49 protein-coding genes and 3 pseudogenes (2 of these 52 running past the window's edge) are annotated in these 57,671 nt (G+C 62.3%); 28 read left to right on the top strand and 24 right to left on the bottom strand.

The genetic code is table 11. The features are described 5' to 3' along the window. From C8N35_RS15120 to hflX, 6 genes are all read left to right on the top strand, one after another. Positions 1-1,026 carry the final stretch of a sensor histidine kinase NtrY-like gene (locus C8N35_RS15120; protein ID WP_210203541.1) on the top strand. It extends 1,290 nt beyond the left edge of the window, so only the last 1,026 of its 2,316 coding nucleotides appear in the window; the start codon falls outside the window, past its left edge; the stop codon is at positions 1,024-1,026. Beyond that, positions 1,016-2,386, top strand: a complete 1,371-nt coding sequence (ntrX, locus tag C8N35_RS15115) for a nitrogen assimilation response regulator NtrX (protein WP_107990524.1) — start codon at positions 1,016-1,018, stop codon at positions 2,384-2,386. Before C8N35_RS15120 ends, ntrX begins: the two co-directional genes overlap by 11 nt. 114 nt (positions 2,387-2,500) lie before the next feature. Next, on the top strand, positions 2,501-3,877 hold the full coding sequence (trkA, locus tag C8N35_RS15110; protein ID WP_107990523.1) for a Trk system potassium transporter TrkA: 1,377 nt from the start codon (positions 2,501-2,503) through the stop codon (positions 3,875-3,877). Positions 3,878-3,895: 18 nt separating this feature from the next. Then, entirely contained in the window at positions 3,896-5,365 is a 1,470-nt protein-coding gene (locus C8N35_RS15105) for a TrkH family potassium uptake protein (RefSeq protein ID WP_107990522.1), read from the top strand. A 1,110-nt stretch (positions 5,366-6,475) separates the two neighbouring features. Continuing rightward, positions 6,476-6,733, top strand: coding sequence for an RNA chaperone Hfq (hfq, locus tag C8N35_RS15100; protein WP_107990521.1), 258 nt, complete (start codon positions 6,476-6,478; stop codon positions 6,731-6,733). Between the two features lie 24 nt (positions 6,734-6,757). Then, positions 6,758-8,110, top strand: a complete 1,353-nt coding sequence (hflX, locus tag C8N35_RS15095) for a GTPase HflX (protein WP_107990520.1) — start codon at positions 6,758-6,760, stop codon at positions 8,108-8,110. Between the two features lie 60 nt (positions 8,111-8,170). Here the strand turns inward: hflX and mazG are convergent, their stop codons facing one another. From mazG to C8N35_RS15080, 3 genes are all read right to left on the bottom strand, one after another. Beyond that, positions 8,171-9,010 carry a nucleoside triphosphate pyrophosphohydrolase gene (gene mazG / locus C8N35_RS15090; RefSeq protein ID WP_107990519.1) on the bottom strand — a complete coding sequence of 280 codons (840 nt, stop codon included), beginning with the start codon at positions 9,008-9,010 and terminating at the stop codon, positions 8,171-8,173. 77 nt (positions 9,011-9,087) lie between these two features. After that, a complete protein-coding gene (locus C8N35_RS15085; RefSeq protein ID WP_107990518.1) occupies positions 9,088-10,074 on the bottom strand; it encodes an SLAC1 anion channel family protein in 987 nt (328 codons plus the stop codon). Positions 10,075-10,208: 134 nt separating this feature from the next. Further along, on the bottom strand, positions 10,209-11,162 hold the full coding sequence (locus C8N35_RS15080) for a quinone oxidoreductase family protein (RefSeq protein ID WP_107990517.1): 954 nt from the start codon (positions 11,160-11,162) through the stop codon (positions 10,209-10,211). Positions 11,163-11,236: 74 nt separating this feature from the next. Here C8N35_RS15080 and C8N35_RS15075 point away from each other — a divergent pair, with 74 nt between their 5' ends. Beyond that, on the top strand, positions 11,237-11,692 hold the full coding sequence (locus tag C8N35_RS15075) for a MarR family winged helix-turn-helix transcriptional regulator (RefSeq protein WP_107990516.1): 456 nt from the start codon (positions 11,237-11,239) through the stop codon (positions 11,690-11,692). Between the two features lie 321 nt (positions 11,693-12,013). Here the strand turns inward: C8N35_RS15075 and C8N35_RS15070 are convergent, their stop codons facing one another. The 3 genes from C8N35_RS15070 to C8N35_RS15060 are packed head-to-tail and all read right to left on the bottom strand — an operon-like array spanning position 12,014 to position 15,535. Then, on the bottom strand, positions 12,014-12,574 hold the full coding sequence (locus tag C8N35_RS15070; RefSeq protein ID WP_107990583.1) for a regulatory protein RecX: 561 nt from the start codon (positions 12,572-12,574) through the stop codon (positions 12,014-12,016). 46 nt (positions 12,575-12,620) lie between these two features. After that, positions 12,621-14,195, bottom strand: a complete 1,575-nt coding sequence (locus C8N35_RS15065; protein ID WP_107990515.1) for a DHA2 family efflux MFS transporter permease subunit — start codon at positions 14,193-14,195, stop codon at positions 12,621-12,623. Between the two features lie 11 nt (positions 14,196-14,206). Then, positions 14,207-15,535 (bottom strand): HlyD family secretion protein, encoded by a 1,329-nt coding sequence (locus tag C8N35_RS15060; protein WP_245926798.1) that lies wholly within the window; start codon positions 15,533-15,535, stop codon positions 14,207-14,209. 343 nt (positions 15,536-15,878) lie between these two features. On the opposite strand from C8N35_RS15060, the gene C8N35_RS15055 reads away from it, so the two are divergent. Then, complete coding sequence (locus C8N35_RS15055) at positions 15,879-16,556, top strand: TetR/AcrR family transcriptional regulator (RefSeq protein ID WP_342753504.1); 678 nt, start codon at positions 15,879-15,881, stop codon at positions 16,554-16,556. 24 nt (positions 16,557-16,580) lie between these two features. Here the strand turns inward: C8N35_RS15055 and C8N35_RS15050 are convergent, their stop codons facing one another. The 7 genes from C8N35_RS15050 to C8N35_RS24525 form a co-directional block, all read right to left on the bottom strand. Further along, complete coding sequence (locus C8N35_RS15050) at positions 16,581-17,393, bottom strand: MBL fold metallo-hydrolase (RefSeq protein WP_107990514.1); 813 nt, start codon at positions 17,391-17,393, stop codon at positions 16,581-16,583. 31 nt (positions 17,394-17,424) lie between these two features. After that, complete coding sequence (locus tag C8N35_RS15045; RefSeq protein WP_107990513.1) at positions 17,425-18,219, bottom strand: TatD family hydrolase; 795 nt, start codon at positions 18,217-18,219, stop codon at positions 17,425-17,427. Then, entirely contained in the window at positions 18,219-19,781 is a 1,563-nt protein-coding gene (metG, locus tag C8N35_RS15040; RefSeq protein ID WP_107990512.1) for a methionine--tRNA ligase, read from the bottom strand. The genes C8N35_RS15045 and metG overlap by 1 nt, the downstream gene beginning before the upstream one ends. 121 nt (positions 19,782-19,902) lie before the next feature. Beyond that, on the bottom strand, positions 19,903-20,976 hold the full coding sequence (locus C8N35_RS15035) for a DNA polymerase III subunit delta' (RefSeq protein WP_107990511.1): 1,074 nt from the start codon (positions 20,974-20,976) through the stop codon (positions 19,903-19,905). A 3-nt stretch (positions 20,977-20,979) separates the two neighbouring features. Then, the gene (tmk, locus tag C8N35_RS15030; RefSeq protein WP_107990510.1) at positions 20,980-21,687 is read right to left on the bottom strand and encodes a dTMP kinase; all 708 of its coding nucleotides are present in this window, start codon (positions 21,685-21,687) and stop codon (positions 20,980-20,982) included. A gap of 85 nt (positions 21,688-21,772) precedes the next feature. Then, positions 21,773-22,957, bottom strand: coding sequence for a D-alanyl-D-alanine carboxypeptidase family protein (locus C8N35_RS15025; protein ID WP_107990509.1), 1,185 nt, complete (start codon positions 22,955-22,957; stop codon positions 21,773-21,775). A gap of 255 nt (positions 22,958-23,212) precedes the next feature. Then, positions 23,213-24,121, bottom strand: a complete 909-nt coding sequence (locus C8N35_RS24525) for a septal ring lytic transglycosylase RlpA family protein (protein WP_428977111.1) — start codon at positions 24,119-24,121, stop codon at positions 23,213-23,215. 777 nt (positions 24,122-24,898) lie between these two features. Here C8N35_RS24525 and C8N35_RS15015 point away from each other — a divergent pair. Beyond that, positions 24,899-25,375 (top strand): BA14K family protein, encoded by a 477-nt coding sequence (locus C8N35_RS15015; protein ID WP_210203540.1) that lies wholly within the window; start codon positions 24,899-24,901, stop codon positions 25,373-25,375. 23 nt (positions 25,376-25,398) lie between these two features. On the opposite strand, the gene C8N35_RS15010 is transcribed toward C8N35_RS15015, so the two are convergent. From C8N35_RS15010 to C8N35_RS14995, 4 genes are all read right to left on the bottom strand, one after another. Beyond that, positions 25,399-26,058, bottom strand: a complete 660-nt coding sequence (locus tag C8N35_RS15010) for an HAD family hydrolase (protein WP_107990507.1) — start codon at positions 26,056-26,058, stop codon at positions 25,399-25,401. Further along, on the bottom strand, positions 26,055-27,539 hold the full coding sequence (locus tag C8N35_RS15005) for an FGGY-family carbohydrate kinase (protein WP_107990506.1): 1,485 nt from the start codon (positions 27,537-27,539) through the stop codon (positions 26,055-26,057). Before C8N35_RS15005 ends, C8N35_RS15010 begins: the two co-directional genes overlap by 4 nt. A gap of 397 nt (positions 27,540-27,936) precedes the next feature. Then, the gene (locus C8N35_RS15000) at positions 27,937-28,737 is read right to left on the bottom strand and encodes a BtpA/SgcQ family protein (protein ID WP_107990505.1); all 801 of its coding nucleotides are present in this window, start codon (positions 28,735-28,737) and stop codon (positions 27,937-27,939) included. 40 nt (positions 28,738-28,777) lie between these two features. Then, on the bottom strand, positions 28,778-29,593 hold the full coding sequence (locus C8N35_RS14995; protein ID WP_107990504.1) for a DeoR/GlpR family DNA-binding transcription regulator: 816 nt from the start codon (positions 29,591-29,593) through the stop codon (positions 28,778-28,780). A 159-nt stretch (positions 29,594-29,752) separates the two neighbouring features. Here C8N35_RS14995 and C8N35_RS14990 point away from each other — a divergent pair, with 159 nt between their 5' ends. From C8N35_RS14990 to C8N35_RS14925, 14 genes are all read left to right on the top strand, one after another. Next, entirely contained in the window at positions 29,753-30,553 is an 801-nt protein-coding gene (locus tag C8N35_RS14990) for an SDR family NAD(P)-dependent oxidoreductase (RefSeq protein ID WP_107990503.1), read from the top strand. Between the two features lie 91 nt (positions 30,554-30,644). After that, complete coding sequence (locus C8N35_RS14985) at positions 30,645-31,775, top strand: ABC transporter ATP-binding protein (RefSeq protein ID WP_107990502.1); 1,131 nt, start codon at positions 30,645-30,647, stop codon at positions 31,773-31,775. Positions 31,776-31,779: 4 nt separating this feature from the next. Further along, the gene (locus C8N35_RS14980; protein WP_107990501.1) at positions 31,780-32,577 is read left to right on the top strand and encodes a carbohydrate ABC transporter permease; all 798 of its coding nucleotides are present in this window, start codon (positions 31,780-31,782) and stop codon (positions 32,575-32,577) included. A 57-nt stretch (positions 32,578-32,634) separates the two neighbouring features. Further along, entirely contained in the window at positions 32,635-33,912 is a 1,278-nt protein-coding gene (locus C8N35_RS14975) for an extracellular solute-binding protein (protein WP_107990500.1), read from the top strand. A gap of 79 nt (positions 33,913-33,991) precedes the next feature. Beyond that, on the top strand, positions 33,992-34,873 hold the full coding sequence (locus C8N35_RS14970) for a carbohydrate ABC transporter permease (protein ID WP_107990499.1): 882 nt from the start codon (positions 33,992-33,994) through the stop codon (positions 34,871-34,873). A gap of 205 nt (positions 34,874-35,078) precedes the next feature. Beyond that, positions 35,079-35,987, top strand: coding sequence for a LysR family transcriptional regulator (locus C8N35_RS14965; protein WP_107990498.1), 909 nt, complete (start codon positions 35,079-35,081; stop codon positions 35,985-35,987). A gap of 165 nt (positions 35,988-36,152) precedes the next feature. After that, positions 36,153-37,358, top strand: coding sequence for a pyridoxal phosphate-dependent aminotransferase (locus tag C8N35_RS14960; protein WP_107990497.1), 1,206 nt, complete (start codon positions 36,153-36,155; stop codon positions 37,356-37,358). Between the two features lie 20 nt (positions 37,359-37,378). Beyond that, positions 37,379-38,005, top strand: coding sequence for an RraA family protein (locus tag C8N35_RS14955; protein ID WP_107990496.1), 627 nt, complete (start codon positions 37,379-37,381; stop codon positions 38,003-38,005). Between the two features lie 90 nt (positions 38,006-38,095). After that, positions 38,096-38,752 (top strand): 5-oxoprolinase subunit PxpB, encoded by a 657-nt coding sequence (pxpB, locus tag C8N35_RS14950; protein ID WP_107990495.1) that lies wholly within the window; start codon positions 38,096-38,098, stop codon positions 38,750-38,752. After that, complete coding sequence (locus C8N35_RS14945; protein WP_170122116.1) at positions 38,749-39,741, top strand: 5-oxoprolinase subunit C family protein; 993 nt, start codon at positions 38,749-38,751, stop codon at positions 39,739-39,741. Before pxpB ends, C8N35_RS14945 begins: the two co-directional genes overlap by 4 nt. After that, complete coding sequence (locus C8N35_RS14940; RefSeq protein WP_107990493.1) at positions 39,738-40,499, top strand: LamB/YcsF family protein; 762 nt, start codon at positions 39,738-39,740, stop codon at positions 40,497-40,499. The genes C8N35_RS14945 and C8N35_RS14940 overlap by 4 nt, the downstream gene beginning before the upstream one ends. Before the next feature lie 267 nt (positions 40,500-40,766). Then, entirely contained in the window at positions 40,767-41,720 is a 954-nt protein-coding gene (locus C8N35_RS14935; protein ID WP_245926797.1) for a TRAP transporter substrate-binding protein, read from the top strand. A 115-nt stretch (positions 41,721-41,835) separates the two neighbouring features. Then, on the top strand, positions 41,836-42,357 hold the full coding sequence (locus C8N35_RS14930) for a TRAP transporter small permease (RefSeq protein ID WP_107990491.1): 522 nt from the start codon (positions 41,836-41,838) through the stop codon (positions 42,355-42,357). Positions 42,358-42,365: 8 nt separating this feature from the next. Beyond that, positions 42,366-43,661: a TRAP transporter large permease gene (locus C8N35_RS14925; protein ID WP_107990490.1), complete on the top strand. Its 1,296-nt coding sequence runs from the start codon at positions 42,366-42,368 to the stop codon at positions 43,659-43,661. A 56-nt stretch (positions 43,662-43,717) separates the two neighbouring features. On the opposite strand, the gene C8N35_RS14920 is transcribed toward C8N35_RS14925, so the two are convergent. Next, entirely contained in the window at positions 43,718-44,338 is a 621-nt protein-coding gene (locus C8N35_RS14920) for a GntR family transcriptional regulator (protein WP_107990489.1), read from the bottom strand. Positions 44,339-44,564: 226 nt separating this feature from the next. On the opposite strand from C8N35_RS14920, the gene C8N35_RS14915 reads away from it, so the two are divergent. The 5 genes from C8N35_RS14915 to C8N35_RS14895 all read left to right on the top strand — a co-directional run bounded on the left by C8N35_RS14915 (position 44,565) and on the right by C8N35_RS14895 (position 49,254). After that, positions 44,565-45,992, top strand: coding sequence for an amidohydrolase (locus C8N35_RS14915; RefSeq protein ID WP_107990488.1), 1,428 nt, complete (start codon positions 44,565-44,567; stop codon positions 45,990-45,992). Positions 45,993-46,132: 140 nt separating this feature from the next. Continuing rightward, positions 46,133-46,849, top strand: a complete 717-nt coding sequence (locus C8N35_RS14910; protein WP_107990487.1) for an ABC transporter permease — start codon at positions 46,133-46,135, stop codon at positions 46,847-46,849. Between the two features lie 3 nt (positions 46,850-46,852). Continuing rightward, positions 46,853-47,608, top strand: coding sequence for an ABC transporter permease (locus C8N35_RS14905; RefSeq protein ID WP_107990486.1), 756 nt, complete (start codon positions 46,853-46,855; stop codon positions 47,606-47,608). Beyond that, a complete protein-coding gene (locus C8N35_RS14900; RefSeq protein WP_107990485.1) occupies positions 47,605-48,366 on the top strand; it encodes an ABC transporter ATP-binding protein in 762 nt (253 codons plus the stop codon). Before C8N35_RS14905 ends, C8N35_RS14900 begins: the two co-directional genes overlap by 4 nt. A 45-nt stretch (positions 48,367-48,411) precedes the next feature. Continuing rightward, the gene (locus C8N35_RS14895) at positions 48,412-49,254 is read left to right on the top strand and encodes a transporter substrate-binding domain-containing protein (RefSeq protein WP_107990484.1); all 843 of its coding nucleotides are present in this window, start codon (positions 48,412-48,414) and stop codon (positions 49,252-49,254) included. A 71-nt stretch (positions 49,255-49,325) separates the two neighbouring features. On the opposite strand, the gene C8N35_RS14890 is transcribed toward C8N35_RS14895, so the two are convergent. The 6 genes and pseudogenes from C8N35_RS14890 to C8N35_RS14875 all read right to left on the bottom strand — a co-directional run. Then, the gene (locus C8N35_RS14890; protein WP_170122115.1) at positions 49,326-50,189 is read right to left on the bottom strand and encodes a DMT family transporter; all 864 of its coding nucleotides are present in this window, start codon (positions 50,187-50,189) and stop codon (positions 49,326-49,328) included. Between the two features lie 103 nt (positions 50,190-50,292). After that, the gene (locus tag C8N35_RS14885) at positions 50,293-51,345 is read right to left on the bottom strand and encodes a glycine betaine ABC transporter substrate-binding protein (RefSeq protein ID WP_107990482.1); all 1,053 of its coding nucleotides are present in this window, start codon (positions 51,343-51,345) and stop codon (positions 50,293-50,295) included. A gap of 34 nt (positions 51,346-51,379) precedes the next feature. Next, a pseudogene (locus C8N35_RS14880) lies at positions 51,380-55,102 on the bottom strand (SDR family NAD(P)-dependent oxidoreductase); the annotation flags it as partial. 75 nt (positions 55,103-55,177) lie between these two features. Further along, a pseudogene (locus C8N35_RS24520) lies at positions 55,178-55,549 on the bottom strand (ketoacyl-synthetase C-terminal extension domain-containing protein); the annotation flags it as partial. A 30-nt stretch (positions 55,550-55,579) separates the two neighbouring features. Next, a pseudogene (locus tag C8N35_RS24515) lies at positions 55,580-56,737 on the bottom strand (beta-ketoacyl synthase N-terminal-like domain-containing protein); the annotation flags it as partial. Positions 56,738-56,797: 60 nt separating this feature from the next. Beyond that, positions 56,798-57,671, bottom strand: partial view of an amino acid adenylation domain-containing protein gene (locus C8N35_RS14875; protein ID WP_107990480.1) — the 3' portion only. 1,160 nt of this gene lie beyond the right edge of the window; the window shows 874 of its 2,034 coding nt (coding positions 1,161-2,034); its start codon lies beyond the right edge, outside the window — the gene reads right to left on this strand; the stop codon is at positions 56,798-56,800.

Genomic DNA, 57,671 nt, shown 5'->3' with positions numbered 1-57,671 from the left:
GAGCGCGACCTGATCGAAGCCCTGCCGGAAATCGGAGAGATCATCGAGCCCGCCCTGTCGCACGCTTACGGCCGTACGGTATCCGGCCAGATGATGCTGATGCGCGGCGGCAAGGAACGCATCGTCAATGTGCGCGTGACGACCGAACAATCCTCGCGGCGCGAACACGGCTATGTGGTGACGCTTGACGACATTACGGATCTCGTATCCGCACAGCGCACCTCCGCCTGGGCGGACGTTGCACGCCGCATCGCGCATGAGATCAAGAATCCGCTCACCCCGATCCAGCTCTCTGCGGAGCGCATTCGCCGGCGTTATGGAAAGCGCATCGAGACGGATCGCGAGGTTTTCGACCAGTGCGTCAATACCATCGTGCGTCAGGTCGGTGAAATCGGGCGGATGGTCGATGAATTCTCCTCCTTCGCACGCATGCCCAAGCCGACCAAGGAACATCAGGATCTGGTTGGCGCCGTGCGCGAGGCGGTGTTCATGCAAACGGTCGGACATCCCGATGTGACGATCGAAGCGGACCTGCCGGACCATCGGGTGGTTGCCTATTTCGATCACCGGCTGATCGGCCAGGCCCTGATAAACGTCATCAAGAACGCGGCCGAAGCGGTGCTCGCCGTGCCCGAGGTCGAAAGCGGCGAGGAAAAAGGCAGGATCACTGTCTCGCTGCGCGAGGAGCCCGAACGGCTGATCGTCGATATCGAGGACAATGGCATCGGTCTGCCAATGGAAAACAGGCAGCGGCTGTTGGAACCCTATATGACGACCCGCGAGAAGGGGACCGGGCTTGGCCTCGCGATCGTGCGAAAGATCATGGAAGACCACGGCGGCGGCATCGAACTGATGGATGCGCCTCAGGTCGCGCAAGGCGGGCACGGAGCACTCGTGCGGCTGACGATCGCCGCCGGGGCGACCCACGACGAAGCCCCCGATGGGGCTCGCGAGGGCTCAGGCCAGGGCCAGCAAGAAAATTCAGATAATCAAGATAACGAACCGGTGCACTCTAATGGCGTCTGACATACTAGTTGTTGACGACGAAGCCGACATCCGCGAACTGATTGCCGGCATCCTCGATGACGAAGGCTACCAGACCCGCACTGCGGGTGACAGCGATGCGGCTTTGTCCGCCATCGAAGAGCGGCGGCCGTCGCTGGTCATCCTGGACATCTGGTTGCAGGGAAGCCGCCTTGATGGGCTTGCGCTGCTCGACCAGATCAAGCAGCAGCATCCAGATCTGCAGGTCGTGATCATTTCCGGCCACGGCAATGTCGAAACCGCAGTATCCGCCATCAAGCGTGGTGCCTACGACTATATCGAAAAGCCATTCAAGGCAGACCGGCTCGTTCTGATCACGGAACGCGCGCTGGAAGCCTCCAAGCTGCGCAAGGAAGTGGAAGAACTGCGGCAGCGTTCCGGCGGCGCCGAGCAGCTCATCGGCTCATCCACCGCAATCCATCATCTGCGTCAGACCATCGAGCGGGTCGCGCCGACCAACAGCCGTATCCTGATCTCCGGCCCATCGGGCTCGGGCAAGGAGCTGGCCGCGCGCACGATCCACGCGATGTCGGGACGCGCCAATGGTCCCTTTGTCGTCATCAATGCCGCCGCGATCACGCCGGATCGGATGGAAGAGGAACTGTTCGGCGTGGAGCCGGACGGGGCAGGGCACCCGCGCAAGGTCGGAGCGCTTGAGGAAGCCCATGGCGGAACGCTCTATCTCGATGCGGTGGCCGACATGCCGCGTGAGACGCAGAGCAAGATTCTGCGCGTTCTCATCGATCAGACATTCACCCGCGTCAACGGCGCCACGCGCGTCCATGTCGACATCCGCATCGTCTCTTCGTCCTCGCGCGATCTGGAAACGGAAATCGCCGAGGGGCGTTTTCGCGAGGACCTGTTTCATCGGCTCGGAGTTGTGCCTTTGCGGGTGCCGGGACTCGCGGAGCGGCGTGAGGACATTCCCGAACTCGTCTCCTTCTTCATGGACCAGATCTCGGTGAGTTCTGGTCTTGCGGTTCGGCAGATCGCCCCGGACGCGATGGCGGTACTGCAGACGCACGATTGGCCCGGCAATATCCGCCAGCTTCGCAACAACGTGGAACGGCTGATGATCCTGACGCGCGGCGACAGCGATGCGGAGATCACCGCCGACATGCTGCCGGCCGAAGTCGGCTCCACCTTGCCGCCGATGGCCTCCAACAATGGCGGCGAGCATCTGATGGCGATGCCGCTCAGGGAGGCGCGCGAGATGTTCGAGCGCGATTATCTGCAGGCGCAGATCAAGCGGTTCGGCGGAAACATCTCGCGCACGGCCGAATTCGTCGGAATGGAACGATCCGCTCTCCACAGGAAGCTGAAGTCGCTGGGGGTGTCGTAGCGAGCAGGCGCCACGTCTGCCGAAACCTTATCCTTGCAATCGGTCACAGTCGTGCTACCGGATCGGAGCTTGCGGCCGTTCTGACGGCTGTGGGCGCAAACTGAGGAGCGCGCGATGAAAGTGGTGATCTGCGGGGCCGGTCAGGTCGGCTATGGCATCGCCGAGAAACTGGCGGCGGAACAGAACGACGTATCTGTCATCGATTCCTCGCCCAAACTGGTCAACGCCATTCGCGACACGCTCGACGTGCGTGGCTTCGTCGGGCATGGCTCTCATCCCGATACGCTGGCGCTCGCCGGTGCCGACCAGGCGGACATGCTGATCGGCGTGACCTTGTATGACGAGGTCAACATGGTCGCCTGTCAGGTGGCCCATTCGCTGTTCAACGTGCCGACCAAGGTCGCCCGCATCCGAGCGCAGAGCTACCTGCAAACCCATTGGCAGGATCTCTTCTCGCGCGACAACATGCCGATCGACGTGATCATCTCGCCTGAGATCGAGGTCGGCGAGATGGTGCTCCGGCGCATGGCTTTGCCCGGCGCGGTGGAAACGATCCGTTTCGCCGATGACAATGTGGTCGTTGTGGGCATCCTGTGCGAGGAGGATTGCCCGGTCGTCGACACGCCGCTCAGGCAGCTGACCGAACTTTTCTCCGATCTCGGCGCCGTCGTGGTCGGTGTGCTGCGCGGCAACCATCTGTTCGTGCCCAAGAGCGCTGATTCCATGCTGGAAGGCGATCTGGTGTATGTGGTCGCCAAGCGCGACCATGTGCGTCGTACGCTCGCGATTTTCGGGCACGAGGAGCCGGAGGCGAACCGGGTGGTGATCGCCGGCGGCGGCAATATCGGCCTGTATGTCGCGCGCAACATGGAGCAGCGACAATCGCGGGCGAAAATCAAGATCGTGGAGAGCTCGCGCGACCGCGCGATCCAGATCGCCGACGACCTGAAACGCACCGTGATCCTGCATGGATCGGCACTTGATCAGGAAATCCTGCGCGAGGCAGACATCCAGGAAGCCGATACGATGGTCGCGCTCACCAATGACGACGAGGTCAATATCCTTTCCTGCGTCATGGCGAAGAAACTCGGCTGCCGACGCAATCTCAGTCTCTTGAACAACACGAGCTATCCGGCGTTCGCCCACGCACTTGGTATCGATGCCTTCATCAATCCGCGCGCGGTGACGATTTCCAAGATCCTCCAGCACGTGCGTCGCGGCCGGATCCGCGGTGTCCATTCGTTGCAGAACGGGCAGGCGGAGGTCATCGAGGCGGAGGCACTGGAGACCTCGCCGCTGGTCGGCCGGCCGCTGTCCGCCGTCGACCTGCCCGATGGCATCCGCGTCGGGGCCATCTATCGCGACAATACCGTGATCACGCCCAGTGGGCGAACCCAGATCGAGGCTAATGACCGGGTGGTGATCTTCGCGACGGCCGAGCGCGTGCGCCAGGTCGAGCAGATGTTCCGAGTTAGTCTCGAGTTCTTCTGATACGGCCGGGCAACAGATATGACCGGCACCCTCTATTTCCTGTCGATGCTGCTCATCGGGTTTTCCGGCTCGATGGTGCTTCCGGCTGCCGTGGCAACGGCCGCCGGGGACAGAAATTCGGCCATCGATTTCCTGATGATCGCGGCGCTGGTCGCATTCGTCGCGGCAGGAACGTTTGTGGCGCTGCGGGGCCGGCGGAAGCGGTTTGACCGGGTGCAGAGCTATGTGCTGCTTGTGACCGCGTGGGTTGTTCTGTCGGCAGTCGGTGCCGTCCCGTTTCTCACGATCGGCGCCATGTCACCCGGCAATGCGATCTTCGAAGCCGTTTCGGGTCTGACAACGACCGGCGGTACGGTACTGATCAACCTCGACAAGGTGCCCTTCGCGCTCATCGTCTGGCGGGCGGAATTGCAATGGCTCGGTGGATTGCTGACGCTGCTGGGGCTGACCCTGATTTCTGCGCCCGCTGGGATCGGTGGCCTGCCGGACCGCCATATCCGTCTGGTCGGGATAGAGGGGTATCGCGACCGGCAGCGATTGACAGCGGCTGTCCGCGATATCTCCGGTTTCTATGTCGCGGTCACGCTTGCCTGCATCGTTCTGCTGCTCATTTCGGGAATCCCGACGCTCGACGCGGTCTGCCTTGCCTTCTCCACGGTTTCCACGGGGGGCTTTGTTCCGGTCTCCGGGATGGTGTCAAGCTATGCCAATCCGATGGCGGAGGTGGTGCTGATGACCTTCATGCTGATCGGGGCGACGAGCCTCTTGTGGCAGCGCATGGTGCTGTTGGGGCGAATGCAGATGCTGAAGCAACATCGCGAAAGCTATTCGGTGATCATTCTGGCCTGCGTGATGGGTCTCGTCTACGCGGCTGTCCTGTTCCGCGCAGCCGGTTCCGCGTCGGTTCTCAGTCCGTTGCAAGCTTTGCGCGAAGGGATGTTCACCGCTATTTCCCTCGTCACCACGACCGGGTTCGAGGTTCGCGAGGCGGGCTTCGCGGTCTTGCCGTTGACGCTCATTCTCTTCGTTGCGCTGGTCGGCGGCGGAACGTTTTCCACCGCGGGCGGGTTGAAGCACTATCGGGTGGGAGGAATGGCGGTTCAGGCGTATCGCGAACTGGGGCGTCTGGTCTATCCACATGCGATCCGGCCAGCCCATTTCGGCTCGCAGGCCTACGACATCCAGCTCATGAAAGCCATCTGGAGTTTTTTCGTCGCCGCGATCTTCATCGTCGCACTCGGCTCCCTGGCGCTCGCACTCGAAAACATGAACTACGAAGGCGCGTTGATCGCCTCAATTGCGTCCTTCTCCAATATAGGAACGCTATATTCGAGTGGCTGGCTCCCGATCGACGCGCCTCGCTGGCCGGGCTATGCGGATTTCAACGGTCCGACGAAGCTTATTCTGTGCGCCCTGATGATCCTGGGCCGGATAGAGGTGCTTGCACTTTTCGGTGCCTTGAACCGTACGTATTGGCTGCGCCGTTGAGGGGGTCACCGTCGCCAGGCTCTTCGGCTCGGATCTCCAGCTTTGCACAGGAAACCAGTGACAGGATTGGTGTCCCCGCCATGCGAGCCATGGCTTCGCGTCGAACCGTTTAGAGCGCTGATTCGGAGTCCGGGCTGAATGGCGCTCCCACTATGTACGATACCGTACATTGTTGTTTGCTCACTGTTATTCGAGCAACGACAACTTGTGATATTGCGCAAGAGGTCCGCAAAGGCAGGTGACAGGTGTGACGCTTTGCGCCATTTTCCTTGGAAAGGTCCTGCGATTTTTGCTAAAAGTACGGAAAAGGAAGGAACTATTTCGTTTTGCGGGTCTTCGACATTAGTCGGTCCCAGTTCAGGTCCAGACACGCCAGCGAGCTCCGAACCTGCCCTTCCAGGGGGTTAACCGGAGATACTGGGCGGAATGGATGCGGGTTGAGACCCTTGTCATTTTTGTCGGGCACCAAATTGCCAATAGAACCAAAGGCAGCCACGCGCTGAAATCGCTACGGTTCATGCATTCGCATGCGGAAACAATTCCGGTATGATCAAGCCGGCGTTCAGTTCTCATCCTGCGAGTTGGAGCGGGTGGACAGTTTGTGCGTCTCGCGTTTCACCAGATCGGCCGGTATGCGGGCAGGCATTCGGGTCGTCGTCAAAGCCACGTGACGGCCGCGATCGTTCGGGCCAAACCGTGGTGAGCATTGAGGGAATGAGACGAAAGGGTGGCTTGGCCGGGGTCGGCCGGGTTTCGCTTTCGGAAAGACTGTCTGGACCGTACTGCGATCTCGACAGTATGGCCGCAGGAGCGGCCGAAGATGATAGGGCCGCCAAACGGTCATAAGGGGCACGGAGATTATCGGGGGGCATGTGTCCCCGGCGACGAGTCGTTTGCCGGGAACATCGTTGGGACTGCTTCTCACAGAAAGTCTCCGGCAAGGACAGGACGGCGGGCAATTCCGGTCCGAGCAAACCGGTTGGTTGCCCGGCGGTTTTGAACGCAAAGGCACATGCGTCCGGCGCACGGCCGGCGGTGGCCCGAAAAGCATCCGTGTGGCAAGACTAGGACGCCGCGGCCGCGTCCGGACAGAACAGGAAAAAAACAAGTATGACAGACCGCGCTCAAAATCTTCAGGATACGTTCCTCAATCATGTTCGTAAGGGGAAGACACCGCTGACGATATTTCTCGTCAACGGCGTGAAGCTTCAGGGGGTCGTGACATGGTTCGACAATTTCTGCGTGTTGCTGCGGCGTGACGGTCATTCACAACTCGTCTACAAGCATGCGATCTCAACGGTGATGCCGAACCAGCCGGTTCAGCTGTTCGATCCCAGTGACGAAGAGACGGAAAAGGCTCAAGACTAGTTGAAACCCGTCGACAGGCGGACGATGCACAAGGCGGGTTCTCCGGAAACGGAGGGCTCCGACGATGGCGTGACGCACGGCACGCCGACCCTTGTCATCGTACCAATCGTGCGGGGACGAAAGTCTCTGCAGGACGAGAGCATCCGCCGCTCTCCTGAAGCTCGACTTGAAGAAGCGGTCGGTCTCGCCGCTGCCATTGAACTCGATATCCGGCATTCCGGCGTGGTGCAGCTCGGCGAGCGGCGCCCGGCGACGCTGTTCGGCAAGGGCAAGGTGGAGGAACTAGGGGCGATCGTTAAGGCGGAAGAAGTGGACCTTGTCGTCGTTGACCACGTCCTTTCTCCCGTTCAGCAGCGAAATCTCGAAAAGGCGTGGGACGCGAAGGTGCTCGACCGCACCGGGTTGATCCTGGAGATCTTCGGCGAGCGCGCCCGCACCAAGGAAGGCAGGCTGCAGGTCGAGCTTGCTCATCTTACCTGGCAGAAGTCTCGGCTCGTGCGTTCCTGGACGCATCTGGAGCGCCAACGCGGCTCGCTCGGCTTCATTGGCGGCCCTGGTGAAACCCAGATCGAGGCGGACCGCCGGATCATTCAGGAACGCATCACCAAGCTCGAAAAGGAGCTTGAACAGGTCCGTCGCACCCGCACGCTGCACCGCGCGCAGCGCCGCAAGGTTCCGCACCCGATCGTCGCGCTCGTCGGCTACACCAATGCCGGCAAGTCGACGCTGTTCAACCGCCTGACGAGCGCCGACGTGATGGCGGAAAATCTGCTTTTCGCTACCCTTGATCCGACTTTGCGACGTATCCCCCTGCCGCACGGTCTGGAAGTGATGCTGTCGGACACGGTGGGGTTCATTTCGGAGCTTCCGACGCATCTTGTCGCCGCGTTCCGCGCGACGCTGGAAGAGGTTCTGGAGGCCGATCTCATCCTGCATGTGCGCGACATAAGCCACGAGGACAGCGCAGCCCAGGCAGAGGACGTCAAGGACACTCTGGAGCGTCTCGGCGTCTCCGCGAAGGACGGGGCCCGCATCGTGGAGGTGTGGAACAAGATCGACAGGCTCGAGCCGGAAAACCGCGAGGGGCTGCTGGCGCGCACGCGTTCCGGGGAGGAGGCGATAGCCGTATCCGCCTTGAGCGGGGAGGGCGTCGACGTTCTGCTCACGCGCATCGAGGATCTGCTGACGTCGGAGCGCGAGATCATGCTTCTGCATCTGCCGGCAACGGATGGTGAAGGGCTCGCATGGCTCTACCGCTCCACCGAGGTGCTGTCGCGCGAGGAGCACGATGGAATGATGGACCTGCGCGTCCGCGTGCCTGACAAGGCGCTGGACACCTTTCGCCAGCGCTTCGCCGGTCAGATAGATCCCGTGTGAAGCAATTGATATCGTTCGTGCGGTTCGGTGCCTGCCGGCAGCGCTTTGCGGGATGGATCTCTATTCAGCCGGGCGTTCGATCTGTTTGGCGTTCTGCCATTCTTCTTCCATCTCGTCGAGGCTCATGTCATCGAGTGTCCGGCCGCTCTGACGGGCGGCCGCCTCGATGGCCGCGAACCGACGGCGGAACTTGCGGTTCGTGCCTGCGAGGGCCTTTTCCGGCTCAAGCTGAAGGTGGCGGGCCAGATTGGCAACCGCAAAGAGGACGTCGCCGAGTTCGTCTTCCATTTCCGCAGTGGCCACGCCGCCGCCGGCCGTGATCTCGGCTTCCAGCTCGTCCAGTTCTTCTCGGATCTTGGCGATCACCGGGCCCGGTTTGCCCCAGTCGAAGCCGACCTTGGCGGCCTGCTTTTGAAGCTTCTCCGCCTCCATCAGCGCGGGCAGGGCACTTGTGACTCCGTCGAGCAGTCCCGGAACCCTGTCCTCAAGTCCGGCGGCGGCGCGGCGTTCGGCGCGCTCGCGCTTCTCCTCTGTCTTGATCTTCTCCCATAACCCCTTGACCATGCCGGCATCGCGCGCCTGCGCATCACCGAAGACATGGGGGTGGCGGCGGATCATCTTCGTGGTCACAGCTTCCACCACGTCCGGGAACGCGAAGCTGTCCTCCTCCTCGGCCATGCGCGCATGATAGACGACCTGCAGCAGCAGATCGCCAAGCTCCTCGCACAGATCCACCGGATCTCCGCGGTGTATCGCGTCGGCGACCTCATAGGCCTCCTCGATCGTATAGGGCGCGATGGTTTCGAACGTCTGTTCCACGTCCCACGGGCAGCCGGTTTCCGGCTGGCGCAGTGCCGCCATGATCTCGATAAGGCGGGAAATGTCGCGGGAAGGCTGCATGGGATGGCGTCCGATGGAGGAGGGGAACGAGTCCCCGCGACCTTAGCAAATCCACCCGGGAGCGACGAGGCTGTCGATCAGCCTTCGTGAACGCAGATCTCGCCGTGCCGCATCGCCTGAACGGTCTTTGCGACGAGCAGTGCGATGACGCAAATCAGCAGACCATACAGGGCCACGCCCGCGCCGCGGTGGAACGCGGATCGGGTCATGTCGGCGTAGAGAAGCGTCGCGATGGTGAAGGCTGCGACAGGGAAGGAATAGGCCCACCAGGACAGGGCGTAGGGCAGGCGGCCGAGCCTGGGCAGCTGGGCCGCGATGATCAGAAAAAACAGAATCGACGCATTGTAGAGTACGCGCGAGAAGGGATCGATCACGCCGTGGAACTGGAAATAGGCAATGAAGCCGACAGCCGGCGGAGCGATCAGGATGACCAACGTGGGCACCAGTTTGGCCGGAAGCGGATTGTGAAAGATCAGTCGGTTGAACACGAGGGTCAGCAGCACGAGCCAGAACAGGAGGCCGACAGAGAAGAAGAACCATGAGACCTCGGCGAACCCGAAACCGACGCCTGCGACGGGTACGAGAATGTTGCCGACGGCCGGGATAAACCATGCCGGGTTGATGTGGATCGCCTCGAAGGAGCGATGTCCGATCCATGCGGAAACGACGGCGAGGGTGCCGATGAGATGAAGCCCGGTGCCCACAGCCCAGATGGTGACCGCCATGGAACCCGGCGCAGCCTTCGCCATGGCGGTGCCGATCAGGATCAGACTGATCGAGATCGCGGGGAAAAAGCTGATACGCACCGGATGGTTCCATTCCCAAGCCACGGCTTGCGGATAGCGCGCGGCTTTCACCGCGTAGAGCACCGCAATAATGATGAAGGCCAGAATGGTGAGGCCGAGCAGGGTCAGCGGCACGAGCGGATTGCCGCCAACCGTGTGCTGAAGGCGCTGGGTGGCGAGTGTCAGGCCAGCGAGTCCCATGACGATGGAGAAGAAGCTTACGGGGAAATTCTTCAGCCGCGGCTCGGCAATGGCATGGTCAAGGGATGCGGCTGTCATGGGCGGTGAAATCCTCACATTTAATCATGTGAATATGTTCATCGTCAGTAGCGTGTCGCAATGCCCGTGACATTGACGATCATCAGTCGCCATGGGAAAAATACCCGTCCCGCCCGCCGCCGCAAACCTGATGTTTACAGCGTCAGCACGAGCCGCCGGTTGCCCGTATCCGCCGACCACGCACTTTCAACCTGCGAAAGCGGCGCAGTTTCAGTCTCGATGCGAAAGCCCGCCGTTGACGCCGCAGCCAAGAGATCGCGCACCGAGGTGGCCATACGATCGAATGCGACGCTGCCGATACCACTGCCCATGAGCACCGTGTCGCGCGAACGCAGAAGTGCGGCGGGCAGGGCGATCTCGTCCCCCGTCATCGATCCGATCTGCACGAAGCGCAAGGACCTGGCCGGATCGGGTATTTTCGCCGTGGCGTGCAGGATCATCCCGGCCGAGGCGCCCCACAGATAGTCGAGCACGACGTCGACACCTTGGCCGAATGCGGCCTCGAAGGCGCTCTTCTGGTCGGCCTCATCCATGTTGAGCGAAATCGTTTCGTCGACTCCCGTTTCGCGCAGCTCATCGAGCGCCTGTGGGTTGCGACCGGTGGCAATGATACGACCCGCGCCGAAGTGGCGGGCGATCTGGACGGCGAGAGCGCCCGAACTGCCGGTCGCACCGTTGATGAGCACCGTCTCGCCCGGCTGGAGATCCGCCCGTTCACGCAGAGCCATCCAGCTCGACATGCCGGGATTGGCAAGCGCCGCCGCCGTTACGTCATCAAGGTCGTCGGGCACGGGAACGCAATGGCCAACCGCCACCGCCACTTCCTCCGCCATCGATCCCTGGGGCGGGCGGGGATTGGCGAAATAGACCCGCCGTCCGTCCTCGCACATGCCGACCCCGTCGACGCCTGCGACAAAGGGGTGGTTATCGCGGGAGCTGTAGTGCTTGCCGGCGGCGCGCGCACGGGCCAGCTGGCTGATGGCGGCGGCCCGGACCCGAACGCGGATCTCGCCAGCGCCGACCTCGGGGGCGGCAAACTCGTCCCAGACGGGAAGATTGCCAGCGGAATGGACAACAGCGGCCTTCATCACGAGTTCCTTTACAGAGGAGGACTATTCTGTGTATTTTGCACATATTACGATTTTGGGATGCCGTCAAGAAAATGGTGCAAAATACACATTTATCCGATCTCTGGCCCGGCATGCACGAGGCGCTCATCGACATCATCGCCGTGATGAACCGTCCCGCGCGTGACGAGGAGCTGCTTTCGGCTGCGGGCTTGACGCTGGAACGGGCGCTGTTTCCGTTGCTGATCGCTGTCGCCAAGCGCGGACCTATCGGCGTGGTCGAACTTGCAGACGGCGTGGGCCGCGACCACACGACTGTCTCGCGTCAGGTCTCACGACTGGAAGAACTGGGTCTGGTCGCGCGGCAGGTCGCCGTCCGCGACCGGCGTGTGCGAGAGGTGGTCGTCACCGACAAGGGGCGTGCGCTGTCCGACCGCATCGACACCGCGCGACTTGAAATCGCCCGTCGGATCTTCTCCGGGTGGAGCGACGCCGATTTCGCCCAGCTCGCGGTGTTGTTGCGCCGCTTCGCCGACGCAATGTCGGGCTGAAACAGGGGATCGGCGCCGGATGGCCGCAGGCCCCAGGTCCCACGCAAACCGCTCCATCATACGGTCTTGTCCGGCACCACATCAGCTCCAGCGTCTTCAGCCGCACGTCAATCCGTTGCGCACTCTGTATCCCGTCACCGTGCCGGCTCCCTCACAATCATAATTCGCATAAGATATATTATGGAATATATTAGCGGGCCGGCAAGACGGGAAATGCTGCTGTTTTGAAGCGTCCCGTGGCAAAGGAACGTGTGCTGCACACACCGACGGACCTCTGCCTTGCAAGAACCGGGATCGCTTGGCCTTGCAGATATATCCTGCTTATACGGGCTCGGATGGCTCGTGACCGCCGCCGACGACATCGCGGGCCACATCGAAGCCGAAGCCGGCCCGGCAAAGCGCCGCCATGTCGCGTTCGCGGTAGTCGTCGCGATTTCCACGCGTGCGCCACGGGCCAAGCCGTCGACGTCTGGCGAACCGGCGGGCCGCTTCCGTTTCGTCAGTCTCGTCGGCCGCGAGCACGCGCTCGATCAGCCGTTTCGCGACGCCCTTGGCGGCGAGCTTTGCTTCGATCTGGCGTTTCGATGCGCCGCGGCGGCGCAATGAGGATGCCCGGGTTTCCGCATAAGCCGCATCATCGACCAGTCCCAGCTGGATGCAGCGCTCCACCGCCGCAGCGATCATCTCCGAGAATTCGGAAGCGTCGCGGTCATGGGCATAAGCCGCGCGGGCAACCTTGCGTTCCAGTACCCTGCGCAGGTTTTCCGAGGATGAGGCATAGCGTTCCAGATAGGCGACGGCAGAGCGCATCAGCCGCTCTGGTTCCGGCAGCTTGTATATCTTGCGCCGCTGCTTTTCGCGTTCATGATCCTGATCGCTCATCGGCATGTTTTCGCCGATTCCGGACTTTGGTGCAAAGGCTGCGGGATCAGTGTCCGCCGCCCCCGCCACCGCCCGCCGCCTGTGGCTTCTGGACGAAGACGAGCGCCACCAGAAGTGCGGTGAAAAGCCCCGTCAGGATGAGGAAGACGTCGGCGAACGACATCACGAAAGCCTCACGCGTCACGATCCCGGAAATGGAATTGAGCGCCGCCTTTTCCGCGTCCGCGCCAAGGGACGAATAAGCCTGGGTCATCCCGGCCAGCGTCTCCGTGACCACGTGGCGCGACCAGTTCAGGCTTTCCGCGATGCGATCGTAATGAAAGGTCTGCCGGTTGGTCAGCACGGTGTTGATGACCGCGAGCCCAACCGCGCCACCCAGGTTTCGCGTCAGGTTGAAAAGACCGGACGCATTCTTGATCATGTGCGGCGGCAGCAGGCCGAGCGCGATGTTGTTGATCGGAACCATGCAGATCATCAGCGACACGCCACGCAGGATCTGCGGCACGAACAGCTCCCAGAAGTCCCAGTCCTTGGTGATGCCGGTGATCATCCACGTGCCGATTGCAAAGCCTGCAAAGCCGAGCCCCATCATCGCGCGTGGATCGAGCACGGACATCAGTCGGCCGGCGAGCGGCGCCGCGAGGAACATCGCGGCACCTGATACAAACATGGTCTCGCCGATCTGCAACGCGTTGTAGTCGCGAATTGCGGCCAGATAGACCGGATAGAGATAGGTCAGTCCGTAGAGCCCGATACCCATGGTGAAACTGAAGATGCTTCCCATGGTGAAATTCGTGTCGGAAAACGCGCGCAGATCCACGATCGGCTCTTCGGCCGTGAATGCTCGCCAGAAGAACACAAAGGCGCCGACGGACGACGCAACCGCGAACAGGACGATTGTCTCGCTCTGGAACCAGTCGTCGGAAGCCCCCTCCTCCAGCACGTATTCCAGCGAACCCAGGAAGACCGCGAGGCCGGCAAGCCCCGTCCAGTCCATTTTCTGGAAAAGCGAGAAGTCCGGTTCATCGAAATCGATAAGCAGAACGGCGGCGATCGTTACCAACAGGCCCGGCACCACGTTGATCAGGAAAAGCCAGTGCCAGGAGAAGTACTCAGTCAGATAGCCGCCAAGGGTCGGTCCGATGGTCGGAGCGAGCGTCGCCACAAGGCCAATGAGCGGCGAGACGATGTTGAACTTCGCGCGCGGGAAGATGAGATAAGCCGAAGCGAACACCGTCGGGATCATTCCGCCGCCGATGAAGCCCTGCAGCGCCCGGTAGACGATCATTTCGTTGATCGTCGTCGCGGTGGAACACATGAGGCTCATGATTGTGAAGCCGCCGGCGGAAATGGCAAACATCCAGCGCGTCGAAAGCATGCGCGAGAGATAGCCCGACAGCGGGATCATCACGACCTCCGCGATCAGGTAACTCGTCTGCACCCACGGGATTTCGTCGGATGATGCGCTGAGGCCGGACTGGATTTCGCTCAGAGAGGCAGAGACGATCTGGATATCCAGGATCGCCATGAACATGCCGAACACCATGCACATGAAGGTGAACAGCTTGCGACCGTCAATATGCTCGTCTTCCGCGGGCGCGGCGCCGTTCGGGCTGCTCATCGTGTTTTCGCCTAGTGGAGTGCAGCCGTGGCCGCGCTGCCAGGTGCGGAGCCGGTGCGCGTATCGACGCTCGCTTCAACCGACATGCCTGCACGCAGGTGCCCGCGTTCCGCTTCCGCGCGCGAAACGGCGATGCGCACGGGTACGCGCTGGACGACCTTGGTGAAGTTGCCGGTGGCGTTTTCTGGCGGCAGCAACGAGAACACGGCACCGGTCGCCGGCGAGATGCTCTCTACGGTCCCGTGGATCGCCTCGCCGGGGAATGCGTCGACATCGATATCGACACGCGCCCCGGGTTCGATGCCCTCAAGCTGTGTTTCCTTGAAATTCGCATTGACGTAGACCTTTTCGAGCGGGACCATCGCCGCGATGCGGCTGCCCGCCTGAAGGTAGCTGCCCACTTCCGCCGCACGATTGCCGACGACACCGTCGACCGGCGCACGGATGACGGTGAAACCGAGATCGCGCTGCGCCTTGGCGAGAGACGTCTCCGCTGTCTGGACTGCCTGGACGGCTTCGGCGCGTTGCGCCTTCAGTACGTCGATATTGGCCTGGGCGAGCGTAACCGCGGCCTTCGCGGAGGCAACGTTCGCACGGCTTTCCTTCAGATCGGCTTGCGCGGAATCGAGCGTCGACTGGCTGGTCGTATTGGTCGCAACCAGGCGCTTCTGGCGTTCATAATCGGTCCTTGCCATGTCAAAGCGCGCAGCCGCCGCATCGACCGACGCCTTCGCCTGCTCAACGCTCGCACGGCCGGCGTCGATCTGCCTGTCGATGCGTTCCACCGTCGCCTTCGCGGAGGCGATGCCGTCTTCGGCCGAGCGGACTGCGAGGCGGTAATCGCCGTCATCGAGACGCACGAGCACGTCGCCAGCCTTCACGGTCTGGTTGTCATCCACCTCCACCGCAGCCACATGGCCCGAGACCTTGGACAGAATGGTCGTGATGTCGGCGCTCACATAGGCATCATCGGTGGTTTCGAAGAAACGCCCGTGAGCCCACCAGGAATACCCTTCATAGCTCCCAAAGCCGATGCCGCAGGCGAGCAGAACGAGCAGCACGAGACGCGCCTTGCCGCCGCGCCTCGATCGCGGGCCGCCCGTGCCGGATCGTGCGGGGGACGTTCCGGCCTTGACGGGAGGTTCGCCATCGGACGACCCGCGATCTGTCTTGGCTTCCGCTTTGCCAGACGCTTTGCCGGACTTGGCCTCGGAGCCGGCTACGGGTGCATCCTGCCTGCTTTCGGCCGTATCGCGGACGAGCCGCTCTGCCTCTTGCGGGCTGTCCGCGACGGCGCCCTTCACAGCGGAGGGCGTGGAACGGTCTGTGCGATATGCCACTGCAGAAGCCTTTGCCTTGGTCATCATGTCCGGTGGATGGATATTGACTGAACGGTTCGGTCAGTGTCTATATGTCGCATTCCTTCGCGCAGGGCAAGTGGTCGTGCGACGCGATATGTGCGCTGCACAAGCGCGGTATGACGTCGAAGGAATCGACGGCGGTTGCAGGAACCGCAAATGATAAATATCGCAAATAATAGTCGCTGCTTGCGACCTGACACTCAAGAAGCGATTTATCATTTGAAATGAATATATTAGGTGATAGTCCCCATGAGTGGGACCGATAGAAAGAACCTCGAGAGGCCCATGATATGAGTTTCTGCGACCCGATCCGGATGGACGTATGACCGCTGCTCGACAGCCGAAAAAAAGCGTGGATCCGATGGCGGCGCCCGGGGATGGCGTCCCACCTGTCGTGGACAATGCGAAACGTCGCCAAATTCTGGAAGGCGCGCGTGCGGTGTTCAGGGCCAAGGGCTTCGACGGCGCCAGCATGGAGGTGATTGCCAAGAAGGCAAATGTCTCCAAGGGTACGCTCTATGTCTATTTCGACAGCAAGGAAGCGCTGTTCGAGGCATTGATCCTGGCCGATCGGCACCGCCAGGCCGAAGCCCTAATGGATGTGGAAGCGGACCGGATCGAGGATTTTGCCGAGGACCTGCGACGTCTCGGGCGAACCTATGTCAGGCTGATGACCTCACCGGACAAGGTGGCGATGTTGCGGATGGTGATCGGCGCGGCGGAACGGTTCCCGCAATTCGGACAAATGCTCTACGAGGCGGGGCCTGTTAGCGGCGCCGCGCGACTCGGACACTATCTTGAAAAACGTATCGCGTCAGGCGACTTGAAACCTTGCGACACGATGCTTGCCGCTTCGCATTTCTTCGAACTCTGTGTCGCCCGCCTGATGAAGCGCCTGCTGTTCGGTGTCTCCAGTACGCCGAACGACGAGGAGATCGAAAAGACCGTGGATCTCGGGGTGAAGGTGTTTCTGGCCGCCTATGGGGCGCAGAAAAGCTGACTCAACGTGAGCCGAGATCGCTCTTTATGCGGCCATCACGTCAATCGCCATGCCATCATGTGCAGGCTCCACTCCCTCGGGCAGATTGGCGAGAAGGGTGCAGTAATCCAGATCCAGATGCATGTTGGTGATGATCGCGCGACGCGGTTTCATACGTGCAAACCAGCCCAGCGCATCGTCCAGAGAGAAGTGGCTCGGATGCGTTTTCGGACGCAGCGCATCGAGGATCCAGGTGTCGAGCCCTTCGAGCAAGGGCACGCTCTCGTCCGGGATAGCCTTCACGTCCGGCATGTAGGCGACGTCCGCGATGCGGAAGCCCAGGGCTTCGATTTCTCCGTGATTGACCTCGATCGGCAATGCCGTGATCGGCCCCCCTTCCCCCTCGATCGTCACCGCTTCGCCGGGTTTCAGGCGCTGTTCCGCCAGGATCGGCGGATAGCCGGAGCCCGGCGGCGTGGAGAAGCAGTAACCGAAGGCGGCACGCGCGCGTTCCGACGTCATTGCATCCATGAAGACCGGCACGCGGCGGCGGTTGTGGATGGCGATCTGGCGCAGGTCGTCAATGCCGTGGATATGATCGGCATGGGCGTGAGTATAAAGCACGGCGTCGAGATTGCCCACATCCGCGTCCAGAAGCTGCTGACGCATGTCGGGACCGGTATCGATCAACACCTGGGTCAGCCCGCCGTCATCCGCGATGCGCTCAACCAGCAGCGAACAGCGTTTGCGCCGGTTTCGAGGTTCTTCCGGATCGCAGTCGCCCCAGACATTGCCTATGCGTGGCACGCCGCCGGAGGATCCGCAGCCGAGAATGGTGAAGCGATAGTGTGATGTCATCAATGCGCTCCCGCGCCGTTTCGCTGGTCCATCAGCTCGCGGCCCGCTTGCGGTCGACCTTGGAAAACAGCCGGTAGAAGTTCTCCGTCGTCGTTGCGGCGATCTCCTCGAAAGAAACGCCGCGCGTCTCCGCGAGCACTTTCGCCGTATTGACGACATAGGATGGTTCATTCCGCTTGCCGCGCTTGGGCACGGGAGCGAGATAGGGGCTGTCGGTTTCCACCAGCAACCGCTCAGCCGGGATCTCACGGGCGATTTCGCGGATCTCTTCCGATTTCTTGAAGGTCAGAATCCCTGAGAACGAGACATGGAGCCCCAGCTTGATGCCGGCAAGCGCCAGCTCGCGGCCCGACGAGAAGCAGTGAAGGATGGCCGGGAAGGCCCCCTTCCCCATTTCTTCGGTCAGGATCGCGATCATGTCGTCATCGGCGTCGCGCGAATGGATGACGAGCGGCAGAGCGGTGCGACGTGCGGCATCGATGTGGCGGCGAAAGCTCTCCGCCTGCGCCTCGCGCGGAGCCTTGTCGTAGAAATAGTCGAGCCCCGCCTCGCCGATCGCCACGACCTTGGGATGTGACTCCGCCATTTCCACCAACTGGTCGGCGGAAATGGCGAGCTCCTCATCCGCATTGTGCGGGTGCGTGCCGATGGAGCACCAGACGCAGTCGTAGCTTTCCGCAATCGAACGGATCTTGCCGAACTGGTTCACCCGCGTGGAAATCGTCACCATCGTTTCCACGCCTGCGTCGTTGGCGCGCGCGACGATGGCGTCCCGTTCCTCTTCGAAATCGGGAAAATCGAGATGGCAATGACTGTCGACGAGCATCAGGCCGCGCCCTCTTCCTTCTGCTCTTCGACATAGCGCGGGAAGACGCCCTTGGGCTGCGGCAAGGTTGCGCCCGGCTTCAGCCGCCCGGCTTCACCAAGGGCTGCGAAGCCCCGAGCGTCAGGGCGGAGCGCCAGCAGGTCGAGGAGCTTCTCGCACGAACCCGGCATGACAGGCTGCGCGAGGATCGTCACCTGGCGCACGACTTCGGCTGTCACATAGAGCACCGTCCCCATGCGGGCAGGATCCGTCTTCTTCAGCGCCCACGGCTCCTGCGAGGCGAAATAGCGGTTCGCTTCCGCCACCACCGACCAGATAGCGGCGAGCGCGTGGTGAATTTCCTGCTTGGCCATTGCCGTGCGGCAAGTCTCCAGCAGCGCATCGGCATGGGCGAGGATCGCTTTATCGTCGTCCGTGAACTCGCCCGGCTCGGGCAAGGTGCCGCCGAGGTTCTTGGCGATCATCGACAGCGAGCGCTGGGCGAGGTTGCCGAGATCGTTGGCGAGATCCGCGTTGGTGCGGTTGACGATGGCATCGTGGCTGTAGTTGCCATCCTGGCCGAAGGGCACCTCTCGCAGCAGGAAGAAGCGCAGCTGGTCTAGGCCGTAGTGCTCGATCAGCGCGAAGGGGTCGATGACGTTACCGACCGACTTGGACATCTTCTCGCCGCGGTTGAACAGGAAGCCATGGGCAAAGACGCGCCGCGGCAGGGCGATGCCGGCGGACATCAGGAAAGCCGGCCAGTAGACGGCGTGGAAACGCACGATGTCCTTGCCGATCACATGCAGGTTCGCCGGCCAGTATTTCCACTCCGGGGCATCTTCGTTCGGGAAACCCAGTGCGGTGATGTAGTTGGTAAGGGCGTCGACCCAGACATACATGACGTGCTTGGGGTCGCCCGGCACCGGAATGCCCCAGTCGAAGGTCGTGCGCGAAATCGAGAGATCCTTGAGACCGCCCTTGACGAAGCTCACCACCTCGTTGCGGCGCTCGGCCGGGCCGATAAAGTCCGCATTGGCCTCGTAATGGGCGAGCAGCCGCTCCTGATATTCGGAGAGTTTGAAGAAATAGCTCTCCTCCTCCACCCATTCGACGGGCGTTCCCTGAGGGCCATAGCGCACGCCGTCGTCGCGCACCTCCGTCTCGCCTTCCTGGTAGTAGGCCTCGTCGCGCACCGAGTACCAGCCGGAATAGCTGTCCTTGTAGATGTCGCCATTCGCCTCCATGCGCCGCCAGATCTCCTGGCAGGACTTGTAATGGCGCTCTTCGGTGGTGCGGATGAAATCGTTGTTGGAACAGCCCAGTGCCGCAACCATATCCTTGAAGCGCGCCGCGTTGCGGTCGGCAAGGTCGCGCACGGGCATGCCTTCACGCGCCGCAGTCTGGTGCATCTTCTGGCCGTGCTCGTCGGTTCCGGTCAGGAAATAGACGTCGCGGCCGTCAAGACGCTGAAAGCGCGCGATGGCATCGGTGGCGATCGCCTCGTAGGCGTGGCCGATATGTGGCACGCCGTTGGGATAGGAAATTGCGGTCGTGATGTAGAACGGCGTGGTCTCGGTCATGAGAATCCTGTCATGCGCGGCGGAACCTTTGCATCGCCCGGGGCGCAAAACGAACGACGTTGCCGGCCAGGCGCCGTTCGGCTTGTGGTCTTTGTCTCGAAAAGGCCGGCTGAAATCGGTCTCAAGCGGCGTGGATACCGCTCGCCGCCTCGCCCAGCGCCTGGAAGGCCCCCAGAACCACCTGCTTGCGATCGAGGTTGAGCGCATCGGCGAGCGTCGCCGCCCGGTTCGTCTTTTCCCACACCTCGCTCCACCTGACAAGGCGGGCGGGAGGCACGCCGGCTGCCGCATCCTCATGCACCCGGCGGTCGAGCCAGTCGCGTAGCAGATCGAGAAAAATACGGTAGGATTCCTCCGCCTTGCGGTCGCTGATTGCGTCCGCGAAGCGATGGATCTGCCTGAGGTCGGGATCGGGCAGCGCGGCGATCAGCCGATCGAGGCCATTCGCCACCTCGATGCCGCCCGCGTCCAGCAACTGGATCGCCCGGCGCAGCGATCCGTCTGCAAGGTCTGCGGCTTGTGCGGCGTCACCACCGGCACGATCGAACATCTCGAGGCCGCGTGAGATCTCTTGCGGCGAAAGCGGTTTGAGGTCCAGCCGGCGGCAGCGCGAGCGGATCGTTGGCAGCAACCGGCCCGGAGAATGGGACAGAACGAAGAACAGGCACTTTTGCGGCGGCTCTTCAAGAATCTTGAGCAACGCATTGGCTGCACTTGCGTTCATGTCATCGGCCGCATCGACGATGCAAACCCGCCAGCCACCGTAGGAAGAGGTCGAACCGAAGAAGGAAACGGTTCGACGCACCTCATCCACAGTCAGGAACGACTTGAAACGCTTGGCTTTTTCATCCCACGGACGGCGCAGATGCAAGAGATCGCCGTGGCTGCCCGCGAGGATCCGGCGCACGCTCTGATCCGTCGGGTCGACGGAAAGATCGGCTGCCAGCGCCAATTGCGGCGCGTCTCGGTCCGGATGGGACAGCACGAACCGCGCCATGCGAAAGGCGAGTGTGGCCTTACCGATACCCTTCGGCCCGCCAATCAGCCAGGCGTGGTGCAGGCGGTCGGTTCTGTAAGCCTCCAGAAGCATTGTTTCGGCCTCTCGATGGCCGATCAGCCGCATCTGCTCGCGCGGTAGCGGCAGGCCTTCAATCCGATCGAATTCCGGATAAGTGTCCGTGTCGCCAGAAGCCATGGTTCAGCTTCCCGCCTTTCCGCTTGGCCGTACGACGCTTTCAGCGATAGGTCCGAGTCGCCCCTCCACGATATCGATAATGGCAGCCGCGACATCATCCGGCTTGCGCGAACCATCGATGACAGCGCAGCGTTCGGGCTCCGCCTTGGCGATATCGAGAAAGCGGGCCCGGCGGTTGGCGTGGGTCGTCAGCGCCTCGCGTTCGAAGCGGTCCCTCTCCGAACCGCCCGATGCGCTGTCACGCCCGGCCAGCCGTTTGAGGCCGAGCTGCGGCGGTACGTCCACGATCAGCGTAAGATCCGGCGAAAGACGCCCGACGGCGACCTCCTCCAGCTTGGCGAGCAGCGCCGGCTCAACACCGCCTTCGCCCTGATAGACACGGGTGGAGTCGATGAAGCGATCGCAAAGAACCCATTTTCCGGCGGCAAGCGCCGGCTCGATCGTTTCACTCACATGGTCGGCGCGCGCGGCCGCGAACAGCATCGCTTCGGCCTCCGGCCCCAGTGCCTCCGCCGCGCCGGACAGCAGGACATGGCGGACGGCTTCCGCACCTGCGGACCCTCCCGGCTCGCGAGTGGTGACGACATCGACGCCGCAACCACGCAGGTACTCGGCCAGCCGCGCGATCTGCGTCGACTTTCCTGCCCCCTCGCCGCCTTCGAAGGTAATGAACTGTCCTCGCAAGATCGCTTCCTTGCCGCCGTTGGGCATCGCACGTCTTGGCGCGAATTCGGGTTTCAGGCAGCACGAGGGCCCAACTCGCACGTTCCGCCTTTATAGGGGCTCGTCCGGCCCGTTACCACCAGCCGAACAGAAGTTCCCGCGCTCCATCCACGGCGCGCTGGTCGAGCCGGCCGATGCCAATATCCGCCGCGGTGAAGAGTGGCGCAGTCTGAACGAGCTTCTTGTCCTGATAGAGCCGCAACTCGCCCACGCGCTGGCCCTTCTTGACCGGGGCCGGCACGGGTCCCTCGTAGACGACACGCATTCGATACGCCTCGCGACCATCGTGAGGAAGCGTCATTTCCACCGGCGCGTAGGAAACAAGCGGCACGTACCCCTCGCTGCCGCCAAAGACGCGCGCCTCGGCGACGGTCTCGTTAGCCCCAAATATCGCAACCGTATCGAACTGGTCGTAGCCGTCGCGCAAGAGATCCACCGCCGCGTTGTCGCGTTCATCCTCGTCCTTGAGGCCGGAGACGACGGCCACGAGCCGGCGCCCCGCGCGCAGCGACGAGGAAACCACGCCATGTCCCGCGCTATCGGCAAAGCCGTCCTTGAGCCCGTCGATACCGATGGAATGGCCAAAGAGGGCCATCCGGTTGCGTTGGTAGATCTTGTTCCAGGTGAAGGCTTCCTCGGTGAAGATCCTGTAAAGCTGGGGGTGCGCCTTGATCAGATGGGTGGCAAGGATCGAGAGATCACGCGCCGTGGTCAGAGTCTCGGCTCCCGGCAGGCCGGTGGCATTGCCGAATGTCGAATGTGTCATGCCAAGTTCGCGCGCCCGCTCATTCATCGCTTTCGCAAACGCGGCTTCTGAACCGGAAAGCCCCTCGGCCACGATGATGCAGGCATCGTTTGCGTTCTGGATCATGATGCCGCGGATGAGATCTGCGACGGGAACCTCAGACTTCAGCGCCGCGAACATGGTTGTCGTACGCGCCGGCGCCCCGCCCGTGCGCCACGCGTGTTCGGAAACGGGATATGTCGTTTCGAGCGTCGTCGTACCTTTGTCGAGTGCTTCAAACAGCACTTCCAGAGTCATCAGCTTCGCCATGGAGCCGGGCTCGAATGGAACATCCACATTCTTTTCGAACAGGACCGTGCCGTTGGTCAGATCGGTCAGAATAGCTCGCTCCGCCTTGGTCTCGACAGCGGCGTCAACGGGCACGCAAAAGAGTGCCGACAGCGCAGCTGAAAGTACCATGCCCAGCGCAGCAACACGGAAACAGTGGGCGCCGACGAATGCCCTCATCATCATGAAAAGGCTCCTGAACGATCATCCCGCGCGGGGGCGTACGGACGATGATCCGTCGCCGAGAGTGCCGAAATGGTCCGGCAAGAGATAGAACGCGGGAATACGGGGCCGTCCCCAACGACCCGGTTCCAAAATACGGCATCGCCCGGCCGCTTGGAAACGGCCGGGCGATCAAATTCACTATATATATTCATAAACCCAGGGCGAAGTGCTGTTCGCGCAACGCCATTGCGCCCGCAACCTGTCTTGCGACAGGCTTCAGCGCCTGTCCTGATCGTTTGAAGCCAGTTGCCGTGGCGCGACACCGCCCCCCATCTGTTCCAGAACGCCATAAGCCGCATCGATTCGGCTTTCGGCCGCATAGGAGGTCTTGGCCCCGGTGGGGACAGGGGGAAGGATCGGGGTTTCGTAGGACGCAGGCTGCACGGTGGACTGATAGCCCATCATTGTCTGCGAGCCACCCTGGATGGATGGCTGGAACGCCGCACCCGTGCCATACGGACCGCTGTTGGAGGCGATCGTTACGCCCGTCGTGGCGGATTCATAGGACTGTGCGGGATCGAACGCCACATCATAGGCCGTAGAGGCCGTGAGAATCGGACGCTCCGGCGGGACCGGAGCCGGCCCGACAACGGCGGCCGGCGGTTCAGCCATAGCCAGCATCGTGCCGGGCATCGTGCCACCCGGCGTGACACCGCCAGGGCCGTGATAGGAGGCCAGCAGATATTGCTGATCACGTCCGTCCATCCGCGCGCGCCCGACATACTGTACACGAACCTTGGCGGTTCCCTTCGATTTGAAATCCAGCATATCGGCGACGCGGCTCGACAGGTCGATCACGCGATTGCCGTGGAAGGGGCCGCGGTCGTTCACGCGCACGATCATCGAGCGGCCGTTCTTGAGATTTGTGACCCGCGCATAGGACGGCAGCGGCATCGTCGGGTGAGCCGCGGTCAGCGCGTTCTTGTCGAAGATTTCGCCGTTGGCCGTCATGCGCCCATGAAAGGTCGGCCCGTACCAGGAGGCGAGCCCGACTTTGTCGTAGTCGGTATCGAGGTCGGGTCGATACCATTTGCCCGCGATCTTGTAGGGCTTGCCGACCAGATAGCGCCCGCCACCCTTTGGCACGGCCTTCCCCTGCGAGACAACGCGGGGGCTACCCTTCACGCCGTACTTCTTGGGGTCAAACTTGTTTTTCGCGGTCGGCGCTGTGGCGCAGGCGGCCAGAGCAAGGCACGCCGCAAGAATCGTCGCGCTGTTCAGCAACTTGCGTAGGCCATCGCGACGCGTAGCCGCGCGGCCGTTCCCAATCCCGTTCAGGGGGTCGTTCGCATCCGTCATGCCGTCATACTCGATACTAATTGCCGGCTGAGGGACGTAACGGAAGGCACATGGCCTTGCGTCTGCGCAAACGGGTGCAAGCACCGCAGCGCGAGCGCGACAAGGCCATCCGTCCGGAGCCGTCCCCACAAACTCCATCGCGTATTATCGCGCCGATGTCTTAACCGACGGCTAAGTCCTGACCACATGCAGTTTTTCCGTTTGTCCCCGATCAAACGCGGCCCTGTTTGGCCGCTCGCGAGCCGGGATGTAACCGCCTCGCGCCATTCGCGGACCGCGCACCGCACGACCCTTGCCGCGAAAAGAAAGGCGAACCAAGGCGAAAACGTGACGAGCCGGTGCGAACATGTCCGATCTGTCACAAAACCACCCGGCACGACACCGAGAGGCAAGTGTCTGGAGCGCTTTCGAAAGTTGCCTCCAGATGATCGCCGGGATTGCACCAATTCCGGAATTTCCCGGCGTTGCGCTGGTGTCGCGTGCGTTGTGCGGATGTAGTATTGTTGCATGGAAGCGAGTGAAAGATCGTGCGTCGGGTGGCAAGGCTGCGTCGAATTCGCGCATGAGGGTCAGATGATCCGGGATGCCGAGGAAGGTTCGGGCATGACGCGTTCTTCTACGATGATTTCAGGTGCATGGAATGTGTGCGAACGATTGAAGCGCGCGGGACTTGTCACCCTCCTGGGCGGCGCCCTCGCCTTCTCGGTCTATTCACCGGCAGAGGCCGGCCGCCGCCATCACCATCATCATGGCGCCGTCGGTGCCGGCGTCGCCGGATTCGCAGCAGGCGCCGTGATCGGCTCGATGCTGAGCCAGCGTTACAGCAATTACGGCTCAAGCTACGCGGGATACGGCCCTGGATACGCGGGTTACTACCGGCCCAACTACTATGTCGGCTCGCGCCCCTACCCGCCGCCTTACTCCTATCCCATGCCAATCGCACCGCAGCCCTACGATTATGGCCGGCCGGCGCCGTGGACACCGCAATGGTACGACTACTGCTTCGCGCGGTATCGTTCCTTCGATCCGCGCACCGGGTATTTCACCGCCTATTCAGGACGCAAGGTGTTCTGTCGCTGATCTGATCCGCTCGGCAGGGCCGCTCACGCTCCGGTAAAGGCCTGCAATGCGGGGATTTCGGAGAGTGCCGATATCTCGATATCGGCACCGTCAAAACTCTCCGGAGCGTCGGGATGCGGCTTGTAGAAGGCCACGCACAGTCGAGCGCGTCGCGCGGACATGGCGCCGGTGGGCGAATCCTCCACTGCGAGAATGTTGCCGGCTGGCACGCCGAGGATCTGGACGGCTCTCGCATAAGGTTCCGGATCGGGCTTGCCGCGCACGACATCGGAAAAGCTGATCGACCCGGCGAGACATGGCGCGATGCCGAGGCGTGCGATGTTGGTGTCGACAACACCGCGTGCGGAATTCGAAACGCAAATCTGGACGATGCCCTTGTCGTGAAGCGCTCGAACCGTGTCAATCGCACCGGGCATTGGTACCAACTGATCCGCATTCGCCATGTACCAGTCGACGATCTCGCCGTGCCAGGCCGCCTCGGTCAGGTCTTCGGGATATTCCTCGCAAAGCGAGCGCCAGACATCGCCCATATGGACGCCGAGAAAGCGCTCCGCGGGCTCCCGCGTCAGATCGATACCGTAGCGCTTGCTGACCGCGATCAGCGCGGCCAGATGAAGTGGCTCGCTGTCGATCAACGTTCCATCGATATCCCAGGCGACAGCCTTCAGTGCCGATGCAATCACGCGTGAAATCCCTTCAGCCTCTCATAGAGTTCGCGGAACCGGGCATATCCGCGCTCATAGGGCGCGCGGTTTTCCGCCACAGGCTCGATCCGCCCCGCTTCGCTGACGAAGGCGCCGATGCCGTCCCATTCTGCCAGCCCGATACCGACCGCAGCCGTCCATGCCGCGCCCAGGCACGAGCCGGGGTGCCCACCGAGCCGCTGGACCGGAGCGCCCATCACGTCGGCGACGATTCCCATCCAGACCGTGCTCTGCGAGCCGCCGTCAGAGACGATGAAATTGTCGGCCGGATGCCCCATGTCGCGCAGCACTTCCACGTGGTGGCGCAGCGCATAGGCATAGGCCTCCAGCACGGCGCGCCACAAGTGGCCGATATCGTGCGACAGCGTCAGCCCTTCGATGACGCCGCGCGCGGAAGGGTCGTGCAACGGCGTCTTTTCGCCCAGGAAATAGGGCAGCACCGTCAGGTCGTCTGACCCGGCCGGGCGCGCGGCGGCCTGATCATCCAGCCAGGCATGAACCGATTTGCCGCCGGTATCGGCGTTTACGGCGAATGTCTTCACGAACCAGTTCAGCACCGAACCGCCCGTCGACATACAGCCATTCGGCATGTAGAGGCCCGGGATCAGGTGGTAATCGAGGTAGAGCCGCGCATCCGGCACGACGCGGTCGGTCGCGGTCAGGATGTCGACAGCGCCACCGAACTTCAAGAGCACGTCGCCGGCTTTCGTGACGCCGGCCCCGAGCGCGGAGGCGATCATATCGGCCGCCCCGCCCACGACAGGTGTCCCCTCGGCAAGCCCGGTCACCGCGGCCGCCTCGGCGGTGACCGTGCCGAGAACCTCGTGCGAACCGATTTTCCGGGGCACGGCGGCCTCCGGCACGCCCGTCATTCGGGCGAGTTCCGGATCAAGGCGATCGTTTTTGACGTCGACGAGGCCGGCCTCCAGGGCCCAGTTCTGCTCGATCGCCTTTTCGCCCGTCAGCCGCCAGTTGATGAAATCGTAGGATCCGAAGACCGTTGCGACACGCGCAAAGTTCTCCGGCTCGTGACGCGCGATCCAGCGCATCTTCGCGCCGACCAACTGCTGGTTGACTCCGTTCCCGGCGCGCTCGAGGAACGCGGTCTCGTCGATCTCCGCGCGCATCTCGGCGACTTCGCGTCCGCAGCGTCCGTCGCTTTGCTGGATGGAGGGGCGGATCAGTCGGTCATCGGCATCGAGCAGCACCACCGCCGGCAACATGCCCGAGACGCCGATGCCGACGATTTCCTCGGCCTTGCGTCCGCTCTCTTCAAGCAGATCGGGAATGATGGCCCGGACGTTCCCCCACCATTCTTCCGGGTCCTCCTCTGCCCAACCACCGTGCGGCGAGTTCAAAGTGACCGGTCGCGACGCGGTGGCGAGCACCTTGCCGGGCAGTTCGATCAGGATTCCGATCGTCGAGGTCGTACCGATATCGAGGCCGAGGACGAGCGACATATGATGCTCCGTCAAAAGCAGCGCAGATGAACAACAATCCGCCATCGTCGCGGATTGAGAAGGAGATTGAGAAGGAGGAAGAGCGTTTGGCTCTTTGGCGGGAACCTTGGATGGGACCACGTGACTAGCCGCCAACCTGCCGCGAGTTCCACTGGGGATCTTTGGCGATGGTGGCGGGCCGGTGCATTATATCTGCTTGACGGCCCGTCCCTTCCCCGGCCTCGTTTGGCGCTCGGCAGGGGAAGAGTGGCGGCGGAGATTCCCGCCAAAGAGTGAAGCGCTCTGCTGGATCTCTCCTGCCGCCCTCACCTCCCCCTCGCCGCCGGTCGAAACCGGCAGGAGTAGGAACGGAGATGTGAGAAGCGGCAGAAGCAATCGCAAACGCCCTGCGCGTTCCTCAGCGCAGGCCGTTGACCTTGTCCATGAACCGCTTGACGCGATCGGCGTCGACGTGGTTCCAGGTGTTGCCGTCAACCTTGAAATGCGTGCCGATCACGCAGCCGCTGGCGACCGACATGACATCGGCGACATTGTCGATGTTGACACCGGTGTTGGCGAAGACCGGCACATCGGTGACCGTCTCGCAGACCTTGCGCAGGTCCGACTGGTTGGCGGGCTGGCCGGTGATCGGGCCCGACACCAGAACGGCATCGGCGAGCGAGGAGAAGACGGCCGACTTGGCGCGCAGCTCGATCGGGCGCTGGTCAAGCGAATGGGCGAACTCGGCGTTGATGTTGAACAACATCTTCATGTTCGTGCGGCCGAGATTGGCGCGAAGACGCGAGGCGGAAGCGCAATCGGGCTCCCAGATGCCCATGTCGGAGGCAAAGACGCCGGTGAAGATCTCGCGCACGAAGCTCGCACCGGTAATCGAGCCGATCGCAATCGAGCTCATCGGATCCCACAGGTAATTGACGCCGAAGGGAACTTTCAGCATCGGCTTGACGGCCATGACGACAGCGGTCATCGCCGAAATGCTCTCAGGCGTTCCTTTGAACACGTAGGGACGATCGTTTTCGTTGCCGAACATGATGGCATCGACGCCACCAGCCTGCAGCTTCTCGATATCCTTGGAAACGTCCTCGATCAGCCCGTCCATGCCGCGCTCCACGTTGTAGAGCGGTGAGCCGGGCAGCGCACCGATATGCGCCATGGCGATTACGGCCTTCTTCTTCGAGCCGAAAAAGTCGAAAATCATCGAATTCTCCTGATGGGTAGGCTTGGGGCCGAGAGCTTGCTCAAAGGCCGGTGATCTGCACGTCGACACTGGCAGCGGCGAGCGTCGAGGCGATGTCGACGGGAGGAGCCGCGTCCGTGATGATCATGGAGGCGGCCTGAAGGGCTGCGACGCGGGCGGTGGACATGCGGCGGAACTTCGAGGAATCGCACAAAACGATGCGTTTGGCGGATCGTTCGATGTAGACGCGCTTCATCTCGATCTCTTCCAGCGAGTAGTCGAAGAACCCCTCGTTCGTGAGCCCGGACGTTCCCAGCACCACGACATCGAAATAGAACTGAGAGAACTGTTCCACGGCGACGGGACCTGTCATCGACATCTCGTCTGCGCGAATGCGGCCGCCGGGCACGTAAACCTCGGCTTCGGTTTCCGCGAGCGTTTCCGCTATTCGCAGGCCGTTCGTGAAAACCCGCTTGCGCACCAGCATTCCGGGCGTGGCGGCCATTCTCCGCGCCGTGATCAGCGTGCTCGTCCCGACATCCATGGCGATGGTGCGATAGGACGAGAGTACCTCCACCGCCCTTGCCGCAATGCGGCCCTTGATGTCCGCGTTGTGGCTCAGCCGGGCCTTGAAGGTCGGCTCGACATCATCGATCACCTGCAACGGCCCGCCCGCCGGCGGAACTGCCCCGCCATGAACGCGCTCAAGCAGCCCCTCGCGCTCAAGCTCCGTGAGATCCCGGCGCACCGTCATGTCGGAAATCCCGAAGTCCTGCGCGATCTTGGCGACAGTGACCGAGCCGCCTTCGTGAAGACGTTTCAGAATCTCGTTCATTCTCACTTGCGCGGGCGTTCTGGCCTTTTCGGCAAAGGTCATGGCGAATTCTCTGTCCAGGCGACGGCGCGGCCTCAATGTGGGCGCTGTCGATGTCGGGGCTTTTCATGTTCACGGTACAGACAGCGCAGGTGCAAATCAAACATTTATGTTGTTTTTGATGTTCGTTTTTGTTTTCTTAAAGCGGCAAAGGAGTAAGCGATGTCCCCGAACGACCTTCCAGCTCAGAGCTATCCCGACCTCAAGTCCAAGAAAGCCATCGTCACCGGCGGCGCCGCGGGAATTGGCTTTGCCATAGCGCGTGCCCTGGCCGCGCAGGAGGTCATGGTAACGATCGCCGACCTGAACGAAGCCGCCGCGAAAGAAGCCGCCGACTGCCTTCCCGGCACGCACCATTGGGTGGCGGTCGATGTGCGCGAACGGCAATCGGTCGATACCGCCTTCAAGGTCGCCGTCGAGAAGATGGGCGGTCTCGACATTCTTATCGCCAATGCCGGCGTCTCCACGATGCGCCCCGGTATCGACCTCACGGACGAGGACTGGGACTTCAACATGAACGTCAACGCGCGTGGCGTGTTTCTTTGCAACCAGTGGGCGGCGCGGCTATTCCTTGAGCAGGGCCACGGCGTGATCACCAACACCGCGTCGCTGGCAGCCAAGGTCGGGGCCCCCTTCCTTGCCCACTATTCGGCGAGCAAATTTGCCGTCGTCGGCTGGACCCAGGGACTGGCCCGGGAGCTGGCCCCCAAGGGCATCCGCGTCAACGCGGTCTGCCCCGGCCTGGTCAAGACATCCATGCAGGATCGCGAGGTTCAGTGGGAAGCGGGCTTGCGCGGCATGACGCCGGAAGAGGTCCACGAGGACTATATCCGCCAGACACCGCTCGGGCGCATCGAGACACCCGAGGACGTCGCCGGCGTCTCGGTCTTCCTGTGCTCGGAAGCGGCCCGCTTCATGACGGGGCAGGCCCTCAATGTGACAGGCGGCATCTACACCACGTGATCAATATTTGTTCGAATGCGAGCTTGTGTAGTTTGTTTGTGTTCGATTACGCTGATTAGAACGTGGCTCGGCCACACCATCGGAAAAGCGCATGGCAAGCATTCGGTTGCAAACGGTCAGCAAGGCCTACGGATCCGACCTCTACGGCGTCAAGGACGTTGACCTGACGATCGAGGACGGTGAGTTCATCTGTTTCCTCGGGCCATCTGGATGCGGAAAGTCCACCACCTTGCGCATGATCGCCGGGCTGGAGGATGTTACCGACGGCGCGATCTGGATCGGTGACAAGGACATGACGCGCGCCGCGCCGCGTGACCGCAATGTGGCCGTGGTCTTCCAGAGTTACGCTCTCTATCCGCACATGAGCGTGCGCCAGAACATGGAATTCGGTCTGAAGATGCGCGGTGTGTCGCTCGCCCAGCGGAACGATCGGATCGATACCGTCAGCGAGATTCTCGGTCTCGGGCCCTATCTCGACCGCAAGCCGGCCGCCCTTTCCGGCGGCCAGCGTCAGCGTGTGGCGCTGGGCCGGGCGATGGTGCGTGAGCCCGACGTCTTCCTGATGGACGAGCCTCTCTCCAATCTCGATGCAAAGCTGCGTGCGGAAATGCGGCTGGAGCTGATCAAGCTGCACCGCAGGCTCGGCCGTACCACTATCTTCGTCACGCACGATCAGGTGGAAGCCATGACGATGGGCGACCGGATCTGCATCATGCGCGACGGGCATCTTGTGCAGGTTGGCAAGCCGCTGGAGGTCTACGCCAACCCGGTCGATACCTTCGTCGCCCAGTTCCTGGCCTCTCCCGCCATGAACCTGCTCGACGCAAGGCTGGAAAAAGGTCTCCAGGACGAAGAGGTCGTGGCAACCGCCCTGGGCCACTTCCCGCTCTCGGCCGATCAGGTTTCCGCCTACGACGCCGCACGCGGACGCAAGCTCCTTCTGGGCCTCCGACCCGAGGACATCCATGAGGCAGACGCGCCCGGGCGTGTCGCCTTCAAGGCGGAAATCGTCGCGGTGGAGGCGTTGGGAACGGAAAACATCGTCGTCTTCAATGTTGCCGGCCAGGAGTTCACCGCGCGCCTGGGCCGGCATTTTATTCCAGCGATCGGCTCCACGGTTCCGCTTTACGGGGATCCCCGCCAGATGCACCTCTTCGATGCGGAAACCACCCGGGCCTATCCCCGGCCGTCATCCGGCCCGGTGTCGAACAAGGAGGACTAGGCTCTTGCGCAGGATCGTCTCCCATATCGGACTGATCTTCTTCTCCGCGGTGGTGCTGCTGCCGATCCTGTGGGTTCTTAGAACGAGCCTCGTCCCCGAACATCTTTCCTACAGCTCCCAGATCCTGCCCGAACTCACGCTCGACAATTACGTCGCGCTCTTCACGACCAAGCACTTCGGCAACAACTATCTGAACTCGATACTGGTCGCGGTCGGTTCGGTCATTGTCGCGATGCCGCTGGCATGCACCACCGGATATGCCTTTGCCCGCTTCCGCACGAGCGGACGAGCCGGACGGTTCTCGGTGCTTGCGACCCAGATGCTGCCGCCGGTAGCACTCGCCCTTCCCACCTTCATGTTCTACCGCACCGTCGGCCTCACGAACTCGCTGCCCGGCCTGATGCTGGTGTACGCGGCGCTGAACCTCCCCTTCCTCACCTGGATCCTGATGGGGTTCTTTGAATCCGTGCCGTCCGATCTGGAGGGTGCCGCGATGACGGATGGCGCCACCGCATGGGGCGCCTTCTGGCGCATCGTGCTGCCGGTTGCCGCCCCAGGCATCGCGGCGGCGGCCGTCCTCGGCTTCATCCTGTCGTGGAACGAGTTCCTCTTCGCGCTCATTCTCGGCGGCCCGCGCACGGCGACCGTGCCCGTCGCCCTCGCCTCGCTGCAGACCTCCAACGGCGTTGAAATCGCAAAGGTTTCCGCAGGCGTCTCACTAGCTATCCTGCCCTTGATGATCGCGTCGCGCTTCATCCAGCGCTATCTCGTCCAGGGTCTCTCCTTCGGCAGTGTCAAATGATTGCCGAACCGGCCTGAAAGGCCACCCCGCATCTCCTTGCCAGAGAGGTTTGCCCACATGACCGTACATAAGACATATAAATACGCCGGTACCGTCGCACTCGCCCTGCTCGCATCCACCACAATCGCCAGCGCGGAAAGCGTAACGCTCCACGCCCTGATGGAAGACGTGCCTGAGACGACCATCATCGAAAAGATGCTGCCTGAGTTCACCAAGGAAACGGGCATCAAGGTCGAGTTCGAAAAGGTCGGCTACGGCGACATGCACGACAAGCTCGTCGCCCAGCTCGTCTCCGGGGAAAGCTATTACAACCTGCTCTCCGTCGACTTCCTGTGGGCGGGCGAGTTTCCCGCCGCCGGCTGGTTGACCGACCTGAAGCCCTATGTCGAAAAGTCCGGCTTCGACCTGAAGCCCTTCATCCCCTCCACGCTGGACCTGCTCGGCGCCACCGATGAGGCGATGCCGATCCTGCCCATGTACAACTACTCGATGGGCGTGATCTACCGCACCGACCTGCTGAAGGACGAGAAGCTCGCCAAGACCTACGAGGAAAAGACCGGCAAGAAGCTGGAGCTGCCGTCAACGCTTGCCGACTATGTCGAACTCGCGAAATTCATGAAGGCCGAGGCCGGTGTCGCGGGTGCTGCCATGCAGGGCCAGAAGGGCGATCCGAATGCCATGGAGTTCTCCAATTACCTCTTTGCGGAGGGCGGGAACTACATGGACGGCGACAAGGTCGTGCTTGACAGCGACGCGGGCGTGAAGGCGCTGGATCTCTATGTCGATGCGATCCAGAACGCAGCCCAGACGGGTGCGCTTTCGGCAACGCTCGATGACACCATGCGTCTGATGTGCTCGGGCAAGGCGTTCTCCATGGTCACCTACTGGTGGATGCTGCCGCAGCTCGACAACAAGGACGCCTGCCCGGCGGTCGCCGGCAAGCTGTCGCTTGGCGTCATGCCCGGCGGCCATGGCGAAAGCGGCGGCTGGGGCTGGGGTATCCCGGCCAACGTGCCCGACGATGCCAAGGATGCGGCGTGGACGTTCATCACCTGGGTGCAGGGCAAGGATGTCGCCATCAAGCGGGCGCTCGAAGGCCATGCGCCGGTGCGCTCCGACGTTTTCCAGGATAAGGCCGTTTTGGAGAAGTACCCGTTCTACGCCAATGGCATGGACGTGGTGGCGAGCGGCAAGTCGTTCCCCATCTTCACCTACTCCGCGCAGTATGAGGATGTGCTCGGCACGCAGGTTTCGCTTGCCGCCAGCGGCGACACCACCGCCACGGATGCGATTTCGTCGGCCGCCAAAGGTCTGAGTGATCTGCTTTCCAAGTAAACCGCCACGAAATATCTACGGCGCTTCCAGACCCTTGCGAACAGGGCCTGGAAGCACTTCCCCGCGCAGGAGAGCGTGAATGTCACTTTTCAGCTCGCTGGACAGACGCAGACGAACCGGCTGGGCCTTCGCCGCGCCGGGACTTTCCGCGCTTGCCATCACGATGGGCTTTCCGCTCCTCTATGCGCTGGCGATCTCGCTTTCCTCCATGACGCTGCTCAAGCCGCACCTCGCGCCCTTTGTCGGCTTTGACAATTTCATTTCGATCATGGGCGAGAGCCTGTTCTGGCATTCTCTGTTCCTGACGATCCGCTATTCGGTGGCGACGGTGGTCGGCGAGTTCGTCATCGGGCTCGCCATCGCGCTCATGCTTCAGCGCACGTTCCATCTGCGCCCCGTCTATTTCGCGATCCTCACCCTGCCCATGGCGATGTCACCGGTGGCCGTCGCCCTGATCTGGCGCATGTTGCTGCAACCCAATCTCGGCATCGTCAACCAGACCCTGATTGGAATGGGCCTGCCTGCGGTGGACTGGCTCGGCAATTCCGATCTCGCGCTGTCGACGATGGTCGGGATCGATATCTGGCAGCAAACCTCGTTCGTGGTGCTGTTGTTATCCGCCGGCCTTGCCTCGCTGCCGAAGGATCCTTACGAGGCGGCGGAAGTCGATGGCGCGAGTGCTTTCCAGCAATTCTGGTACATCACCCTGCCGTTGTTGCGCCCGATCTCGGCCATTGCCATCATCATCCAGCTCATCAACGAGTTTCGCACCTACGACCTGATCTACGTGCTTACGAAGGGCGGGCCGGGCGTATCCACCGAGCTTCTGTCCTTCTTCGCCTACAAGCGCGCCTTTCAGGGCCTCTCCCTCAACGAGGGCAATGCGGCGGCCTTCATCCTCCTGATGATCGTGCTGGTGATCACTGTCGTGTTCTTCGCGCGCCTGGAACGAAAAAACTGAGCGGCGTTGCCGCCCGCAAGCCTGCGTTCCCGCCCTGCCCCCTCCGACGGCCCGATGAGATCCGTGATCGGTCGGCGTGGCAGGCCGTCGTGCTCTCGAAATCATGCCGGGTGCCCGCTGACCCTCTTTACATATCCTTCGCTCCTATGAACTAGCCTTCGCGTGTTCGCCCGACGAATATCCACCTGCCGAGCAGCGCCGTGCCATGAACAGCCAGATCACCCTCAAGCAGCTCGAAACACTCTACTGGATCGCCCGTCTGGGGACGTTCGAGCGTGCCGCATCGCGGCTTGCGACCTCTCAGTCCGCCGTCTCAAAACGCATGCAGGAACTGGAACGTGCTTCCGCCATCGAGATATTCGATCGCAGCCAGCGCGGTGCACGGCTGTCGGCAAAGGGGGAGGAACTGCTCGCCATTGCCGAGAAGATGCTCGTCCTGCACGATCAGATCGCGGACGTACGGGCGAGCGAAACCGGTCGGCCGCGGCTGCTGCGCCTGGGCGTTACCGAACTCACCGCGATGACCTGGCTGCCCCGTCTTGTCGGCGTGCTTCGCGAGCATTATCCCGCGCTGAAGATCTCGCCGGCGGTCGACATGAGCCGGACCCTTTTCTCAGCGCTCGAGGACGATCACCTCGATCTCATCATCGTTCCCAGCGCCTTCCGGATGCCGGAGTTCTTTTCGCTGCCGTTGGCGGAGGTCGAGAACGTCTGGATGGCGAAGAAGGGGCTCATCGATACGAGCCGTCCCCATTCGGTGCGCGATCTGGCGGAATATCCGATGCTGATGCAGGGCAGCCAGTCGGGTTCCGGCATCCTGCTCAACAAGTGGCTGCAATCGCAGGGCATAGCCGTTCAGGAGGCACTGACCTCCGACAGCATGACCGCGCTGTTGGGGCTCGCTGTCGCCGGGCTCGGCGTCAGCTACCTACCAAAACACTGCTTCTCGCATCTGGTTGACAGTGGTCAGCTCGAGATCATCCGCACCGAGGAAAGCCTTCCGCCCGTTCCCTACGTCGCCATGTACCGCGAGGACCGCCCTCATTCGTTGATCCACCATGTGGCCGAGATCGCCGCGAGTTGTGCGGATTTCGAATGCAGCTTTCAAAGCTGACAGTGTGCCGTCACGGGCGATTGCCACGGGTGCCGGCTTCGGCCGGGGGTCGCATGGCATGACGTATTGGAATGAATTGATAGTCGCTAATATCTCTTTTTATTGATTATTCCCCCGTCTTACCTTTGCGCCTCGTCCTTACGCGGTATCAAGGTTTCTCCCATTATGGCGATTGCGCTTTCGAAGAAGGTCCAGGCTCTCAAGCCGTCGGCGAGCATTGCTGCCAAGCAGCGTGTGACAGAACTCCAGGCCCAGGGCCGCACGATTCTCGATTTCACGCTGGGCGAGCCGGACCAGGACACCCCGGAGGCGATCATCGAGGCCGGCGTTTCGGCCCTGCGCGGCGGGGACACCCATTACACAGGCTCCGCCGGCAAGCTCGACCTGCGCAAGGCGATCTGCGAGAAGCTCGCGCGCGACAATGCCGTCACCTATACGCCCGATGAAATCGTCGTTGCCGCCGGGGCCAAGCAGATCATCTACGAGGCCTTTGCCGCGACGCTGGAAAGCGGCGACGAGGTTGTCATTCCCGCCCCCTATTGGGTCAGCTATCCCGATATCGTCCGCCTCAACGGCGCTGTCCCGGTCATTGTCGAATGTCCGCCGGAGACCGGCTTTCGCCTGACGCCGGAGGCGCTCGAGGCCGCGATCACGCCGAAGACGCGCTGGCTGATCGTGAATTCCCCTTCGAATCCCTCGGGCGCGGTGCTCGAAAGGGAACATTGGGCGGCGCTCATCGAGGTTCTGGAACGCCATCCCCATGTCGCGGTCATGACGGACGAGATCTACGAGAAGATCGTCTTTGACGGCATCCGCAACTGCTCGCCGGTCTCCCTGGCCCCCGGCATGAAAGAGCGCTGTCTGATCGTCAACGGCATGTCCAAGGCCTATGCGATGACCGGCTGGCGTATCGGCTATGCGGCAGGTCCGGCGAACCTGATCAAGGCGATCATCAAGCTGATCGGCCAGTCGACGACGTGCACCACGGCCTTTGCACAGACGGCGGCGGTGGAAGCGCTGCGCGGCGACCAGAAGCCCATCGCCGACATGGTCGCGATCTACCGGGAACGCCGCGATCTCATCGTCTCCATGCTGAACGACATTCCCGGCGTGACCTGCTCGACGCCCGGCGGCGCGTTCTATGTCTTCCCGGACATCCGCCCGCTTCTGGGCCGCAAGGGACCGGATGGCGCCATCGACACCGATCTCGAGCTTGTCACCTATCTGCTCGACGAGGCCGGCGTCGCGGTGATGGACGGCACGTCCTACGGGATGCCGGGTTTCCTGCGCCTTTCGTTTGCGACCTCCACGGCCACCATCCGCTCCGGTTGCACCGCCATCGGCGCTGCCATCGCCAAGCTTTCCGACTAATTATCAGGAAAACCAGTCAGATGACGTCTTCCACTCCCGACAAGGAAACCGTTGATCGCCTGATCGCGGCGTTCAGGGAATGCCCTGTCCCCAACATCAGCGACAATATGGAACGCGCGGTCGGCGCGCGGGGAATCCGCCCGTTTCACAAGGGAAGCCGCATGGCGGGGCGCGCGCGTACCGTGCGCACCAATCCGGGTGACAATCTCTTCATCTACAAGGCCTTCGAGCTTGTCCAGCCGGGCGATATCGTGGTCGTCGATGGCGGCGGATACGAGGACCGGGCGCTGATCGGCGAGATCATGTCCGCGATCGCCAGGTCCAGGGGCGCGGCGGGCATGGTGCTCGACGGCGCCGTTCGCGATGCCGACGCCCTTGCGGCCGACGACTTCCCGGTCTTCGCGCGCGCGGTCTCTCATCTCGGCCCCTACAAGAACGGCCCCGGCAAGCTCGACATTCCCGTCAGCATCGGCGGGCTCGTCATTTCTCCGGGAGATATCGTCGTCGGCGATTGCGATGGTATCGTCGCCTTCCCGCCTTCGATCGCCGAAGACCTCCTTGCCGCGACGCTCAGGCAGCAGGAGAAGGAGGCAGACATTCTCGCCTCCATCGCCAACGGCACCTACGCCGGGGCCTACGGCAAATGATCCGGTCGCCGTGCCCCGGCGCGGCACCCCGCCCGGTCTTTCCGGACATGGCGCGCCTCGCGCCCTGCCCCAACCAAGATGAAGCCTGCCATGACCGACACGAATTTCCGCATATCCCATCTGGGCGAACGGGCGCTGCTCTTCGAGGTGCCCGGCCCGATGGTTCTTGATGTTCAACGCCGCATCTGGGCCTTCGCCCGGGAGCTCAATGACCTGAAGGAAGTGCGGGAGACGGTGCCGGGCGTGCACAGTGTCCTGGCGATCCTGTACGACGAGGTGGCCACGGAGCGGTTCGCACCACGGCTTGGCACGCTGTGGAACGAGACCGAGCCGCTGCGCGAACCCGGCCGGCTGATCGAGGTGCCGGTCGTCTACGGTGGGGAGATGGGCGAGGATCTCGGCTGGATCGCCTCCAGCCGTGACCTGACGGTTCGCGAGGCGGTCGAAATCCACTCCGCTCCCGAATACACGGTCTATGCGCTGGGCAGCCAGCCCGGCTTCGGCTATCTCGGCGGCCTTGATCCCAGTCTCGCCACGCCGCGCCGAACGACGCCTCGGCTCCGCGTCGTCGCCGGCAGCATCATCATCGGTGGTGCGCAGGCCGGTGTGCTGTCGCGCACCTCGCCATCCGGCTGGCACATCATCGGCCACACCGAACTCGACTTCTTCGATCCGGCAGCCGCCCAGCCTTCGCTCATCGCGCCGGGCGATCGCATCCGTTTCCGTTCCGTGGAGGTTCTGAGTTGATCGAGATCGTCAATCCGGGGCCGCTCGCCTCGATCCAGGATCTGGGACGCACGGGCCTTCGCAGCATCGGCGTCGGGTCCTCCGGCGCGATGGATGCGCGCGCGCTCCGCATCGCCAACCGCATGATCGGCAACGACGATGCGGCGGCAGGCATCGAATTCACCTACGGCGACTTCGAGATCCTGTTCACCGAGAGCGTCGACATTGCGATTTCCGGTGCCGCGGTCGAAATGTTCATCGATGACGGAGCCATTCCGCGCTGGTGGGCGCAGACGGTGCATGCGGGCCAGCGCCTGAAAGCCGGATTTTCCGAAAGCGGCATGCGGATCTATCTCGCCGTCGGCGGCGGCATCGACGTGCCGGTGGTGATGGGCGCGCGTGCAACCGATCTCAAGGGCGGCTTCGGCGGGCTGGACGGACGCATGCTGCGGCCGGGCGACCGGCTGCATGCCCGCCGCCCGCGGCTCGGCACGGAAATCGAAGGCACCGGACTGGGGCGGGCCCATTATCTGCATCTCTTCGCCAAGGGCGCGCAAGAGCGCGTGCTGCGCTTCGTGCCGGCAGCAGAGTGGGACGACTACGACGATGCCAACCAGCGGCTCTTTATGGAAACCGATTGGACCGTTTCCTTTGACAGCAACCGTAACGGCAGCCGGCTGGAGGGCCCGGAACTGGTGCCCATGCATCGGCGTGAACTGCTCTCTCACGGCATCCTGCCGGGCACCATCCAGTTGCCGCCTTCGGGCCAACCGGTCGTGCAGCTTCAGGAGGCCAACACCTGCGGCGGATATCCGAAGCTCGGAGCCGTGATCGCCGCCGATCTCCACCGCATCGCCCAGGTGCCGCTCGGCGAGACGGTCCGGTTCCAGGCGGTCACGCTCGACGAAGCGCGTGCGGCGGATGCCGTCGAAGAACATCGCATCCGGGCCGTCGCGCGCCGAGGGATCCCGCCTGCACCGGGCGCATTCATGAGAAGACCGAACGAATGAGAGAAATCGACGTCAATTCCGATCTCGGAGAAGGCTTCGGCCCCTATGTCATTGCCGATGACGCGGCGCTGATGCCGCTGGTCACCTCCGCCAATATCGCGAGCGGCGGCCATGCGGGCGACCCTCAGACCATGGAGAAAACGCTGACGCTTGCGGGCGAGAACGGTGTCAAGGTAGGTGCCCATATCGGCTATCCCGATCGGGCGGGATTCGGCCGCCGCAAGCTGCATATGTCGGCGAAGGAGCTGGAGTTGATGGTGATTGCCCAGCTCGGCGCCCTCGCGGCACTGGCGGCTCACCGCGGCTTGCGGCTGACCCATGCGAACTTCCATGGCGCGCTCGGAAACCTCTCGTTCGCCGACACGGACGTCGCGAAAGTTCTTATTGGTGCGATCAAGGCATTCGACGCGAACCTGAAGTTCATCGGGCTCCCCGATACCGAAGCCTCCCGCGAGGCCGAGCGGCAGGGGCTGACCGTGATCTGGTCGTTCCTCGCGGACCGTGGCTATACGGCACCCGGCCGGCTTGCGCCACGCGGAGTAGAGGGGGCGGTCATTCACGATCCGGAAGCGGTGCGCCGCCGGGTGGCCGACGTTCTTTCCAGCGGACGACTTGCCTCGGTAACGGGAGAGGAGATGACCATCCCCGTCGATTCAATCCTGGTCCACAGCGATACCGCCGGTGCGCTTGATCTCGCGCATGCCATCCGGGCGGGAATTTCGGACGCAGGTTGCCAGATCGCGCCTTATGCGGATTAACCCCGCTTCTGGCCCGGACGCGGGGCGCTCGCCATCAGGGGCACTCCGCGCTCCGTCTTTGCGTATATGACCGAAACCCGTGATAGCCCGTCCATACATTCCAAATTGTGATGATTGGACGTAACAAAATATCGCTATTTCGGTCAGTGCCGCGATGTCACACTCTTTTGTATCCGTCGGCATATATGCCGCTTCTTCCATAAACAACAATAAGAATAATTCACCCATCGGAGTCTCCCCGAGATGCTTAAATCTGCGACTGTAGCCTTGGCCGTCTTGTCCGGAGCCATGATTTCCGGCACTGCTCAGGCGGAAAACTGGGATCTTCCTCTCGCCTGGCCCGCCACAAACTATATCAGCGTCAGCGCGCAAAAATTCGCTGATGACGTCAAGACGGCGACTGACGGCCGCATCGAGATCACCTTGCACACGGGTGGCTCGCTTGGCTTCAAGGGACCGGAGATGCTGTCGACGGTTGGCGACGGCCTCGTTCCCATCGGCGACATGCTCCTCAACCAGCAGGTCGGCACCGAGCCGCTGCTTGGCATGACATCCCTGCCCTATTTCCTCAGTTCCTTCGAGCAGCTGAAGCAGTTCAACGACTATTTCCGCCCGACGCTCGACAAGCTGATGGAGAAGAATAACCAGAAACTCCTCTACACGATCCCCTGGCCGCAGCAGCAGATCTGGACGAAGACCGAGGTCACCGATATCGCCTCGCTCTCCGGCATCAAGATCCGCAGCTATGACCGCGCCTCCACCGACGTCTTCGCGTCTGCCGGCATGACCCCGGTCCAGCTGCCTTGGGGTGAAGTCATCCCGTCGCTGGCCGCCGGCGCAATCGATGCGGTCGCCACCTCCTCGCCTTCCGCCGTCGACGGCTCGTTCTGGGAATTCATCAAATACGGATACCCGACCCGTCAGACGTGGAATATGAATGCGATGACGGTCAACCTCGACCGCTGGAACGCGCTCGGCGAGGAAGACCAGAAGGCGATCATGGATCTCGCCATGAAGCTTGAGCCGGCATTCTGGCAGGCCGCGCAGGACGAGGATGCCAAGAACTCGGCGATCCTCAAGGAGCACGGCATCGCGCTTGCTCCGATCTCCGATGCACTGCGCGCGGAACTTGCCAAGCGTGCGGAGCCTCTGCGGGCGGCGGCACTCGAGAAGATGGGCGGCGATGCCAAGACAATCGTCGACGGCTTCAAGCCGAAATAACGCCAGCCGAACCGAACTGGCCAAACCGAGCTGGCCGGCTCGTGCGACCGATCTCGCACGGGCCGATTTTCCCGCGGTCCGCACCACCGAACGATTGATAAGGAAACCGGGAGAGATGATCTTTCTCAGTCTTGTGGACCGGTTGTCCCGGGCGTTGGCGTTTCTGTCGGGCGCCGTGATCTTCGGCATCGCGCTTCTCGTCGCATCCGAAATTTTCCTGCGCAACATCGTCGGCGTGAGCCTTTCCTTCGTCTGGGAAGTCTCCGTCTACCTGCACATGTGCGCGATCTTTCTCGGCGCCGCATGGACGCTGCGCACCGGCGGGCACATCCGCGTGACGCTGCTGCGCGCCGTCATGCCACGCCTGTTCGAATGGTTCGCGACGCTGATCGGCCTCGTGATCTCCGCCTACGTGACCAACGCGCTCACCCTGCTCGCCTGGGGCTATTATGCGACGGGGCGCACCTCCGGCTCGACCACGGACGTACCGCTGGTCTACCCCGCCGCCTTCATCGCTTTCGGATCCCTTCTCCTTACCGTTCAGATCGCCCTGCGCCTCGTTCATCTGGCCATGGGACGGCCGGTCGAACTCGATAGCGTGCGTGAAGAAGGCGCCAACGCGCCGATCATGGATTGAGTTGCTGTATGCCCCTTCCCTCCATCGTCGCCATTCTCTCGCTTCTCGCCATTCTCGCGTCCGGTGCCTGGGTCGCTCTTGGGCTGATGGGCGTTGGCATCTTCTCGCTTGAGGTCTTCCGCACGATTCCTGTCGAAAAGCTGCTGGCCCAATCGATCTGGAACGGCATTTCCTCGCCTGAGCTGCTGGCGCTTCCGCTCTTCATCCTGATGGCGGAGCTGCTCTTTCGATCCCGCTTCATAGACGGGCTGTTTTCCGCGCTCGAGCCTTGGGTTCGCCGGCTCCCGGGCGGCCTGCTTCACACCAACATCCTGGCTTGCGCCTTCTTCGCGCTCGTCTCCGGCTCATCGGCCGCGACGACGAGTTCGGTCGGGCGCATCACGATTTCCGAGCTCGACGGGCGAGGGTACGACCGGAGACTGACCGTCGGCACGCTCGCAGGGGCAGGCACACTTGGGTTCCTCATTCCACCCTCGATCGTCATGATCGTCTACGGCGTCATGTCCCAGACCTCGGTCCTCAAGCTTTTCACCGCGGGCATTGTTCCCGGTCTCCTGCTCACCGCCTGCTTCATGACGTTCATCGCCGTTCTCTCGAAACTCCGTCCCGGCATCGTCCCTCAGGGCACGAGCGACAATTCGAGGATCTGGCGCGAACGCTTGCAGGGCATGCCGAGCCTGCTTCCCTTCGTCGTCCTGATCGGCTCCATTCTCGGCTCCATGTACGGCGGCATCGCCAGCCCGACAGAAGCCGCGGCCGTCGCGGTCATCGTCACGATTGTGCTGATGGCGCTTGAGCGCTCACTCAGCCTTTCCGTTCTCAAGGCTGCGGCCGTGGGGACCGCGCGCACCGTTTCCATGCTCGGTCTGATCATCGCGGCCGCGAGCTTCCTGGCGTCGGCCATCGGATTTCTCGGCATGCCGCAGGCCGTGGCCGCCTTCATCAACGGCATGAACCTGCCGCCGCTTGGCCTCATCGTTCTGCTGATGCTCGTCTATATCGTGCTCGGCAGCTTTCTGGAGGGCATGTCGATCATCGTCATGACGATCCCGATCGTCATGCCGCTGGTGGTGCATGCGGGATACGACAAGATCTGGTTCGGCGTCTTCCTGATCCTGATGGTCGAACTGGCGCAGATCTCGCCGCCGGTGGGAATGAACCTCTTCGTGCTGCAGGGCCTGACAGGCCGACCGCTCTCCTCCGTGGTTCGCGCCGCCTTTCCCTTCTTCCTGATCATGCTGTGCTTCGTGTTCTTTCTGGCGGTCTTTCCGCAAGTCGTCAGCTTCCTGCCCAAGCTGCTGTAGTCGCGGCAGGACGAGGAACAGGCCCGGCACCCGCCTAAAACTGTGTCTCCGTCCTGCTATACTGCCGGGTCCGGCTTCTGCTCGATATGAACGCGGATCAATCGGAGCAGGCGTTCGGCATCGCGCTGCTCCAGCGCCTCAGCCATTGCGATGTGCTCGGCCGCCGAACGCTCGATTCGCGCCAGGTTCCGCCATTGCGAGGCAGGCGCGGGCGACGTGCGCAGCCGTAATTCGTCAACGAGGTTCACCATGGCGGCATTGCCCGCGCACACAAGCAGTGCGCGGTGAAACCTCAGGTTCATTTCATAGAGCTGGTCGTAGGCGCCCCGTCGTACCATGTCGTTGAACGATCTGGCGAAATGGTGCAGCCTGTGGACGTCTTCGCTTGTCGCGCCCTTGACGATCGCCTCGCAAAACCCAGTTTCGATGGCAAGGCGAATGGCGAGAACGTGGTCGGTTTCCTCGTTGTCGGCCGGGTGTACCGAGTAACCGCGGTTTTGTTCGTAGCGGACGACCCTGCGGCCGGCCAGCGTTTCAAGAGCCTTGCGGACCTGGGCGCGGTTGACCCCGTAACGTTGCTGAAGATCGACCTGCTTCAGCCAGGCGCCGGGTGGAAAGACGCCGGTCCGAAGATCCTCCGACAGTTGGTGAATCACGTTTTCCCCTGAAGCCGTCATCACGTCGCCCCTCCCTTGGCCGATCGACAGAACACGTATCCAGATCGCCCGGTTACCGGACCGAACGGTCCACTTCTGCGTATTTTTTACGCATCCATGGACACTTCAACAGGTCTGACGAATTTTTCGTCATGGTTTTCTTGCCAGTCAATTTATTTGGTGCCAATTTCGGCACCAATTTTACGCACCACATCACCTGCACCTGCGCGCCGGAGACCGAGGAAGAATGTCGAACAAGAACAGTGATCCTGTCTGGGCAGAGGTGGATGACCGTCGGGAGGCCTATGCCGGGCTTGCAGATCGCATCTGGGAAAAGCCCGAGCTCAATTTCGCCGAGGCCGCCGCTTGCGCAGAGCATGCGACGATGCTCCGTGCCGAGGGGTTCGAGGTGAAAACCGGGATTGCGGGCCTGCCGACGGCGGTCATGGGCGAAGCGGGAACGGATGGTCCGGTCATTGCCATTCTGGGCGAGTACGATGCCCTGCCGGGATTGAGCCAGGAAGCAGGCGTTGCGGAGCACAGGCCGATTGTCGAGGGCGGCAACGGTCATGGCTGCGGCCACAATCTGCTTGGCGCCGGTTCCATGCTGGCGGCCGCCGCGCTGAAGGCGTGGCTTGAAGAGACCGGCACTGCGGGGCGCGTGCGCTACTACGGCTGCCCCGCCGAGGAAGGCGGGTCGGCGAAGGGCTTCATGGTGCGTGAGGGGCTCTTTGACGATGTCGATATCGCGATTTGCTGGCACCCCGCCCCGCTTGCCGCCGTCAATCCGCCGATCTCCCTCGCCTGCAACGAGATCCTTTTCGAATTCGACGGCAAGGCCTCGCATGCCTCCTCCTCGCCAGAGCTTGGCCGGTCCGCACTGGATGCGGTTGAACTGATGAATGTCGGCGTCAATTACCTTCGCGAGCATATGCCGTCGACGGCGCGCATCCACTATGCGGTCACAGACACCGGCGGAACGGCCCCCAATGTGGTTCAGGCCCACGCGGCGGTGCGCTACCTCATTCGCGCCCGCGAACTCGATGAACTCGTGCCGCTTGTCGAACGCGTGCGCAATGTCGCGCGCGGCGCCGCGCTGATGACAGAAACCCGCATGAGCGAGCGAGTTGTCTCCGGCGACGCCAATCTGATCGGCAACACCGCGCTGGAAGAGTTGATGCACGCCGAACTGGTGCGCCTGGGGCCGCCCCGGTTCGATGACGAAGACCGCGACTTTGCGAAAGCCATCCGCGCAACGCTCTCCGCTCAGGATATCCGCGCGGCTTTCAGCCGTTTCGGGGTCGAACCGCGCATGGACGTTCCGCTGGCCGACGACATCATGCCGCTGTGCCAGGGACAGGGCAGTTCCATCGGTTCGACCGACGTCGGCACCGTGAGCTGGGTCGTTCCCACCGTCCAGATGCGCGGTGCCACCTGCGCGATCGGTACGCCGGCCCATTCATGGCAACTCGTCGCGCAGGGCAAGTCGGGCATCGCGCACAAGGGTATGACCCACGCCGCAAAGGTGATGGCGGCGACGGCAAAGGCGCTTTTCGAGGATCCGGCAAAGATCGCTGCGGCAAAAGCCGATTTCGCTCGACGCCGCGAGGGACGTCCCTTCGTCAACCCGCTGCCCGACGACGTCGCGCCGGATCTGCCGGTGGCGGCCGAATGAGCATCCGCGTCCGCGTGCCGGTTTCCCCACGCGACGGGACGTTCGCGATGGCGCTTACGGGTCGGGGATACTCCCAAGCTTAACAGACATACACCTTCCGCCCCCGGGTGCAACCGACTGCCCGGCTGCAAGGACTTTTCATGAATTCCCTCGGTTTCTTCGAGTTGATGAGTTTCGGACCGGGCGGATGGGCCCCGGCGTTGCTCAAGGCTGCCTTGATGACGCTGGCCATCGCGGGCACCGGCTATGTCATCGGCGCGACGCTCGGAACGCTGCTCGCATGGGCCAAGATTTCCGGCCGGCGGTCTCTGCGCGTCGTGGCGGAGACCTACACAACGGTCCTTCGTGGAATACCGGACCTGCTCGTGATCTATTTGTTCTATTTCGGCGGCTCACTGTTGCTCACCAAGCTTGCGAGGCTCTTCGGCCACGATGGCTTTGTTGACCTTCCGGGCTTTGCCGCCGGCTCCATTGCCATCGGCATTGTCTCCGCGGCCCAGCATACGGAGGTCTTTCGCGGGGCTTATCGCGCCGTGAGTACCGGAGAAATCGAGGCCGCACAGGCGATCGGCATGGACCGTTTTCTCCTGTTTCGCCGCATCCTGCTGCCATTGGTGGCGCGCCATGCGTTGCCGGGCATGGGCAATGTCTGGCAGATCACGCTGAAGGAAAGTGCGCTCGTCTCGGTCACCGGTGTGGTGGAACTCGTGCGCCAGGCACAGATCGGCGCAGGTTCGACCCGAGAGCCTTTCTACTTTTTCTTCGCAGCAGCGGTCCTCTTCCTGGTGATCACCTCACTGTCGGGCTTCGTGCTGGGCCGTGCGGAGCGTTATTTCAACCGTGGCGTGAGGAGATAGGCGATGGATTTTCCCTTCTTCCTCGAAACCGCGCAGACGCTGGCCGCGGGGGTTCCCTCGACCCTGATCCTCGGGTTGCTCTCCACCGCTTTTGGCATCGTCCTCGCAATTGGTCTGGCCGTCCTTCGGCTGTGGGGACCGCGATGGTCGAGCCTTCTTGCGCGCGGTTACGTCTTCGTCTTCCGCGGCACGCCGCTCCTTGTTCAGATGTTCCTCATCTACTACGGGCTCGGGCAGTTCGAAGCGGTGCGTCACAGTTTCCTGTGGCCGGTCCTGCGTGAGCCGTTCTGGTGCGCCATCCTCTCGCTATCGCTCAACACCGGAGCCTACGGATCGGAAATCGTGCGAGGCGCCTTTCTGGCCGTCCCCTTCGGACAGATCGAGGCCGCCAAGGCCTGCGGAATGAGCACCTCCCTCGCCTTTCGCCGCATTCTGCTGCCACAGGCGGTGCGCCATGCCCTGCCCGCCTATGGCAACGAGCTGATCCTGCTGGTCAAGGCGACGTCGCTCGCGTCCGTCATCACATTGATGGAAATCACCGGCGTCGCCGCCCGGCTCATCTCCGAAACCTACCGCGTCGTTGAGGTGTTTATCGTCGCTGGCGCATATTACCTCGTCATCAACTTCGTGCTGACGCGCATCGTGGCATTTGCCGAACACCGGCTTACCGCCCATTTGCGCGCCCGGCCGGCCACGGGGCGCGCCACAGCGGCGGCGCCCGACGACGTGGTCCCCCTCGCTCCAGGAGACAGAGCATGACCGACGACGCTGTGCGCTTGCGCGGCTTGCGCAAGTCCTTTGGCGACCACGAGGTGCTGAAAGGCATAAACCTAGCCGCCGGCCAGGGCGAGGTGGTCTCGATCCTCGGCTCTTCGGGGTCGGGCAAGTCGACCATGCTGCGCTGCATCAACCTGCTGGAAACGCCGACAGCCGGCGAGGTATGGGTCGGCAAGGACCGCATCGATCTCGTCACGGACAAGTCAGGCAATGCGCGTCTGCTGGACCGAAAGAAGGTGCAGGCCATCCGATCGCGGGTCGGCATGGTGTTCCAGTCGTTCAACCTGTGGTCCCACAAGACCGTTCTGGAAAATGTCGTGGAAGCGCCTATCCACGTCCAGAAGCGCAATCGGGCGGAGGTCATCGAGGAGGCTTGCCAGCTTCTCGACAAGGTCGGAATCGCCGACAAGCGCGATTTCTATCCAGCACACCTTTCCGGCGGCCAGCAACAGCGCGCGGCGATCGCCCGTGCGCTCGCGATGCATCCAGACGTTCTCCTTTTCGACGAGCCGACCTCGGCCCTCGATCCGGAACTTGTGGGTGAAGTGCTGCGCGTCATGCGGGCGCTGGCCGATGAAGGCCGAACGATGCTGGTCGTGACCCACGAGATGTCATTCGCGCGCGACGTTTCGAGCCGTGTGGTGTTTCTGCACCAGGGCATCATCGACTGTGAAGGCGCGCCCCAGGACCTGTTCAATGGCGGTGGCAGCGAGCGTTTCGCCCGGTTTGCCTCTTCCTGATCCTCCCCCAAGACCCCACCCGATCACCTCCAGGAGACCGAATACATGAAACGCTTCCTCCAGATCGCCGCGCTCTGCGTGACTGCGGCCGTCGCCAGCCCGGCTGCGGCAAAGGACTGGTCGCACGTCACCATCGCCACGGAAGGCGCCTTCGCCCCGTGGAACTTCACCGAGGCTGACGGCACCCTCACCGGCTACGAAGTCGATCTCTACAAGGTTTTGTGCGAGCGCATGCACGTGGAATGCACGCTCATCGCCCAGAATTGGGACGGCATGATCCCCGGACTGCTCGCGGGCAAATACGACGCCATCATGGCCGGCATGTCGGCAACGGAGAAGCGCGAGAAGGTCATCGCCTTCTCGCAGCCCTACGGCTCTACCGGTCAGGGCTTTGGCGTCCTCAAGGACGGCCCGCTCGCCGACATGCCCATGAAGGGTGAGATGATCAACCTCGTCACCAACCCTGACGGCGCGAAGAAAACCATCGATGAGCTTCGTCCGCTGCTGAAAGGCAAGGTCATTGGCGTGCAGAGCTCCGCAATCGCCGGCCGTTTCATGAAAGAGAACTTTGGTGACGAGGTCACCATTCGCGAATACAAGTCGACCGAGCAGCACGATCTCGACCTGCTCGCCGGACGGCTCGACGCCATCGTCGCCTCCCCCGCCTATCTGATGACCGCGTCCAAGCAGCAGGGCAACGAGGGCATGACCATGGCCGGTCCGCGCTTCCAGGGCGGCGTTCTCGGCCGCGGGTCGTCTGTCGGCCTGCGCAAGGAGGACACGAAGCTGCGCGAGATGTTCAACAAGGCGCTCGATGAGGTCAAGGCCGACGGCACGGCCAAGAAGCTCGCAGAAAAGTGGTTCGGCTTCGACGTGACCGTCTACTGAACAGCGCTTCAGGGCTGAATACGAGAGGGCGTGGGGATTTCCCCGCGCCCTTTTTCATTGCGGGAGCGGCGTTACAGGCTGATCGTGTAGACACCGGCCATGATCAGGACGATCCCCAGGTTCTGGGTCCAGTAAAGCCGCTCGCGCGCGATCACGATCGCCAGGAGAGCGGTCACACCGGAGAAAACGGAACTGATCGGCGCGACGATCGAGATCATTCCGGTTTGAACACCTGTCAGGTACCCCACCCAGGCGCCGTTGACCAGTAACGCGTGGATCAGAAACACCTTCAGGAACATTGTCTTGTAGATCACGGTCTGTTGGAGGCGCGCCCCTATCATCCGGGCGCATATGAGGAACGCGATCGACTGGGTCAGGGCGGAAAAGAAGAAGGCCTCTTGCGCCGTCATTCGCTGGGACGCGAAGCCGGCCAGGTAGAAGGCTACGCCAAAAAAGAGGAGTGCCGTGAACGCCTCCTTCACTCCGGCGGCGGGTGCCCCGCGTTTCAATTCGCGGAAATCGGTCGAGATCAGCAACCCTCCCGTGATCATGATCGCGATCGCGATCACCTGAAGCAAACTGACCGTCTCGTTGTTGAACACCACGGACAGCAGAACCGTGACGATCGCAAACGACGAGGCGATGGGTGCGACGACGGCGGCCTTGCCGTGTTCGAAACCGCGCATGTAGCTGAGATATCCGATTACGTAGATGACCGAACTGATCGATATGATCGCCAGTGCGGGAAGCGACGTCTGGAAACCGTGCTGAAAGTAGATGTATGTCCCGAGCGATAGACTGATGACCAGCGTGATGATGTTTCGCAACATCATGACCATCGCCGTTCCGATGTTGCGGATCGCAACGCCCTGGATGAAGTCGGCGCACCCCCACCCCGCCATTGCAGTGATGCCGCAAAACACCGCTATATCCATATGAAACCGTTCTCTTTTCAGCCGAAACTGGACGCACGACAGGATTGAGCCGGCGGCATCCGGGGATCCCGCCGGCTGATGATTTCTTGGCTGCATGTGGGAGTTACATCGCCAGTTTGCGTGTCACGCGCTGGACCTGTTCGTCCGTCAGCCAGCTCTTCCAGACATGGGGATACTGTTCGAAGAAGTGTCTGGCGGTCGCTTCCGGCGTGGCCTCGTTTTCGACCATGTAGCCCGCCAGCTCGCGGACCGTGTCCGTACCCACGTTCATCTTGCGAAGGGTCGCGGCGATGTCGGGGTGGTCGTCAACGAACTGACGCGTGGCGAACTTGTGGATCGCCACGGTTTTGTAGGCACATGCCTGGGACGCCGCGTTGCCGGGCTTCCAGTCCTTCACCGCCTTGTCGATCGCCGCGCTGCATTCCTCCGAGTAGGCCGGTTCGGCCAGGAGTGTCATGTCGAGTTCGCCCAGCAGCGGGCTCGGGTCCCAGTAATAGGTCACGAACGGCTTGCCTTGCGCATAGAGCGCGCGCACCCGACCGTTGAGATCGGTTTCGGAGGGCAGCTCCATCGGTTCCAGGGCATCGGATACCCCGTAGGTCACCATCTTCACGCGATTGGGCTCGCGGCAGGCCCAGCCGACAATGCAGTTGATCCAGACGCCGGGTTGCCCGGCTTCGGCCCGGAATTGTTTGGCGTAACCCGCAAGCTGGCTGACGGTTTTCAGATCAGGCGCGAGGGGCTCGATATTGCGCGAAGCGTCCCCCTTGATCACGTAGGTCGGGACATAGAAGCCCTGCGTCGCGCGTTCATAGCTCGGCCCGAGATCGACGATCTTGTCCGCCTCTAGTTGCGCCGTGACCCAGGGGTCCATCAGCGAGCGCCACATCTCCATGTTGATCTGCATGGTTCCCGCGATCATCTGCTTCTGCATGTCCGGCACGTCGGACGCCACGATCTCGGTCGGCTGGTCGAAGACGGTTTCGATCACGAAGGCGGCGATCGCGTCGTTGATCTGGATGTTCTCCCAGCCGCCGTCATAGATGGAGATCCGGCTCCCGTCCGCGGCATGGGCTGAAGGCGTGAGCGCGAGGCATACGGTTGCGAGTGCGGTCGCCAGAAATCCCTTTCGGATATTGCAAGATATTGAATACATTTTCGTTCTCCATTCTTTTTGGTCAAAAATTCAATCAGGCCGCGTTGATTTTTTCGCTTTGCGCGGCGCCGGAATAGTCTTTGGAAGCAGGCAATGCTTCGCACGCGATGCGCACGAGCAGATCTGCCTGATGCTCCATGAAATAGTGGTCGCCAGAACAGAAGTACGACTTGAAATCCGCTGTCGTGTGATCCTGCCAGCCGTACAGATGCTCTCCGGTGACATAGGGATCGATCCGCCCGCCAATGACGGTGATCGGCGTATCGAGCGGGGGATGGGATCCGTAGCGATAGTAGTTGTTGATCTCGTAGTCCGCCTGGATGATGGGGAGCATCATTTCCCGCATCTCCTTGTCCTCGAACAGCGCCTTGTTATTGGCGAAATTGACCTCGCGGAGCATTTCCACGAAGTCCTCCTCCTCCAGCTCGTGCTCTGCCTTGCCGGTTTCGTGGTTGAACTGCTGGACGTCGATGGCGAACTGGTCGTCATTGTAGATCTGTGGCGAGCGACCGCCGGCGACAAACATGTGAACCGGCTGAAGCCCGAGGTCCCTTCGAACCCGCTGTGCAATCTCGAAGCTCTGAACACCGCCGACGCAATGGCCGAAGAAGGCGAACGGCTTGTCCAGGAAGGGAACGATGTCCGGCATGAGGCCTTCGACGAAGTCTTCCATGCGGGTGTAGAAATCCTCCTTCAACCGGGCACTTCTGCCGGGCAGTTGCAGGATGCCCAGCTCGATATGGTCGGGAAGTCTGTCGACCCAGCTCTGGAAAACGAGAGGCCCGCCGCCCGCATAGGGGAAGCCGATGAGCCGGACCTTGGCATCCGGGCGTGGCTTGGGGATGATGACGCAGCTTTTGTCATAGGTGTCGTCGCTCTCGTCGCCACGCATGATGGCGGGCGACGCGGGGCCGGCTTCCGTCTCCGCCTGGGCTTCTATATCCGCGATGAGATCATTCACCGATGCGCCCATGACGAGCTTTTGCAGCGAAATCTTGAGACCGCTCCTGGAAAGAGCGTTGCGGAACTCGATCGTTGCAAGGGAATCGAACCCCATGCGGTTCAACGGTACGTCGTGGGCGAGGTCCGCCTGGGGATCGGCCCCCAGAACCTTCGCGATTTGATCGCGCAACAGGTTGCCAATGGCCTGCGTCCGCTCATCCGCCGCAAGACGGGAGAGTTGGGCAAGCATGGTGTCCTCGACGCCTTCGTCGCCGTTGGGGGCGGCACGATCGGGTCTTGATGCGGACAACTCGCTCAGCACCTTCGGCACTTCGCCATACTGCTTCTTCGCGTAGTCGCCCCAGATGATCGGAGCACTCGAGATGACGCCGTTCGTGCCGGAGAGCTCCGCGAGTTTCCGTATCCCTTCGGCATTCTCGATACCGAGGATGCCGAAGTCGCCAAGGCGTTTTCGGAATTTTTCGTCGAGCGAAGCGGCCATTCCCGCTTGCACCCAAGGCCCCCATTCGATCGATAGGCCCGGCAAGCCCGCGCGGTTTCGGCCTTCCACGATCCTGTTCATGGCCGAATTGGCGGCCACATAGGCCGCCTGCCCCTTCATCCCCAGCAACGCGCTGACAGACGAGAAGCAGATGAAGAAGTCCGGCGAATGCTGGCGCGACAGACGGTCGAGAACCAATGTGCCTTCCAGCTTTGCAACCAAGGTACGTCGCAAAGCACTGTCGTTGCGCATACCCGAAACGAGCTGGTCTTCGACAATGCCGGCCGTATGCACGATGCCGCCAAGCGGAACGCCGTGAGCCGTGATCTTTGCGAAGACGTCGCGCATGACGGCTTCGTCTGCCACGTTCGCAGATGCCGCCTCGATCGATATACCGGCGCTCGCAAGCGACGCGCACCACTTCGTCTGACGCAACTTTTCCGCACTGCGGCTGATCAGAAACAGGTGCCGGGCACCGCTCGCAACCAGCCAATCAGCAACCTGCCGCGCCAAGGCGCCGCTTGCGCCGGTTACCAGATAGACGCGATCGGGAGATATCGAAGCTGCCGGTGCGATCTCGCTTTCCGGCACAGGAGCCACCCGGAGCACGGAAATCTCGCCCGCACGAACGGCGTAGGCGGCTTCAGCGGAGGCGGACCGGAGAATGTCGAGGACGGCCGCCGCCTCCCCCGGTTCCGGCTCCCGCGCCAAATCGATGCTTCCCCCCCACGTTTGGGGATATTCGTTTTGAAGAACGAGCCCCATGCCATGCAGCATCGCGCTTTGCAGTTCCATGCCGCGGACTTGTGCCGCTGCTTTTGCGGACTGTCTCTCTCCGCCTGACGCGTGTCCGCCGCGACCGACGATCCATATCCGGGTGTCGGCCAAATTCTCGTTTTCGCACAACACCTGCTGAAGATGCGCGAGGTTCATGAGCTTGCGTGCGCCGGTCGATGCAACAGCTTCAACCTCGGTGCCAATCTCTGCCCCCTGGCCTGGCGCAAAGATGACACCCGCGATCGGGTCCGAACCATCCCGGCGAAAGGTCTCAACCGCCTCCGCAATCGCAACCTTGTCGTGGAAACAGAAGGCCGGATCGAGTACGGCACTTGCACCCGAACCTTCCTCCGCATCGGTGATGGCTTGCGCCAGACTTCCCCCCAGTCCTGCGGGATCACCCACGACCAACCACCGACCGAGACGGCGGCCCGGATCTTCGGCGCGATCGGCAAGCGGCACCCAGCGCCGACGGTTGTGCCATTGCGGACGTTCTCGCCCGCCCGCTTCGATCCAATGCCGCTTGCGCTGATAAGGGGTTCGCGGAAACGCGACGACCCGGTGAGAGCGCGCAGGCTCGTATGTTCTCCACTCCGGCGATACACCAGCACAGAAGAGCCGTCCGCTGGCGGCGGCGAAGGCTGCCCGGTCGTCGATGCCCCGCTTCAACGTTCCCACGAAGCTGACCTTTTCCTCATCCTGCTCGATCGCGGTCTGGGCCAGTCCGCTCAGCACGGGATGGGCACCCATTTCCAGAAACACCGTGGCGCCGCAGCGGCGCGCGCTTTCAAGGCATTGGCGGAAAAGGACAGCGTTACGAATGTGGTCGGTCCAGTATTTGGGCGAGGCGACGGCATCTCCGGCGATCTCGCCGGTGACGTTGCTGATCATTGTCAGGCGCGGGGGATGGAACGCGACGCCTTGGGCGAAGTCCTCGAATTCCGCCAGGACCGGATCCATCAGCATGGAATGGAAGGCATGTGAAACCTTGAGCCGCGTCACCGGAATTTCCCGCCCGGAACCGTATCGTTCCAACTTCTCGATCTCGCTCTCCAGCCCCGAAACGACCGTGTTCAACGGACCGTTCTGCGCGGCGACGGACAGCTCGCAGCCACTCTCGGTCAAAATCTCGCGCACCCTGTCGGGGCCGGCGGTAATGGATGCCATGGCGCCGTTTCGCGGCAAGGCCCCCATCAGGCGGCCGCGTCTGGCAATCAGCCGCAATCCATCCTCAAGCGAAAAGACACCCGCGACGGTGGCGGCGACATATTCTCCGACGCTGTGACCCAGCACGATCTCAGAGCTTACACCGCGCGATTGCCACAGTTCGTAAAGAGCATATTCGACCGCAAACAGCGCCGGCTGGGTGTAGGTCGTGTCATGCACCAGCGTGCGAAGAGCTTCGTCGTGATAAAGGACGTCGGTCAGCCGGTGCTCGAGATCGGGTTCGAGAATGGCGCTGCAGCGCTCCATCGCCGCGCGGAAAACGGGCTCTGTTTCGTAGAGCCCCCTCCCCATCCCCTCATGCTGACCGCCCTGCCCGGTGAACATGGCGGCCAGAAGCGGCGCGGAACTTGCCTTTTCGATCTCGGCGCCTTTCAGCGCGGCAATGATCTCCGCGGCATCGCGACCGCTCGCCGCCAGGCGGAATTCAAACGGCCTGCGCGCCGTACCCGCCGTGAAACATATCGCGCCCAGGTTCGCGTTCCCCGTGCGCTCCACCAGATCCGCAGTCTCGTTAGCCAATTGCTTCAGCGCGGCCGGCGATCTGGCGGAAAGAGCAAGAACATGGGACCAATCTTGCGCTCCGGCCGGTTCATCCTCGGTGGCACGCGGTTCCTCGACAATGGGCGCCTCTTCCAAAATCAGGTGTGCATTCGTACCACCGACGCCGAAGGAACTGACCCCGGCACGGCGCGGGCCGTCGTCAAGCCAGGGCCGCGCCTCCGTAATGGGCGCAAACGGAAGACGATCGAACTCGATCTCGCTGTTCGGCGCGTCGAAATTGATGTTGGGCGGTAGCGTCTTTGCCTTGATCGCCTCGACCGTCTTGATAACGCCCGCCACGCCGGCTGCGGCAATCAGATGCCCGATATTGGCCTTCACCGAGCCGATCGCGATGGGCCCGGCCTCTTCATCGCGCGCGCCGAACACGCTCGACAATGCCTCGATTTCGATCGGATCGCCGAGCCGCGTCGCGGTTCCGTGCGTCTCCAGATAGGTAATCGAGTTCGGGTCGACTTCGGCGGCCGCCAGTGCATCCGCGACCACCCCGGCCTGGCCCTTGATGCTGGGAGCGGAGAAACTCGCCTTGTCCGCACCATCATTGTTGATGGCCGACCCCTTGATGACGGCATGAATGGTGTCGTTGTCGGCAAGTGCGTCTTCAAGCCGCCGCAGCGCGAGGACCCCGACACCGCTTCCGAACACTGTGCCGCTGGCCTTGGCGTCGAAAGGCCGGCAATGCCCGTCGTCCGACATGATCATGCCGTCCTGGCGCGTATAGCCAGCGCCATCGGGAAATACGATATTAGCGCCTCCAGCCAAAGCGAGGTCGCATTCGCCCGTCTGCAATCCCCGGCAGGCCAGATGGATGGCGACGAGTGACGTGGAACAGGCGGTCTGGATATCGAGAGCGGGCCCGTTCAGGCCAAGCTTGTAGGCCACGCGCGTTGCCAGATAGTCCTTGTCGTTTCCCAGCATGAGTTGGAAACCTTCCATGGAGTCGAGCAGGCCATCTTTCTCGAAGTCCCGCCCGGGTCCCACGTTGACCGCCATGTAGGTGTTGGGTCCCACGCCGCCATAGACGCCGACGGCAACATCCTTGCAGCGCGCCGCGTATCCGGAGGCTTCCAGGGCATGCCACGCGCTTTCCAGAAACAGGCGCTGTTGCGGATCGATTGCCGCGGCTTCACGCGGTGGAATGGCGAAGAATTCGGCGTCGAAATACGCGACCTTGTCGAGCCTTGAGCCATAGCGGACGTAGTCCTCGCCATCCCAAAGCGACCGATCGACCCCGGCGAAGGCCAGGTCGACGTCGGACAATCGGCGGATGCTCTCGCGGCCCTCCACAATGTTCTGCCAGAAGCTCTCAGGTGTATCCGCGTCCGGAAAGCGGCAGGACATGCCGACAATAGCTATTTCCAGACCATTCGCTTCGGGCGTGGTCATATCGAACTCTCCATGAAAAGAAATGGGGGTAATGCTTTGGCTAAAAGGAAAAATGCGCACCTAGCGCGACCGCCTCAACAACGAGGCAGCCTTGCGGGCAAGGCCGACATTCGAACCGCCCTGACCCAGAAATGTCGATGGTTGCCCTCCGGAAAGATAAAGGGCGAGTTTAGCGCAAGAGGGGTATTCGAAAACGGAGGCGGCCGAAACGCGTCGGCCGCGTTGTTCCAGCAGGCGGCGCTGGAATTCGGGAACCATCACCGAACGCGCGCCATGGTCGAAAACATTGTCTTCCCGATCAAGATCTTCGCGGCCGGTGATATCGCGCCATGTCTGCACGAGAAAATCGCACAAGTCGATCCGCTCGCCCGGCTGGTTTGTCGTCTTAAGGGGCGTTGATGTGATCGGCTTGCCCTCCCGCCCCTTTTGAGCGAGCGCCTTTCGATCGATCTTGCCACTCGCTGTCCTGGGAAACTCATCCACGAAGCGGATGGCGGACGGGATCATGTATCCGGGCAGTTGCGCGGCCAGAAAGCTGGCAATGTCTCCGCTCAGGGCGGGCTTCTTCCTGCCGGTCTTGACGATGATGAAGGCCGCCAGCGCGCCTCCCGCCCCCTCGTCTCGATCATGAACCACAACAGCCTTCTCGACGGCCGCATGGTCGGAAAGCACACTTTCGATCTCGCCCAGTTCTACCCGGTAGCCGTCGATCTTCACCTGCTGGTCGGCGCGGCCGTGAAACTCGACCTGCCCCTGTTCATCCACCCTTGCGAGGTCGCCGCTTCGATAGATCCTGAGGAATTGTCCGTCGAGACACACGAAGCGGAACTTCTCCTCCGTTGCCTTGTCATTGCGCACATAGCCGGCCGCCAGCGCGCGGCCGCTGATGCACAGCTCGCCGATCTCGCCGGGTTCAACCGGGGTATTGTCGCCC

The organism is Breoghania corrubedonensis, from assembly GCF_003053845.1.
In the GTDB taxonomy this organism is placed as follows: domain Bacteria; phylum Pseudomonadota; class Alphaproteobacteria; order Rhizobiales; family Stappiaceae; genus Breoghania; species Breoghania corrubedonensis.
The sequence above is the reverse complement of the archived record's forward strand: the minus strand, read 5'-3'. Positions and strand labels throughout refer to the sequence as shown.

Excerpts from the sequence above, each read along its gene's own strand:
- hfq (WP_107990521.1), top strand. The coding sequence starts at position 6,476 with ATGACAGACCGCGCTCAAAATCTTCAGGATACGTTCCTCAATCATGTT.
- C8N35_RS14890 (WP_170122115.1), bottom strand. The coding sequence starts at position 50,189 with ATGGATATAGCGGTGTTTTGCGGCATCACTGCAATGGCGGGGTGGGGG.
- C8N35_RS15055 (WP_342753504.1), top strand. The coding sequence starts at position 15,879 with ATGACCGCTGCTCGACAGCCGAAAAAAAGCGTGGATCCGATGGCGGCG.
- trkA (WP_107990523.1), top strand. The coding sequence starts at position 2,501 with ATGAAAGTGGTGATCTGCGGGGCCGGTCAGGTCGGCTATGGCATCGCC.
- C8N35_RS15085 (WP_107990518.1), bottom strand. The coding sequence starts at position 10,074 with ATGACAGCCGCATCCCTTGACCATGCCATTGCCGAGCCGCGGCTGAAG.
- tmk (WP_107990510.1), bottom strand. The coding sequence starts at position 21,687 with ATGCCCAACGGCGGCAAGGAAGCGATCTTGCGAGGACAGTTCATTACC.
- C8N35_RS15050 (WP_107990514.1), bottom strand. The coding sequence starts at position 17,393 with ATGACATCACACTATCGCTTCACCATTCTCGGCTGCGGATCCTCCGGC.
- C8N35_RS14915 (WP_107990488.1), top strand. The coding sequence starts at position 44,565 with ATGTCGAACAAGAACAGTGATCCTGTCTGGGCAGAGGTGGATGACCGT.
- C8N35_RS14920 (WP_107990489.1), bottom strand. The coding sequence starts at position 44,338 with ATGACGGCTTCAGGGGAAAACGTGATTCACCAACTGTCGGAGGATCTT.
- C8N35_RS15075 (WP_107990516.1), top strand. The coding sequence starts at position 11,237 with ATGGTGCAAAATACACATTTATCCGATCTCTGGCCCGGCATGCACGAG.
- C8N35_RS14975 (WP_107990500.1), top strand. The coding sequence starts at position 32,635 with ATGACCGTACATAAGACATATAAATACGCCGGTACCGTCGCACTCGCC.
- C8N35_RS14955 (WP_107990496.1), top strand. The coding sequence starts at position 37,379 with ATGACGTCTTCCACTCCCGACAAGGAAACCGTTGATCGCCTGATCGCG.
- C8N35_RS15005 (WP_107990506.1), bottom strand. The coding sequence starts at position 27,539 with ATGTCGCTCGTCCTCGGCCTCGATATCGGTACGACCTCGACGATCGGA.
- C8N35_RS14900 (WP_107990485.1), top strand. The coding sequence starts at position 47,605 with ATGACCGACGACGCTGTGCGCTTGCGCGGCTTGCGCAAGTCCTTTGGC.
- C8N35_RS14965 (WP_107990498.1), top strand. The coding sequence starts at position 35,079 with ATGAACAGCCAGATCACCCTCAAGCAGCTCGAAACACTCTACTGGATC.
- metG (WP_107990512.1), bottom strand. The coding sequence starts at position 19,781 with ATGACCGAGACCACGCCGTTCTACATCACGACCGCAATTTCCTATCCC.
- C8N35_RS15025 (WP_107990509.1), bottom strand. The coding sequence starts at position 22,957 with ATGATGATGAGGGCATTCGTCGGCGCCCACTGTTTCCGTGTTGCTGCG.
- C8N35_RS14985 (WP_107990502.1), top strand. The coding sequence starts at position 30,645 with ATGGCAAGCATTCGGTTGCAAACGGTCAGCAAGGCCTACGGATCCGAC.
- C8N35_RS14895 (WP_107990484.1), top strand. The coding sequence starts at position 48,412 with ATGAAACGCTTCCTCCAGATCGCCGCGCTCTGCGTGACTGCGGCCGTC.
- C8N35_RS15000 (WP_107990505.1), bottom strand. The coding sequence starts at position 28,737 with ATGATTTTCGACTTTTTCGGCTCGAAGAAGAAGGCCGTAATCGCCATG.
- pxpB (WP_107990495.1), top strand. The coding sequence starts at position 38,096 with ATGACCGACACGAATTTCCGCATATCCCATCTGGGCGAACGGGCGCTG.
- mazG (WP_107990519.1), bottom strand. The coding sequence starts at position 9,010 with ATGCAGCCTTCCCGCGACATTTCCCGCCTTATCGAGATCATGGCGGCA.
- C8N35_RS14940 (WP_107990493.1), top strand. The coding sequence starts at position 39,738 with ATGAGAGAAATCGACGTCAATTCCGATCTCGGAGAAGGCTTCGGCCCC.
- C8N35_RS15045 (WP_107990513.1), bottom strand. The coding sequence starts at position 18,219 with ATGCTCGTCGACAGTCATTGCCATCTCGATTTTCCCGATTTCGAAGAG.
- C8N35_RS14995 (WP_107990504.1), bottom strand. The coding sequence starts at position 29,593 with ATGACCTTTGCCGAAAAGGCCAGAACGCCCGCGCAAGTGAGAATGAAC.
- C8N35_RS15080 (WP_107990517.1), bottom strand. The coding sequence starts at position 11,162 with ATGAAGGCCGCTGTTGTCCATTCCGCTGGCAATCTTCCCGTCTGGGAC.
- C8N35_RS14970 (WP_107990499.1), top strand. The coding sequence starts at position 33,992 with ATGTCACTTTTCAGCTCGCTGGACAGACGCAGACGAACCGGCTGGGCC.
- C8N35_RS15070 (WP_107990583.1), bottom strand. The coding sequence starts at position 12,574 with ATGAGCGATCAGGATCATGAACGCGAAAAGCAGCGGCGCAAGATATAC.
- C8N35_RS15035 (WP_107990511.1), bottom strand. The coding sequence starts at position 20,976 with ATGGCTTCTGGCGACACGGACACTTATCCGGAATTCGATCGGATTGAA.
- C8N35_RS15015 (WP_210203540.1), top strand. The coding sequence starts at position 24,899 with ATGACGCGTTCTTCTACGATGATTTCAGGTGCATGGAATGTGTGCGAA.
- C8N35_RS14930 (WP_107990491.1), top strand. The coding sequence starts at position 41,836 with ATGATCTTTCTCAGTCTTGTGGACCGGTTGTCCCGGGCGTTGGCGTTT.
- C8N35_RS14925 (WP_107990490.1), top strand. The coding sequence starts at position 42,366 with ATGCCCCTTCCCTCCATCGTCGCCATTCTCTCGCTTCTCGCCATTCTC.
- C8N35_RS14885 (WP_107990482.1), bottom strand. The coding sequence starts at position 51,345 with ATGTATTCAATATCTTGCAATATCCGAAAGGGATTTCTGGCGACCGCA.
- C8N35_RS14960 (WP_107990497.1), top strand. The coding sequence starts at position 36,153 with ATGGCGATTGCGCTTTCGAAGAAGGTCCAGGCTCTCAAGCCGTCGGCG.
- C8N35_RS14910 (WP_107990487.1), top strand. The coding sequence starts at position 46,133 with ATGAATTCCCTCGGTTTCTTCGAGTTGATGAGTTTCGGACCGGGCGGA.
- C8N35_RS15105 (WP_107990522.1), top strand. The coding sequence starts at position 3,896 with ATGACCGGCACCCTCTATTTCCTGTCGATGCTGCTCATCGGGTTTTCC.
- C8N35_RS14905 (WP_107990486.1), top strand. The coding sequence starts at position 46,853 with ATGGATTTTCCCTTCTTCCTCGAAACCGCGCAGACGCTGGCCGCGGGG.
- ntrX (WP_107990524.1), top strand. The coding sequence starts at position 1,016 with ATGGCGTCTGACATACTAGTTGTTGACGACGAAGCCGACATCCGCGAA.
- C8N35_RS15065 (WP_107990515.1), bottom strand. The coding sequence starts at position 14,195 with ATGAGCAGCCCGAACGGCGCCGCGCCCGCGGAAGACGAGCATATTGAC.
- hflX (WP_107990520.1), top strand. The coding sequence starts at position 6,758 with ATGCACAAGGCGGGTTCTCCGGAAACGGAGGGCTCCGACGATGGCGTG.
- C8N35_RS14990 (WP_107990503.1), top strand. The coding sequence starts at position 29,753 with ATGTCCCCGAACGACCTTCCAGCTCAGAGCTATCCCGACCTCAAGTCC.